Genomic DNA, 56,737 nt, shown 5'->3' on the forward strand with positions numbered 1-56,737 from the left:
ACCGCCGCGCTGATGGAGTGGGAAACGATCGACGCCGATCAGATCAACGACATCATGGCTGGCCGTCCGCCGCGCTCGCCGAAGAGCACGCCGTCTCCCGGCGATGCATCGTCGGGCGGCAGCAGCCCGGGCGCGGAAGTGAAGCCGGGCAGCGCGACTGCTCCTGCTTGATGACGGGTTGAGTGGTTTATACGGGCCGGTGTGCTGCACACCGGCCCGTTTTCATTTCTAATGCTGCTACGCGCACTGTGGTTCTGTCGCGCGATTCCCGCCAACTTCTTCGTAGTCCATCTCGTGTCAAACGCCGATTCCCCGTTTTTTCCGATCCCCGAACCGCTTCAATGCGGCCGATTCACGCTGTCGTTCGAACGCCCGCTCGTGATGGGCATTCTGAACGTCACACCTGATTCCTTTTCCGATGGCGGCCGATACGTGCTGCGCGGCGAGGCGCTGCGCCAGGCGGAGTGCATGCTGCTCGACGGCGCCGACATCATCGACATCGGCGGCGAGTCGACGCGCCCAGGGGCGCCGCCCGTGCCGCTCGACGAGGAACTGGAGCGCGTGATCCCGCTCGTCGAGCAGTTGCGCGATGCGAACGTCCCGCTTTCCGTCGATACCTACAAGCCCGAGGTGATGCGCCATGCGCTGGCTGCAGGTGCTGATCTTGTCAACGATATCTGGGGCTTTCGGATGCCCGGCGCGCTCGATGCCGTCCGCGACAGCCAGTGCGGTCTGTGCGTGATGCACATGCTGGGCGACCCGCAAACGATGCAGGCGAAGGAGCCCGTCTACGACGACGTCGTGGCCGACGTCCGCGCATTTCTCGACGAGCGCGTCAAGACAATGATTGACGCTGGCGTTGCGAAAAATCGCATCAGCGTTGATCCCGGATTCGGATTTGGAAAGACGGTCGATCATAATTACACCCTGCTTGCGCATCTGCCGCAGATCGCGCCGACGGTCGGCGCGCCGCTGCCCATTCTGGCCGGCATGTCGCGCAAGTCGATGCTCGGGGCGGTCGTCAACCGGCCAGCGCCGGAACGGGTAGCGGCGAGCGTCGCTGCCGCCGTGTGCGCAGCCGAACGGGGCGCCGCGATCATCCGTGTGCATGATGTCGCGCAAACGGTTGATGCACTGAAAGTTTGGGCGGCGACGCGCGACGCTGCGCGACGCGCCTGATCTCCACGCTTGGGAAGGAACAGTACACTATGGCACGTCGATATTTCGGAACGGATGGCATACGGGGCAAGGTCGGCGACGCGCCGATCACACCGGACTTTGTGTTGCGGCTCGGCTATGCGGCCGGCAAGGTGCTCGCGGGCGCCGACAGGTGGGCGAAAACGGGCACGCGTCCCACGGTGCTGATCGGCAAGGACACGCGCGTGTCGGGCTACATGCTCGAAGCCGCGCTGGAATCGGGCTTCGCGGCGGCGGGCGTCGACGTGATGCTGGCCGGTCCGATGCCTACGCCCGGCGTCGCGTATCTCACGCGTGCGCTGCGTCTCGCGGCGGGCGTCGTGATCAGTGCGTCGCACAATCCTTATTACGACAACGGCATCAAGTTCTTCTCCGCCGACGGCAACAAGCTGCCGGATGAAGTCGAGTCGCTGATCGAAGAACAGCTGGACAAGCCGCTCGAATGCGCGCCGTCCGGACGTCTAGGCAAGGCGCGGCGTCTCGACGACGCGGCTGGCCGCTACATCGAGTTCTGCAAGAGCACGTTCCCACAGGCGTTTGATCTGCGCGGCATGAAGCTGGTGATCGACTGCGCGCACGGTGCCGCGTATGACGTCGCGCCGCACGTGTTTCACGAGTTGGGTGCAGACGTGATCACGATCGGCGTCTCGCCGAATGGCTTCAACATCAACGACGGCGTCGGCGCGACCGCGCCCGATGCGCTCGTGCGCGCCGTGCGCGCGAACAAGGCGGATATCGGCATTGCGCTCGACGGCGACGCGGATCGCGTGCAGGTCGTCGATGCGAACGGCCGCCTCTACAACGGCGACGAACTGCTGTACGTGCTCGTGAAGGACCGGATCGCGACGCAAGGCAAGGTCGAAGGGGCCGTCGGCACGCTGATGACCAACATGGCCGTCGAAGTGGCGCTGAAGAAGGCGGGCGTGCAGTTCGTTCGCGCCGCCGTCGGCGACCGCTACGTGCTGGAGAAACTGCGCGAGCATCATTGGGAACTGGGCGCGGAAGGCTCCGGTCACATTCTGTCGCTGGATAGGCATTCGACGGGCGACGGCATCGTGTCCGCGCTGCTCGTGCTGGCCGCGATGCAGCGCAGCGGCCGTTCGCTCGAGCAACTGCTGGAAGGCGTCACGCTCTTCCCGCAGAAGCTGATCAACGTGCGCATGCAGCCGGGCGCGGACTGGAAGGGCAGCGAGGCGATTCGCCGCGCGATCAGTGCTGCGGAGGACGCGCTCGATGGCAGCGGCCGCGTGCTGATCCGCGCATCGGGCACCGAGCCCGTGCTACGCGTGATGGTCGAGGCCGCGCGCGAGAAAGATGCGTTGTATCACGCCGAAACGATCGCCGAAGTGGTGAAGCAGGCGACCGCCTGATTTCCAGAAGCAGCGTTTCAACGGGAAGGGCGGCCAGATGTCGCCCTTTTTTTGTGTCCGCAGTCGGGTCACACGTGGGCGGCGCCATGGCGGATGAGTGGTGCATGCGTTGCGGATGCAAACGTTAGCGTCCGTCAATTCGGGGCGGTAAACCGCCCATTCGCGACGCATCGTTTTCGACAGTAGAAACCCTGACATCGCGCCTTTCGGGTACGTAATAAGACTGTCACGGGAAAGTCACGGATAGTCACAGTACCGTCATAATCGGCCACTATTCTTCGCGGTGTCGTGTCACACGCTCATACCAACCGGAGAAAACATGAAACTGATGCAAACCGCGTTCGCTGGCATGGCTGGCGCTCTCTTCGCGATCGCAGCGCAAGCCGCCGACATCACTGGCGCGGGCAGCACCTTTGCAGCACCGATCTACACGAAGTGGGCTGACGCTTACCAGAAGACGGGCGGCGGCAAGGTCAACTACCAGGGCATCGGCTCGTCGGGCGGCATCAAGCAGATCGTCGCCAAGACGGTCGACTTCGCTGGCTCGGACGCTCCGCTGAAGGACGACGAACTGGCCAAGGACGGCCTGTTCCAGTTCCCGACGGTCGTCGGCGGCGTGGTGCCCGTCGTCAACGTTCCGGGCGTGAAGGCTGGTGAAATCACGCTGTCGGGCGAAGTGCTCGGCGACATCTACCTCGGCAAGATCAAGAAGTGGAACGACCCGGCTATCGCCGCGCTGAACCCGAAGGCGAAGCTGCCGGATACGGACATCGCCGTGGTCCGCCGCGCTGACGGCTCGGGCACGAGCTTCATCTGGACGAACTACCTGTCGAAGGTCAACACCGAATGGAAGTCCAAGGTCGGCGAAGGCACGACGGTCAACTGGCCGACGGGTACGGGCGGCAAGGGCAACGACGGCGTCGCGGCATTCGTGCAGCGTCTGCCGGGCGCGATCGGCTACGTCGAGTGGGCGTACGCGAAGCAGAACCACATGATCTACGTCGACATGAAGAACTCGTCGGGCGCAGTGGTCGAGCCGAAGACGGAAACGTTCAAGGCAGCGGCAGCAGGCGCTGACTGGTCGAAGTCGTTCTACCAGATCCTGACGAACGAGCCGGGCAAGAACGCATGGCCGATCGTCGGCGCGACGTTCGTGCTGCTGCACACGACGCAGGAAAAGGGTCCGCAAGGCGCGGAAACGCTGAAGTTCTTCGACTGGGCGTTCAAGAACGGCGGCCAGGCTGCGAACGATCTGGATTACATCTCGCTGCCGGAATCGGTCGTGTCGGAAATCAAGACGCAATGGAAGGCAAAGGTCAAGGACGCATCGGGCAAGTCGCTCGCCGAGTAATCCTTACCTCGTGGCAGCATCTACCGCGCGCATGAGATCTGCATGATGCGCGCGGCCGGCCGCCCGGCTTCGACGAAGCCCGGCGGCCGTAGTACTGGCCGTCTGGCATACGCCATGCGGCAACCGGAAACGCGGAAACAGGTTTACAGCTCCCATGTCCGACCTCCCTCTCTCTTCTGACGCGGCCCGGTCGACTCCGCCCGGCAGCACGGCGCAAAAGGCGCCCAGCCGCGCCGGCGACATTATTTTCGGCGGCCTCGCACGGCTTTCCGCAATCGTCACGTTACTGCTGCTCGGCGGCATTATCGTGTCGCTGATCGTCGCTTCGATGCCGACGATCGAGAAATTCGGTTTCGCCTTCCTGTGGACGGCGGACTGGGATCCCCCTTCGGAGCAGTTCGGCGCGCTGGTGCCCATCTACGGCACGATTGCGACGTCGATCATCGCCCTCATCATCGCGGTGCCCGTGAGCTTCGGCATCGCACTCTTTCTGACTGAACTGTCGCCTGCCTGGCTGCGTCGGCCGCTCGGCATCGCGATCGAGCTGCTCGCCGCGATTCCGTCGATCGTCTACGGCATGTGGGGTCTGCTCGTCTTTGCGCCGATCTTCGCGACGTGGTTCGAAAAGCCGCTCGGCTCGCTGCTTTCCGGCATGCCGGTCATCGGAGCCCTTTTCAAGGGCGCGCCGATCGGCATCGGCATCCTGTGCGCGGGCGTCATTCTCGCGATCATGGTCATTCCGTACATCGCATCCGTGATGCGCGACGTGTTCGAAGTCACGCCCGTGCTGCTGAAGGAATCGGCATACGGCATCGGCTGCACGACGTGGGAAGTGATGTGGAAGATCGTCCTGCCGTTCACGAAGACGGGTGTGATCGGCGGCGTGATGCTCGGCCTCGGCCGCGCGCTCGGCGAGACGATGGCTGTCACGTTCGTGATCGGCAATACGAACCTGCTCGATAACGTTTCGCTGTTTTCGCCGGGTAACAGCATCACGTCGGCGCTCGCGAACGAATTCGCGGAAGCGAGCCCAGGGCTCCATACGTCGGCGCTGATGGAACTCGGCCTGATTCTGTTTGTGATTACCTTCATCGTGCTGGCGATTTCGAAAATCATGCTCCTTCGCCTCGAGAAAGGGGAGGGCGCGAAATGAGCCAACCCACGTTGAACATGCCGGGCAGCAACGACAGCGCAGCGCTCGAAGCGATGCGCAACAAGCTGCAAAGGCGCCGGAAGGCGACCAATGTGGTCGCGCTGAGCCTGTCGCTCGCGGCAATGGCGTTCGGCATCATCTGGCTCGTGTGGATTCTTTATACGACGCTGCGTCTGGGCATCGGCGGCCTGTCCGTCGAGCTCTTCACGCAATCGACGCCTCCGCCGAACACGGACGGCGGCGGTCTCGCGAACGCGATCGTCGGCAGCCTGCTGCTCGTCGTGCTCGCGACGTTCGTCGGCACGCCGATCGGCATCATGGCGGGCGTATATCTCGCCGAATACGGCCAGAAGGGCTGGCTCGCGAGCGTCACGCGCTTTATCAACGACATTCTGCTGTCGGCGCCGTCGATCGTCGTCGGTCTGTTCGTGTATGCGCTGGTCGTCGCGAAGATGGGCCACTTCAGCGGCTGGGCGGGCGTGATTTCGCTCGCGCTGCTGCAGATCCCTATCGTGATCCGCACGACCGAGAACATGCTGAAGCTCGTGCCGAACGCGCTGCGTGAAGCTGCCTTCGCGCTGGGCACGCCGAAGTGGAAGATGGTGCTGTCGATCACGCTGAAGGCGTCGGTGGCGGGCATCGTCACGGGCGTGCTGCTCGCCGTCGCGCGTATCGCCGGCGAAACGGCGCCGCTGCTCTTCACGGCGCTGTCGAATCAATTCTTCTCTGTGGACATGAATCAGCCGGTTGCGAACCTGCCGGTCACGATCTTCAAGTTCGCGATGAGCCCGTTTGCGCAATGGCAGTCGCTCGCGTGGGCTGGCGTATTCCTGATCACGCTCGGGGTGTTGGGACTCAACATTCTCGCGCGGACGATCTTTTCGAAAAGTTAAGGGCGGAGCGATCCGATGAACATGGCAGAAAGTCACCTGAATCCCATCGAGCGCCCGGCGTCACCCGCTGGTTTCGACCCGGCCCAGAGCGGTCATGCGGCAGCGCCCGCGCAACCGAAAATCGAAGTCAACAATCTGAACTTCTTCTACGGCAAGTACCACGCGCTGAAGAACATCAACCTGCAGATCCCCGAAGGCAAGGTGACGGCGTTCATCGGCCCGTCGGGCTGCGGCAAGTCCACGCTGCTGCGCACGTTCAACAAGATGTATGCGCTCTATCCCGAGCAGCGCGCCGAAGGCGAAATCCTGATGGACGGCGAAAACCTGCTCACGTCGAAGCGCGACATCTCGCTGCTGCGCGCGCGCATCGGCATGGTGTTCCAGAAGCCGACGCCGTTCCCGATGTCGATCTACGACAACATCGCATTCGGCGTGAAGATGTTCGAAACGCTGTCGCGCTCGGAGATGGACGACCGCGTCGAGTGGGCGCTGACGAAGGCCGCGCTGTGGAACGAAGTGAAGGACAAGCTCGGCCAGAGCGGCTACGGCCTGTCGGGTGGCCAGCAGCAGCGCCTGTGCATTGCGCGCGGCATTGCGATCCGTCCTGAAGTGCTGCTGCTCGACGAGCCGTGCTCGGCGCTCGACCCGATTTCGACGGGCCGCATCGAAGAGCTGATCGCCGAACTCAAGAGCGACTATACGGTGGTGATCGTCACGCACAACATGCAGCAGGCCGCGCGTTGCTCGGACTACACTGCCTATATGTACCTCGGCGAGCTGATCGAATTCGGCGACACCGAAAAGATATTCATCAAGCCCGTCCGCAAGGAAACGGAAGACTACATCACGGGCCGCTTCGGCTAAGCGCACGGCGCAAGCTTAGGGAGTACGACATGACGGATAAACACCTGTCCAGCCAGTTCGACGCCGACCTGAATCTCGTGTCCTCGAAGGTGCTCGAAATGGGCGGCCTCGTCGAGGCGCAGATCGTCGCCGCGATGAACGCGTTGAACGAATTCGACACGGGCATCGCCGATCAGGTGATCGCAGCCGAAGAGCGCCTGAACACGATGGAAGTCGAGATCGACGAAGAGTGCAGCAACATCATCGCGCGCCGTCAGCCGGCGGCACGCGACCTGCGCCTGTTGATGGCGATCTCGAAGACGATCACGAATCTCGAGCGCGCCGGCGACGAAGCCGAAAAGATCGCGAAGCGCACGAAGCGTCTCTCGGAAGACGGCGCGGCGCGCACGATCAACATCGCCGAAATCAAGCTGTCGGGCGAGATGGCCGTGAGCATTCTGCGCCGCGCGCTCGACGCGTTTGCGCGCCTCGACACCGTGGCCGCCGCGCAGATCGTGCGCGACGACAAGGCGATCGACGAGGAATTCCGCGGTTTCGTCCGCAAGCTGATTTCGTACATGACGGAAGATCCGCGGCTGATTTCCGTGGGCCTCGATTTCCTCTTCATCGCGAAGGCGATCGAGCGGATCGGCGACCACGCGAAGAACATCGCCGAATTCATCATCTACGTGGTGAAGGGCACTGACGTGCGGCACAAGGGGCGCGACGCGCTCGAGCGCGAAGCGCTCAGCTGATGTGCCCTTGATACGCAACCGATCGAATCCGGCAAACCGTTCCCATAGCATTTCGTTTATCAAGAGGCGCCGATGCCCAGCAGTATTCTCGTTATCGAAGATGAACCCGCGATTTCCGAGCTGATCTCGGTCAACTTGCAACATGCGGGCCATTGTCCGATTCGTGCGTACAACGCCGAACAGGCGCAGAACCTGATCAGCGATGTGCTTCCCGACCTCGTGCTGCTCGACTGGATGCTGCCGGGCAAATCGGGCATCGCGTTCGCGCGCGACCTGCGCAACAACGAGCGCACGAAGCACATCCCGATCATCATGCTGACCGCGCGCGGCGACGAGCAGGACAAGGTGCTCGGCCTCGAAATCGGCGCCGACGACTACGTCACGAAGCCGTTTTCGCCGAAGGAACTGATGGCGCGCATCAAGGCGGTGCTGCGCCGTCGCGCGCCGCAACTGACGGAAGACGTCGTTGCGATCAACGGCCTGAAGCTCGACCCGGCGACGCACCGCGTGGCCGCTCATGCGGAAGGCAACGAAATCAAGCTCGACCTCGGTCCGACGGAATTCCGCCTGCTGCATTTCTTCATGACGCATCCGGAGCGCGTGCATAGCCGCACGCAATTGCTCGATCAGGTGTGGGGCGATCACGTATTCGTCGAAGAGCGCACGGTCGACGTGCATATCAAGCGGCTGCGCGCGGCGCTCAAGCCCGCGGGTTGCGATGCGATGATCGAGACGGTGCGTGGCAGCGGCTATCGTCTGGCCAAGAGCGCATAAGGTACACTGGCCGGCAATACGAAGCGCGCTGCGAGGCCTCACCGCAGCGCGCTTTGTTGTCTCTGATGTCTCAAGGTCTGGTCTCTAACGTCGCAGGAACACATGAACATCATCTGGGCGCGCTCCCTGGTATCGCTCGTGCTCCTCGCTGTTCTGTGCGTGGCAGTCGGCATATTCGTCAATACGAAGGTAGCGCTGAGCCTCGCCGTGATTGCGCTGCTCGCGCAGGGTATCTTCAGCACGTTCCACAAGCAGCGTCTATGGCGGCTGCTCGATGCGCCCGTCTACGGCGAAGTGCCGAGTGCGCCAGGCATCTGGGGCGAAATCTATTACCGGCTGCACAAGCTCGCGAAGCGCTGGCACGCGCAGGTGCGCCAGGTCGAGCAGCAGCACTCGCGCTTCATTCAGGCGATCCAGGCATCGCCGAACGGCGTTGCGATGCTTGACGATCACGATCAGATCGAGTGGTGCAATGCGATTTCCGAGCAGCACTTCGGCCTCGACGCGAAACGCGACTTGCGTCAGCACATCACGCATCTCGTGCGTCATCCCGACTTTGTCCGCTACCTGAACTCGCATCAATACGACGAGATGCTGATCATGCGCGGCATGGGCGACAAGCGGCAGAACGTGCTCTCGGTGCAGGTGTTCCCGTACGGCGAGAACCGCAAGCTCGTGCTGTCGCAGGACATCACCGAGCTCGAGCGCACCGACGCGATGCGCCGCGATTTCGTCGCCAACGTGTCGCACGAACTGAAGACGCCGCTGACGGTGCTCGCGGGTTTTCTCGAAACGATGCGCGATATTCCGCTGGATGACGACGAACGCGCGCGCTACCTCGATCTGATGATGCAGCAGGCGCAGCGGATGCAGCACATCGTCAGCGATCTGCTCGTGCTCGCGACGCTCGAAGGCGACAACAAGCCGCCGAGCAACCAGTTGGTCGATATGCGCGCGGTGATCCGGCATCTGCAGGAAGATGCGGAAAGCCTGTCGGCGGGACGTCATCGGATTGCGTTCGATGCTGACGAAGCGCTCACGGTCACGGGCGTCGAAACGGAAATTCTGAGCGCGTTCGGCAACCTCGTCACGAACGCGATCCGCTATACGCCCGACGGCGGCTCGATCAACGTGAGCTGGCGCGCGCAAGGCGGACAGGCGGCATTCGTTGTCGCCGACAGCGGCCTCGGCATTCCCGCTGCGGATATTCCGCGGTTGACGGAGCGCTTCTATCGCGTCGATCGCAGCCGCTCGCGCGACACGGGCGGCACGGGCCTCGGGCTCGCGATCGTCAAGCACGTGCTGCAACGGCACGACGCGCAACTCGAAGTGAAAAGCGAAGAAGGCCGCGGCAGCACGTTCACGGTGCGCTTTCCGGCCGCGCGCACGGCGCTGCTGCATACGACGGCCGCCTGAGACCCAGCGTAACGTTCAGGCGCGAGACGGCGCGCTGAAACGAAAAAGCCCGCAATTTGCGGGCTTTTTTGCATGTCCGCCCAATCGCGGGGCGCGGCGCTTACGAACAGAATTTCGCCAGGAGACTCATCTGCGCATTGCGCGACGACTTGCCCGGACGGCGCCGGCGATAGTGGCCGTCGCTTTGCATCAGCCACGCGGCCTGGTTGTCGCCGAGGAATGCTGAGAGGCCTTCCGCGATCACGCGGCGCTTCAGGCGCCGGTTGTTGACCGGGAATGCGACTTCGACGCGGCGGAAGAAGTTGCGGTCCATCCAGTCGGCGCTCGACAGATAGACCTGCTCGCGGCCGTCGTCGTGGAAGTAGAAGATGCGGTGATGTTCGAGGAAACGACCGACGATCGAGCGGACCGTGATGTTCTCCGACAGCCCTTCGACGCCCGGCTGCAGCGAGCATACGCCGCGCACGATCAGATCGATCTTCACGCCCGCTTGCGAGGCCTCGTACAGTTCCGCGATGACGGTCGGCTCCAGCAGCGCGTTCATCTTCGCGACGATGCGCGCGCGTTTGCCCGCTCGCGCATGCTCGGCCTCCGCGCGAATCGCTTCGACGAGCTTCGGATGCAGCGTGAACGGCGATTGCCACAACTCGTGCAGCGGCAACTCGCCGCCGATGCCCGTCAGTTGCTGAAACACATGGTGCACGTCTTCGCAGATATTCTGATCGGCCGTCATCAGGCCGAAGTCGGTATAGAGCCGTGCCGTGCGCGGATGATAGTTGCCCGTGCCCAGATGCGCGTAGCGCTTCAGAATCGACTTGCCGCCTTCCGATACGCGCCGCACGATCAGCATCATCTTCGCGTGGCACTTGTGGCCGACCACGCCGTACACGACGTGCGCGCCGACGGCTTCGAGCTGCGACGCCCAGTTGATGTTCGTCTCTTCGTCGAAGCGCGCGAGCAGCTCGACGACCACCGTCACTTCCTTGCCGTTGCGCGCGGCCTGCATCAACGCGTCCATCAGCGGCGAATCGGTGCCCGTGCGATAGATGGTCTGCTTGATCGCGACGACGTTCGGGTCCTTCGCGGCTTGCAGCAGCAATTCGAGCACCGGCTGGAAGCTCTCGTACGGATGATGCAGCAGCACGTCGCCCTGATCGATCACGTCGAAGAGGCTCGCGCTGTTGGCGATCTGAGGCGGCGTAGCGGGAATGTGCGGGACGAACTTCAGATCGGGCCGGTCGACCATCTCGGGCAATTGCATCAGACGCACGAGATTCACGGGGCCGTCGACGTAATAGCAGTCCTTCTGCGTCAGACCGCTTTCGTCGAGCAGACGCCGCACGAGATGCGCGGGCGTTTCCGCCGATACTTCGAGCCGCACCGCATTGCCCAGATGGCGCGCGGGCAGTTCGCCCTGCAGCGCGACGCGCAGGTTCGTGATTTCATCTTCGTCGACGAACAGTTCGCTGTTGCGCGTGATGCGGAACTGGTTGCAGCTGCGCACGACCAGATTCGGAAACAGCTCGCCGACAAAGCGTTGCAGCAGCGAACTCAGGAGCACGAAGCCATGCGGATAGCCGGACAGTTCCTGCGGCATGCGCACGAGGCGCGGCAGCGCGCGCGGCGCCTGCACGATGCCCATCACGGCCTGGCGGCCGAACGCGTCCTTGCCCTCCAGCTCGACGACGAAGTTCAGGCTCTTGTTCAGCACGCGCGGAAAAGGGTGCGCGGGATCGAGGCCGATCGGCGTCAGCACGGGCAGCAGTTCATCGAAGAAGTAGTCGCGCGCCCACTGCGTCTGCGCTTCGTTCCATGCTTCCGTGCCGTGAAAGTAGATGCCTTCGTCTTCGAGCGCGGGTAGCACGGTGTCCTGCAGCATCGTGTACTGACGATGCACCAGCTTTTGCGCGCGCTCGACGACGAGATCGTAGACGTGCTGCAGCGACATGCCGTCAGGCGATAGCGCGCCAGGGTTGTCGCGCATCTGTTCCTGAAGGCCGGCCATGCGGACTTCGAAGAATTCGTCGAGATTGCTGCTGGTGATGCAGATGAAGCGCAAGCGTTCGAGGAGAGGGACAGCCGGGTCTGCAGCCTGTGCGAGCACACGCTCGTTGAACCCCAGAATGCCCAGCTCGCGATTCAAAAGAGGGTAGCGGTTGGACATCGGCGGTGAGAATGAGAGATCGGAAGGTGACTCGAAAGGACGCTCGGAAATTCTCACAGTATGATGACAGGTGCGTGAATTGAGGTTTTTCGTAATTTTACGCTTTTGACTCCGCATGTCGTAAATATGACGTAACTATATGTGACCATAGCGCACGACAATGGCGGAGGTGACAGCGCGATGTCCGGTACGCTTAAAATGGCGACTTTGAACAACGCGGTGACGCATGTGTCCGTCAGGGGCGCAGCATCCGCGCGCATGAGGTCCCCCTTCCCGATGGTCAATACTCCGCCACTACTCGCCGCCGTCGATCTCGGCTCGAACAGCTTCCGTCTGATCGTGGGCCGCGTCGAAGAAACCGACGCGGGCAGCCAGATCTATCAGGTGGACGCGCTGCGCGAACCGGTGCGGCTCGGAGCCGGACTGTCGCGCGAGAAAATGCTGGACCGCGCTTCGCAGGTGCGCGGGTGGGATGCGCTCAAGCGCTTCGGCGAGCGTCTGCGCGATTTCCATCCCGATCATGTGCGCGCCGTCGCGACCAACACGCTGCGCGTCGCGAAGAATGCGGAGGAATTTCTGGGCGAAGCGGAAGCGGCGCTCGGTTTTCCCATCGAAGTCATTGCAGGCCGTGAAGAAGCGCGCCTGATCTATGCTGGCGCCGCGCATTCGGTGCCGGCGAGCGCGGGCAAGCGGCTCGTCGTCGACATCGGCGGCGGCTCGACGGAATTCATCATCGGTTCGCACTACACGCCGATCAGAATGGAGAGCCTGTATATCGGCTGCGTGAGCCACAGCCGGCAGTTTTTCCCGTCGGGCAACGTCGACGAATACACGATGCGCCAGGCCGAACTCGCGGCCTCGCGCGAAATCCAGATCATTTCGGCCGACTACAAGGCGGAAGGCTGGGAGCAGGGTATCGGCTCGTCGGGCACGGCGCGCGCGTTGGCTGAACTCGTCGAGGCGAACGGCTTCAACGATCAGGGCATCACGCACGGCATTTCGCGAGGTGGCCTCGAACGTCTGAAGCGCGCGCTGATCAAGGCGGAAAACGTCAACCGGCTCAAGCTCGTCGCGCTCAAGCCGGACCGCGTGCCCGTGCTGGCGGGTGGGCTCTCGATCATGATCGCGGTGTTCGACGAGCTCGGCGTCGACTACGTCGATACGACGGACGGCGCATTGCGCCTGGGCGTGCTGTACGACCTGCTTGGCCGTTCGCAGCATCAGGACATGCGCACGATCACGGTCGAAGGCTTCATGCGGCGCTACGGCGTCGATCGCGCGCAAGCGAGCCGTATCGGCGAACTCGCCGTGAACTTCTACGATCAGCTCGACGAGCCCGATGCGGAAGTGCGCGAAGAGAACCGGATGTTCCTCGGCTGGGCCGCTGCACTGCATGAAATCGGCCTGTCGATTTCGCACAGCGCGTATCACAAGCATTCGGCGTATATCGCGAGCAACGCGGACATGCCGGGGTTTTCGCGCACCGATCAGGCACGCCTTGCGGCGCTTGTCGTCGGCCATGCGGGCAAGCTCGGCAAGCTCGCGCAGACGCGCGATCTCGAATGGAAGCTGCTGTTCTGCCTGCGGCTTGCAGCGCTCTTTTGCCGTCGCCGTGCCGATGCCGGTTTGCCGGAGATCCACGTCGCGGAAGCGAACGCCGGCTACGAAGTACGCCTGCCCAATTCGTGGGTCGCGAACAATCCGCTGACGGACTACAGCCTGATCCAGGAAGCGGCGGAGTGGGAGAAGATTCGCACGCCGTATCGCGTCGTCTATACGGACGATTGATCGCCCAACCCGCATGCGCTTTCGATGTGGAAGCTGCGCGTGTGCATCGCATCTCATGCTGCAAACAGAAAAGCCCGTCGATTGCCGGGCTTTTTTGTTTTTCTCTTCGATGTATCCGGTTCGCGATGAGGCGAACGCGTTGCCTGTCGCCAGGTATTGCGCATCGCGCATTGCGCGGCTCGAACCGCGCAATGCGCTCGCGAGTCGCTTAACGCGGCAGCACGTCGCCGAGGAAATGGCGTGCGTAACGCGCGTTGATCTCCGACAGGCGGAACAGCGTCAGGAAGTCAGCCGTGTTGAAGTCGGGGTCCCAGGCCGGTGCGCCGCAAATCTTCGCGCCAAGGCGCAGATAGCCCTTGACGAGCGGCGGCGGCGCGACTTTCGCGCCCGTCTGCAATTCGTCGACAGGCAACGGCGTGTGCGGGAACGCGCGATATTCGGGCGCGGTCAGCACGTCGTCTTGCAGCGACGCGTACAGGTTCGCCGCGTAGTGGCCGCCGTCGGCCATCGCGACGCTCGCGCAGCCGAGCATCGTCTCGTAGCCGTTGTGCTGCATGTACGAGCCGAGCCCCGCCCACAGCGACATGATCACCGAGCCGCTGCGATAGTCGGGGTGCACGCACGAGCGGCCCACTTCGACCATCTTCGAGCGCAGGTGCGTGAGGCGCGAGATGTCGAACTCGCCCTCGGCGTACAGACGGCCGATGCGCGCCGCCTGGTGCGGCGGCAGCACGCGATACGTGCCGACGACCTTGAGCGTGTCGAGATCGCGGACAATCAGGTGATCGCAGTAAGCGTCGAACGAATCGACGTCGAGGCCGGCGGGACCGGACAGGCACGCGCCCATCTCCTCGGCGAAGACGCGGTAACGCAGACGCTGCGCTTCGCGAAGCTCCTCGTCGGTGCGAGCCCACGACACTTGCAGACGATGCTGGGCAGTGACCGTTTCTTCCGTGCGCGGCAGGCGGCGCCGCGGCTCGAGGATCGATGCGAAGGGCAGGGTTGGCGTCGGCAGTTCTCGCATTGGCGTTCCTGGTCGAAAATGTGAAATTCGCTTCGACGCCAATGTAGTAATGCCCGGTGACGCTCACGTGGCAATGCTATGACGATTCGATGACGTGTCGTAAGGCCGACGCTTTCGTGGCGCCTTCGACGGTCATTCGCTGTTTTTCTGCCACGTCTGAACACGCGGCGCGGATCAAAGAAAGTCGGGGCCGATCACCGCGCGCAGGACTGCTTCTCCGTCGTTGCCGCGGTTGCGGCTTTCGATCCACCAGATCGCCGATTTCTTGATCGACCAGCTCGCGCCGCTATCGGCGAGCAGGCGCGCGACGACGTGGCCGAGCGTCGGCTGATGGCCGACGACGACGACCGTCGACGCGATGCCGTCGGGCCAGCCGGCAGCCGTGAGGATATCGGTGGCGCTGGCGTCCGGCGCGATTTCACGCACGACGCGGTACTGGTCCGTCAGCGATTCGGCCGTCTGCACCGTGCGCGTGGCGGGGCTCGCGAGGATGACGGCATCGTCGGAAAGGCGCGCGCGCAGCCATTTCGCGGACGCCTGCGCCTGCTTGCGGCCGCGTGCCGTCAGCTGGCGGGCGAGGTCGCTCGACGCGACGTCTTCGGCTTCGGCATGACGCCAGAGGATCAGGTTCATTGCGATGTCTCCAGGGGCTCGTATCGGCTGGTATCGACAGTATGGACAACGCGCGGTGAGGGGAGTTTTGTTTTGTCGGCGGGTGTTTTCGGGCGATGCGGTCGGACGGTTCTTCGTTGGCTGCTTCGAGCCCGTCTCGCGCGTAGACAAGCTGAAAAGAAAAAACCCGTGGCACCAGAGGTGACACGGGTTTTGTCGACAGCTTTATTGGTGGTCGGAGCGAAAGGATTCGAACCTTCGACCCTCTGATCCCAAATCAGATGCGCTACCAGGCTGCGCTACGCTCCGACGCGAGCCAGAGATTGTATCCGCATTGACGATTGCGCGTCAATCTCGGTCGCAGCCAGCCGTCAGGCATCGCGGTCATATCTGTCCCATCAACAGCAGCACAATGACGACGATCAGCACCACGCCGACGAGCCCCGTCGGGCGGTAGCCCCACTCTCGGCTATAGGGCCAGCTTGGCAGCGCGCCGATCAAGAGCAGGATTACCACGATCAACAGAATGGTTCCGAGGGTCATGTTATCTCTCCTTATATGGCCGGGCCACGGATGGAGACCGCTCGACGCGTGCGAGAGCAGCATGACGACGCGCGGCCGCCGGGCCGATTGTCGAACGCGCCGGATGCGCGTTTCACGGCTTACAAATCAGCAAGGCATATGCCCGGCTCGCAGCGGAGATGACGGGAGGCGAAGGGCGGAAAACGAGAGGAAGCGCGCGTTGAACGCGCACAAACGCCGCGCCTGGAAAGCGCGGACACGCGCATGCAGACGACGTGCGCCCGTCAGACCGACGCACGTGCCCTGCGAAAATTCAGGCGAACAAAAAACGCGCGCCGCAAGCGCGGCGCGTAGAACTCAGTGCCTGCGGCGCATCTTGTCGAACACGTGATGCTCGGCGAGCCAGTGGTGCATCATCCCTTCGCCGTGATGTTCGCGGCGATAGGTGCGCGATTCGAAAACCGATAGTGCGAGCAGCACCAGCAATCCCACAGCGAGTCCAATCAGGCCTGCGATCGATTCGGCATCCATGGCTGTCTCCTTCAGCGACTGCAACCATATGGCTACATAGTAGGACAACCGTCGCCAGTTGGTGCAATGCGGATCAAGACCGCTGACGCGACGCACAATGCGCTTTGCGGGTAGACTCGTGACCCCGACATCATTCGTCGATGCTCACTTCCGTTCGACACGTTTATGAAGCGCTTCCTGCTGGCCACCTCGCTGTTTTCGCTGTTCGCCCTGTCGGCATGTGCCGACGACACGACCATTCATCATCGCGTGCCGCCGAAGGACCCGGCGGACTATCACGGCGTGCCGACCGACGATCGCCCGCCTGCAATGATCGACGCGCCCGTCGCGCCGAAATAAAGCGCGCGCTCAGAGCGATTTGCATCGGCACAAGGCAGACGCTACTCAGCCGTGACGGGCCGTCGCAGCCGGCCCCACGTCACGCGCGAGACACGGCAGCAAGCGTGCCAGCGTGAGGCCGCGAGCGGCCATGAAGAGCAGCAGCGCGGCCCAGAGGCCATGATTGCCGTAGGGGCCGAGGAGCGCCCATGATGCCGCGAGAAATACGCCCAGCGAGATGATCATCGACGTCATCAGATCGCGCGTGCGCGTCGCGCCGATGAACACGCCGTCGAGCAGAAAACCCCAGACGGAAACGACGGGCGAAAGCGCTGTCCACGGCAGGAAGGCTTGCGCCGTCGCGCGCACGGCGGGCTGATCGGTGAGTCCTTCGACGATCCGCGCCCCCGCCGCCCAGTAGACGATCGTGAAGCACAGCGCGCCGAGCGCCGCCCAGAGCATCGTCGCCTTGACGGCGCGCTGGAACGCATCGCGATTGCGCGCGCCGATCGCCGCGCCGACGAGTGCCTCGGCCGCGTGCGCGAAGCCGTCGAGCCCATACGCCATGAAGGTCTGAAAGTTGAGCAGCAGCGCATTCGCGGCGAGCGTGGCGTCGCCTTGCCGCGCGCCGAGATGCGCGAACCAGCCGAACGTGCCGAGCAGACACATCGTGCGAACGAAGATATCGCGGTTGATCGCGACCATGCGCTTCAACGCATCGCGATCGAGCAGCGCCGCGCGTTCGAGCGGCGGCAGGCCGCGCGGACGCATCTGCCATAGCAGCACGGCGCCGAACGCGAAGCCGAGCGCGTCGGCTGTCGCGGTCGCGGCGCCGATGCCCGCGACGCCCCAATGGAACGCATACACGTACAGCAGCACGGCGACGATGTTCACGGTGTTGATGAACACCTGCGTGACCAGCGCGACGCGCACGCGCTGCGTGCCGAGAAGCCAGCCGAGCACGACATAGTTCGCGAGCGCGAGCGGCGCGGCCCAGATGCGCGCGTGACAGTAGGCGCGCGCATGGCGCTGCACTTCATCGCTGCCGCCGATCGCGCGCACCGCGAAGTCGATCAGCGGCACCTGCAAGGCCAGCACAACGGCGCCGATCGCGAACGCGAGCAGCAGCGCGCGCACGATGTTCATGCGCAGACCGGCCTGATCGTCGGCGCCGAACGACTGCGCGACGAGCCCCGTCGTGCCCATGCGCAGAAAGCCGAATCCCCAGAACACGAAGTTGAAGAAGAGTCCGCCCAGGGCCACGCCGCCGAGGTACGACGCGCTGTCCAGATGCCCGGCGACGGCAGTATCGACGGCGCCGAGAACTGGTTGGGTCAGATTGGCGAGGACGATCGGAAACGCGAGCGTCAGCACGCGTCGATGCCAGCGTACGGGCACAGCGGATGCGGACGGAGCGTCCAGCGCGGCCGGGTCTCCGGCGCGATCGTTCGCGCGGTCGTTCAACCGCGCTCCTGCACGCAGACCCACGGCGACACGACGACGGCCCACAGGTCCGGATCGCGTGCCGCGAAGTCGGCGGCCGTCTCCGATTGCACGCGCTCGACGAGGCCCGCAGACAGCCATTGCGTGACCTGCGTCGTGTCGTCGTTGGCGATCGCCTCGGCGACGCGCACGAGATCGAGATCGCGCGCGACGCGCAACAGCATGCCGCGCGCAAAGAAGCGTTCGAGTTCCGTCCAGCCGATCTTCGCGGTTTCACCGAGCAGTTTCTGGTAGAGCGGGCTTTGCGGCGTATCGGAGGAAGTCATGGCGATCGTTGAACAGCATAGTGTGACTGGGCGTGCGGGCGGCGAGCGCCGACACGGGCGGGCGTAACTATAAACCATAGGCGACGATCGCAATTTTGGCCGCGCGGCTTTTCCGTCGTCATGAAGCGCGACGCAATAACGAAGCCAGCTTCGCGATGCTCGAACCGCCACATCAATAAGCCGATTAATCGCTGAACGTTTGCGCTTTAATACCGCATTCGATAAACGATGCGAATAGCCCAATGGCGCCCGCTCTTCATCCGTTAAATCTGACAAAAAACCCGCAAAGAATCGTAACGGAAGGGTGCGTTGGCGCACCAAGTTTTGCGCATGTCATCATCGAAGTGAAATGCGTGAATTGACGCAATGCATGAGTGTCAGCCGATTCGCACGCGTTATTTCATGAAGTTCCGAAAGGCGCGCTATGCGTGGGTTTGCGGGCAACAGGCTATTGCGCGGACTAACCATCCGACTAAAGGAATCGAGTTGATTCGGTTTCCAAATCGAGTGCCGCGACATTCAGTTCGACTTCAAACCGTGCGCCGACTCACACTATTCGCACAATTAATCGATTGCGTGGCTATAGGCGCGTTGCTAGATTTCGTTTCGGCGCATGGTGAACCGGTCCTTTGCCGATATGCGCCGAACCCCCGTTTGCCCGGCCTTTGCGCCGGGCCTTTTTTTGCCATACGCGATAAACATCAGACAACCATAACGGCGGCTGACGCACGAGCGTTATTGCTTGCAGCGGACCACCATCGAACGGTTCTTCACGTTCGCGCCGAGTACGCCGCCGAGCGAGCCGCCCGCGGTCGCGCCGTTGTCGACGTCCTTCGAGATCACGTCGTAGCCATACGCGCCGCATGTTTCGCCGGCGCGCTTGTAGCACTCGCCCCAGTTCTGGCTCGCGTCACTGCCGCTGCAGTTGATCGCGAAGCCGGTTTCGCCGTTTGGCAGATAGGTGAGCGTCGTCGAGCCGGAGCTCGCGCAGCCTGCGAGGCCAGCCAGCGCGACGATCGCGGCGCTGGCGGCCGCTGCACGAATTGCCGCAAGGGCGTTTTTCATCGGAATATCCTCTCTGTATCGTTGCGCCATTCGAGCGGTGCCGGCACGCCGGGCAACGAATGTGCCGGCCCGCATGACTGACTGATGGAGCCGCGCAAGTGCCGTCGGGTTTCCTTGCGCGGTGTGCGCGGTCGCGCATCTTGTCCAGGGGCTGTGGCCTGGCCCTCGCCTGTGGCCTATATAACCGACGCAAGCCGCACGCTGCACGCGATGCCTCATGTATGAGATCGCGTGCATGCCCGCAGCATGCTCAGCGCGGCGGCAGCGAGCGCGTCGGATCGATCGAGCGGCCGTCGTAGCGCAGCTCGAAGTGCAGCATCACGCGGTCGTTGTCCGAGTCGCCCATCTCGGCGACTTTCTGACCCTGCTGCACCGTCTCGCCTTCCTTCACGAGCAGCGTGCGATTGTGCGCGTACGCCGTCAGATAGTCCGCGTTGTGCTTGATGATCAGCAGGTTGCCGTAGCCGCGCAGACCATTGCTCGCATAGACGACGGTGCCGCCCGCCGCGGCGAACACGGGCGTGCCCGCGGTGTTCGCGATGTCGATGCCCTTCGAGTTCGTCCCGTCGAAGCCGCGGATCACATTGCCGCTTGCCGGCCAGATCAGCGAAATCGACGACGCCGGTGTCGAAGACGTCTCGGCTGCGGCACTGCGTGGCGATGACGAAGGCGAGCCCGACGAAGCCGCCGCGCTGCCACTGCTCTTTGCCGAACCTGTGCTCGCCGCCGCCGTACCGGGCGGCGGCGCGACACGCAGCACCTGGCCGACTTCGAGCGAGTCGGGATTCGACAGGTTGTTCCAGCGCGCGATGCTCTGTACCGACGTGCGATTGCTGCGCGCGATCTTGTACAGCGTGTCGCCCCGTTCGACGCGATAGTAGCCCGGACCCACGGGGGCCGAGCCGCATGCGGCCAGTGCTGCGATCATCGACACGCAGACCAGCCGTCGGATTCTTGTTGTCAACATTGGACCTCGCAAGACGCCGCCGCGCGCGATCCCGATCACGCGGCAGATGCAAAACGTCCAATTCTAACGGGTTTGCAAGGCATCCCGCGTTTTCGGCCGCAGGGCGGCGCGAAGAATGGGCCGCGCGCAACGCCGCGCGAAGAGCGGGCGCGCGCTGTGGCGCGCTCAGGGCAGCGTGCCGACGACGATACGCAGCGACGCCGTTTCCGTGTCGCCCGGCTCGAGCCAGCGCAGGCCCTGATGGTTGTGGATCGCATCGGGCAGACCCAGCCACGGTTCGACGCAGAAAAAATCCGATTCGGGCTTTTCGGTCCACGTGGTGACGGCGAACCAGGGCACCGAACCGGGGCGCTGCAAATCGATTGTGACGGTGCGGTTCAGGCCCAGCGCGACCATGCGCACGAGGTGATCAGGCGCGCCGTCGAGGCAATGAAAGCGGTCCAGGATGCCCGGATCGTCGAGCCGGTAATCCGGCTGGCCCGCTTCGCACGCGCTGAGCGAGCCGTCCGGCTCCTGATGCCGGCGTACCGTACGCGGCAGTTCGAGCACCGTCTCGCCGCGCTGCGCGTGCGGCAGGGTGAAGTAGAAATGATGGCCCGCGTAGTAGGGCAGCGGCTCGCTGCCGGCGGCGCCCGTATTGGTCGTGACGAAATCGACGTCGAGCGTATGCGCGTCGACGAGCGTGTACTTCGCTTCGAAGCGAAAGCTGAACGGGTAGCCCGCGCGCGTCGCATCGCTGTCGGTCAGCGTCATGCTGATCGAGCGGGCGGCCTCGTCGACAGTCGCCTCGAATGGCAGATCGCGCGCGAAGCCATGCATGGGCAGATCGCGTACCGTGCCTTGCGCGTCTTTCCAACGGCCGATCTGACCGTCGACGAAATGCCGTCCGAGAAACGGAAAGAGCAGCGGATTGCCGCCGCGCACGCGCGCGGGCTGGCTCCAATCCGCGCGCTCGGGCCAGAAGATCACCGACTCGCCGTCGATGTCCCACGACAGCAGGCGGCCGCCCGCCTGCGGCGCGAAGCGGAGCAGGGAGCCGTTCCTGGCGATCTCGATGATGTCCTGTTGCTGGAATTGAGGCATGGCAATGGGCGATAGAAAGCGGTTGAGAAGAAGTCGGCGTGCAAGGTTCCGACGCAGCGGCGCGGCGAACGCCGATTTTGCGCCCCTTTGGGCTACGGGGAAACCCTTCTGGGGAAATTGCGGGTGTTACCGCACAGTCGGCGCAATCAATAATGTGTAGGGAGACGGGCAGCCGTCAATTGCGAACACTCGGTTTTCAGGAGGGGCGATGGATCTCGCAATGGCAATGAGCGTGGCACTGTTCGGCATGTTCACGGGCAGTACGATTTATTTCTTCTATAAATTTACACGCTGAAACGGGGCGACGAGATTCCACGTTGAGCCGTCGGCACGAACCGACGGTCCACGCAGCCTCCGCACACGGGCCCGCCATTGAGGCGGGCCTTTTTGCTTTCATCGTCGTAATCAGCCTTTCGAAATTGTTGCGGCGCGGCGAAGTTCGCGTAAAGGCGAACTTTTGTCCTTGGCGCGACCAGGTCGCGCCGTCATAATCGGACCCGCCTTCGCACACCGGACACGTTGCTCCGGCGTGCTGTTTTCCTCCCAACCTTTCAAAAGGACCGACGAGTGAGCCTGTCGTTTTTGATCTTTTTGAGCGTGCTGCAGGGCGTCACGGAACTGTTTCCGGTGAGCAGTCTTGGTCATACGCTGCTCGTTCCCGCTGTCTTCGGCATGCATATCGACAAGCATGCGCCGCAACTGCTGCCGTTCCTCGTCGCGCTGCATCTCGGCACCGCGTTCGCGCTGCTGTGGTACTTCCGCGAGCGCTGGATTGCCCTTTTCAGCGGCTTTTTCGCGTCGCTGTCGGGTCGCCGCAATGACGAAGGCCATATGATGTGGGCGCTCATCATCGGGACGATTCCAGCGGGCCTGGTGGGCCTCGTGCTCGAAAAGCGGCTCGAACGCATCTTCCACGACCTGCGGATCGTGGCGATCGCGCTGATCGTCAACGGCATCCTGCTGTGGCTCGGCGACCGCCTGCAGCGCTCGCGCGCGCACCGTCCTCCCGAGAAGCTGACGTTCAAGCAGGCGTTTCTGGTCGGCCTTGCGCAGATCGGCGCGCTGATTCCGGGCTTTTCGCGCAGCGGCCTGACGATGATCGCCGGCAATGGCGCCGGGCTCACCGCGGAAAAGGCGGCCGAATTCTCGTTCCTGCTCGGCACGCCGATCATCTTCGCGGCGGGCGTGCTCGAACTGCCGAAGCTCTTCCATGCGCCGGGCCAGCTCGCCGACGCGCTGCTCGGCGGCGTGCTGACGGCCATCGCCGCGTACCTGAGCGTGCGCTTCCTGATGCGCTATTTCGAAGGGCGCGGACGGCTGGCGTCGTTCGGCGTGTACTGCGTGATCGCGGGCGTGGCGTTTCTCGGCTGGTTCATGACCCATCCGCAGCCCGTCTGACGGCGGCACGATCGGGCAAAGCGGTCTGCTAAAGCGATCGGTTATAATCCGGGCCCGGCGTTCACGCCGGGCCTTTTCATTGTCGGGCGATGCGTCGTGTGTGCGACATTCCGCGTGTCGAAGCGCGCTTGTCAACGCGTGGGTCACCCGGTGCGCGCACGATCGGGTCCGCGTCGTGCGATGCATCGGATGCGCGTCTGGCGCTCAACCTGCCGTCGTCGGCCAGGTTAAAATTTTGGTTTCGCCTCCCCATAGTTCAACGGATAGAACACGGGTCTTCTAAACCTGAAATCGAGGTTCGATTCCTCGTGGGGGGGCCATCCAGTCCTTGCGCCGGTCGGCGCCGGCTCTTTCTCCCAGCGTTCCCAACGCTTCCAACGTCCACGTCCTTTCACGCACCGCATCCATCCGCGCGCGGCGAGCGCCGAGCGCCCATAAAAAAGGGCAGCCGAAGCTGCCCCGAAGCGTTGCGCACCGGACGTGAATGAGTGCGCGGCTGTTGCGTGCCCGTTGCCGGTGACGCGCCTGCCTGATTACTTCTTGATGTCGAGCGCGTTCGTCAGGTCGCCCATTGCCTGGCCGCCGCTGGCGACGAGCGCGTTGTCGCGTGCCGTCAGACCCGGCAGCGTCGGCAGATTGAAGCGATGCGTGATGAAGCGCAGGATCGACGTCGTGTCGTACTGCGTATGATCGACGAAGCCCTTCTTCGCGTACGGCGACACGATGATCGCCGGAATCCGCGAGCCCGGACCCCAGCGGTCGCCCTTCGGCGGCGCGACGTGATCCCAGAAGCCGCCGTTCTCGTCGTACGTGACGATCACGACCATGTTGTTCCACTGCGGGCTCTTCTGCAGATGCGCGATCACGTCGGCGATGTGCTGGTCGCCTTGCGCGACGTCGGTGTAGCCCGCGTGCTCGTTCAGATTGCCCTGCGGCTTGTAGAACGTCACTTGCGGCAGCGTGCCGGCGTCGATGGCCTTGATGAATTCCGCACCGTTCACGCCGCCGTCGAGCAGGTGCTTCGCGCGGTTGTCGGTGCCCGGCGCGAGATCGGCGAAGTAGTTGAACGGCTGATGATGCGGCTGGAAGTTAGGCGCGCTGTTGTTCGCGCCGTAGATCACGCCCGACGTGCCGCTTTGCGCGGCGCTCAGCGCCTGGCCCCATGCGCCGCTGTACCACGCCCACGAGACGCCCGCGTTGTTCAGCAGATCGCCGATGTGCTGGGCGGTCTGCGGCGGCAGCGTTGTCGCGTTGGCGGGATCGGCGAGCGTCGCGTCGCCGCCGGCTGCCGCCTTGTTGCCGCTCGGCTGATACGGCGGCTGCATCGTATTGATCGCGTAGAAATCCGGCGTGAGGTTGCCCGAATTGACGAAGGTCGGCTTGTCGGTCAGCGCCGATGCAGCCGACGTCGAGGCGAGCGTCAGGCTCACGCCGTCGGCGTTGACTGCCGAGATCGAGCCCTTGGCCGGGCTCGTGTTCGCGTTCGCATAGAACGGCGTGCACGCGCAGACCAGCCACTGGTGATTCAGGAACGAGCCGCCGAACGCGCCCATGAAGAAGTTGTCGGCGAGCGTGTATTGCTGCGCGAGCTTGTAGAGCGGCAGCTTGTCGGCGTTGGGCGTGTAGTGGCCCATCACGAGGCCGCCCGAATCGGCCCATGCGGCGAACATGTCGTTCTTGCCGCCGTGGATCTGCATCTGGTTCTCGTAGAAGCGGTGATACAGGTCGCGCGTCGTGACGTTGAGCGGCACGTTGAAGCCGTTCGGATCGTCGATTGCGAACGGTGCGTTCGGCAGGTTCGCCGTCATCGCCTGCGTGATGACGGGCGTCACGCCGGCGATCGTCAGGCCGCCCCAGACCTGCGGCAGCGTCGCGAGCACGGAGCCGTCGCGATCGAGCTGGCGCGAGTTCGCGGCCGTCACGTTCTGCAGACCGTTGGCGCCCGGGAAATTGCCGTAGAGGTTGTCGAAGCTGCGGTTTTCCGCATAGATGACCACGACGTTCTTGACCGACGAAAGCGTCGGTGTGGAATCCGAATTACCACCGCATGCGTACAGCCCGACAGCTGCGGCGAGCGCAATAGGCGTCGCGCAGATCAATTTTATGTTCATGGTTTCTCTCTCTCGCGTAGGGGGACCGGCGGCGAGTCCATCGCGGACGACCGGCGGCGAGAGTGTCGCAAGCGTTTTTGACAGAACGATTAATTTCTTACATATAACTTCTGATTTGCTTGTGGTTTTCTATGCGCCGTCGGCTTTGTGTCATTTAGACGACATGTCCGTGAAATACGCTCGTCCCGTCGATTTAACGAGCAGGTAACAAGACCATGTGGCGCGATGTGACGGGGTTTCGAAAAAACGGGTTGTCGAAGGGGGGCGCGCGGCGCGCCGGATGGATCGGCGTGGCGTGCGTGTCGGTGATGCTGTCCGCGACGCTGGCGGCGTGCGATGCGCGCGGCACATCGGAGGACGGCGCGGCTGCTTCGACAAAGGCCGCGGCGGCGAGCGCGAACGCGAGCGGCGCGCAGACGAAGAAAGCGTCATCGGCGAATGGCGCTTCTGCCGTGCCCGCAGGCGGCCAGACGCGCGCCCAGGTGTTCGAGTCCGTCAGGAAAATGACGGCTGTCGGCAAGCAGCTATTCTTCGATCCGTCGCTATCGGGCTCGGGCAAGCTTGCATGTGCGTCGTGTCACAGCCCGCAGCATGCGTTCGGCCCGCCGAATGCGCTCTCCGTGCAACTCGGCGGACACGACATGCGCCGGCAGGGTTTGCGCGCGGCGCCGAACATCAAATATCTGCAGAACGTGCCGGCGTTCACCGAGCACTATCACGACTCGGACGACGAAGGCGACGAGAGCGTCGATGCGGGACCGACGGGCGGCCTGATGTGGGACGGCCGCGTGAACAGCGCGCATGCGCAGGCGAGCTTTCCGCTGACGTCGTCGTTCGAAATGGGCAGCAATCCGCAGAAAGTGGCGGCGGCCGTGAAGGCCGCGCCGTATGCGGCGCAGTTCCGCGGTGCGTTCGGCGAGCACGTCTTCGACAGCGACGATGCGACGTTCAAGGCCGTGCTTCAGGCGCTCGAAATCTTCGAGCAGACGCCGGAACTGTTCTACCCGTATTCGAGCAAGTACGACGCCTATCTCGCGGGCAAGGCGCAGCTGACCAAGGCAGAAATGCACGGCCTGCAACTCTTCAACGATGAAAAGAAGGGCAATTGCGCGAGTTGCCACCTGAGCCAGCGCGCACTCGACGGCGCGCCGCCCGCGTTCACCGACTTCGGCCTGATCGCGATCGGCGTGCCGCGCAATCGCGCGTTGCCGTCGAACCGCGATTCGCATTTTTACGATCTGGGCGCGTGTGGTCCCGAGCGTACCGATCTGAAGGGACGCGATGAGTACTGCGGAATCTTCCGCACGCCGACGCTGCGCAACGTCGCGTTGCGCAAGACGTTTTTCCACAACGGGATTTATCACTCGCTGGAAGATGTCGTCCGCTTTTACGCGCAGCGCGATACGAATCCGGAAAAGTTCTATCCGGTCGTGAAGGGGAAGGTGCAGAAGTTCGACGATCTTCCGAAGAAGTATTGGGCGAATCTGAATACCGATCCGCCGTTTGATCGAAAGCCGGGCGACAAGCCGGCGATGGATGAGTCAGAGATCAAGGATGTGGTTGCATTTCTTAAGACGCTGACGGACGGCTATCAGCCCGACGCGCCCGAGCAGCACGCGGACGCTCATCTCGTCAGCAGCAAGTAGCAGCCGCCGACCAGCAGCGCGAATGACGCGAGCAGACACACGAGGCCGGCTCGCGTCACCACGCACGGCCACTTGCTGCGGCGCATGCCGTGGATGCGCACGATGGTCGGCATCGGCGCGGGATCGATGCGCATCAGGATGATGCCGAGCGCGACGCAGATCAGCGCCAGCATCGCGGCAAAAAACTGGAGAGTGAACAGGAGGTCCATGAGCGTGAATCTCGACGTGTAAGCGGGAACGGCTGCGGGATTTGACGCGGCTCATGTTAGGGATCGTCCGCTCAAGCGCCTATGAGACGTGTCCTAAAATTCCGCTCAAGACGTTGACCGGCATAGGCGCGACGCCGACAACGCCATCTCGTTATCGCGTGCGAGAAGCTCGATCAGATCGGCGGACGTCCGCATGTAACGTGAGCATCGGCGGCGCGCTATCCGCGTGCTATCCTTTTGAGGTCCAGATCGCGCGCCAATATGCATGGCCGCGAATCCCGCCGAACCCGATTTCTCCGGAGACTCTTCATGTCGATGCGAACCCGAGCCGCGTTTCGATTCACCCTGGGCGGGCTGCTGCTCGCGAGCGCAGTCGGCGCGCACGCTGCCAATCTTGGCTTTCTGAACGACACGCCGATGTCGTACATGAAGCAGGCCGATATCGACTCGTTGAGAGCGGCTGCCATCGACGCGCTCAACAAGAAGCAGGACAGCGAAACGGCCGCATGGAACAACGACGGCCTGCGCAACAGCACGAAGATCGGTGCGCAGATCACACCCGACGCCACCTCGAAGACGGGCGACCGCACCTGCCGTTCGCTGCGCGTCGTGCTGAGCGCGAAAGGGCAGTCGATGAACCTCAACCCGCAGTATTGCCGCGAAGGCAGCGGCTCGTGGGTGCTGCAGAAGAAGCATTGAGCGCGCGCACTGTTTCCTGTGGCGTCGTGCTGCTCGACCCGGACGGTCGAGTGCTGCTGGCGCACGCCACTGACACGAATCACTGGGACATTCCGAAAGGCCAGGGCGACGAGGGCGAAGCGCCGCACGCCGCCGCGCTGCGCGAACTGGAAGAGGAGACGGGCATCGTCGTGGCGGCCGGGCGTCTGAAGGATCTCGGCCTTTTCGTCTACCGGCGCGACAAGGATCTGCATCTGTTCGCCGCGCGCGCCCGCGCCGACGAACTCAACCTGACGCGCTGCACGTGCACGTCGATGTTTCCGCGCCGCTACGACGGCACGATGATTCCCGAGATGGACGCATTCCGCTGGTGCGCGCCCGATGAAGTCGAGCACTACGCGAGCCGCAGTCTCACGCGGCTCTTTCAGACGACGCTATCGCTCGCCGAACTGCATCAGACGCTCGGCGCGGCATGACCGCGTCGTAAGCGCGTCTACAGGCACACCGGTCATTTACGCAAAGCACATCAATCGAGCGCCTTGTCGTTCGGATGCGCGAACAGCGTGCGCATTTCCGCCGACAGCGGGTAGTTGAGATTGATGCCGTGCGGCGGAATCGGCTGCGTGAACCAGACGTTGTACAGGCGCTCGGCATCGCCCGACGTCTGCATCTTCGCGATCACGCGGTTCACCAGCTCGCGGAACGGCTCGTCGCCCTTGCGGAACATGCACGCGTAGCTTTCGTAGCCGAGCGGCGTGCCCGTCACGACGAAGTCGTCGGGGCGCGGGTCGGTGGCGCGAAAGCCGTAGAGGATCGGTTCGTCCATCACGAACGCGACCGCGCGGTCGGCCTTCACGGCGGCGAATGCATCCGAATGATCCTTGACGCTCGCAATGCGCATGTTCAGCTGCTTGTCGCTGTTGAGTTGACGCACGAGGCGTTCATCCGACGTGCCCGCCGTCGTGACGACGGGCTTGCCCGCGAGATCGGCGAAATCGGTGATGCCCGCGTTCCTGCGCGCGATCATCCGCACCGCGTACTGAAAGAAGCTGTTCGAAAACGCGGCCACGTTTTCGCGCTCGTGCGTGTGCGTGGTCGAACCGCATTCTAGGTCGATCTGGTTGTTGACCAGCATCAGAAAGCGATTCGCCGACGTGATCGTGACTTCGCGCACGCGCAGGTTCGGCATGCCGAGCGTCTTTCTGATTTCGTCGACGATGGCGAGCGCGATCGTCTGCGAATAGCCGATCGTGCGGCCGCCGTTTGCATAGGAAAACGGGATCGACGCTTCGCGCACGCCGAGCACGATCGCGCCGTCGTCGTGAATTTTCTTGAGCGTGCCAGTGAGTTCGTCGGCGCGCGCCGACGGTGCGAGCGATGTCAGTGCCACGGCTGCCACGGTCCCGATCGCTACCAGTTTTTTCTTGATTGCAACCTTCATCGTTCCCCTTGGGCCGGCGGCGATCACCCGGCTGCAACGTGACGGCCGCCGCGTGTCGTCATGGGCGGCGTCAGCTTGCCGGCATGCTTGCGCCTTTGCGCGCGGCATGCCGGACCGTGCCGGATCATCGGCACACGCGACAGGCGCCAGACATATCGCTTACGCCGGCTTTCCCCAACTGTCGCGCAGACTGACGATGCGATTGAATACGGGTTTGCCCGGTTTCGTGTCGTACCGGTCCGCAACGAAGTAGCCGTGACGCTCGAACTGATAGCGCTGCTCCGGCTCGACATCGCGCAGACCCGGCTCGACGTACGCATTGACGATCCGCTTCGAATCCGGGTTGAGCGCTTCGAGGAAATCGCGTCCGCCCGCGTCGGGCTGTGCTTCCTTGAAGAGGCGATCGTAGATGCGCACTTCGACGGGCACGGCCTCGCTTGCGCTGATCCAGTGGATGTTGCCCTTGACCTTGTAGCTGTTCGCGCCTTCCGTGCCCGAGCGGCTGTCCGGGAAGTAGTTGCAGTGCACGGCGACGACGTTGCCGTTCTCGTCCTTGTCCGCGCCCGTGCATTCGACGACATAGCCGTACTTCAGCCGCACGCGGTTGCCCGGGAACAGGCGGAAGTAGCCCTTCGGCGCCGCTTCGTTGAAGTCTTCGCGCTCGATCCACAGCTCGCGCGAGAACGGGAACGTGCGCACGCCGCGATCGGGATGATGCGGATGGACGGGCGCGCTGCACGCTTCCGTCTGGCCTTCCGGATAGTTGTCGATGATCAGCTTGAGCGGATCGAGCACGCAGGTCGCGCGCGGCGCCTTGTCGTCGAGGTCGTCGCGCAGCGCGCCTTCGAACACGCTCATGTCGATCCACGAGTCGACCTTCGTGATGCCGATGCGCTCGCAGAACAGCTTGATGCTGTCCGGCGTGAAGCCGCGCCGGCGCACGCCGACGATGGTCGTCATGCGCGGATCGTCCCAGCCGTCCACGTGCCCTTCGTTGACGAGCTGCAGCAGCTTGCGTTTGCTCGTGATCGCATACGTGAGGTTCAGGCGCGAAAACTCGATTTGCTGCGGCAGCGGACGCGTGAAGATGCCGGCGTCGGCGAGCTCGTTGAGGATCCAGTCGTACAGCGGGCGGTGATCCTCGAACTCGAGCGTGCACAGCGAATGCGTGATGTTTTCGAGCGCGTCCGAGATGCAGTGCGTGTAGTCGTACATCGGGTACACGCACCACTTGTCGCCAGTCCGGTAGTGATGCGCGAAGCGGATGCGGTAGATCACCGGGTCGCGCATGTTGAAGTTCGGCGACGACATGTCGATCTTCGCACGCAGCACGTGCTCGCCTTCCTTGAACTCGCCCGCTTTCATGCGGCGGAACAGGTCGAGGTTTTCTTCGACGCTGCGCTCGCGGTACGGCGACGGCTTGCCGACTTCCGTCGCGGAGCCGCGGTTCAGGCGCATCTCTTCCGCCGTCTGGCTATCGACATACGCCTTGCCACGCGCGATCAGCAGTTCGGCGAACTCATAGAGCTTGTCGTAGTAGTCGCTCGCGAAGTAAAGATGCTCGCTGCTTTCCTTGTTCCATTCGAAGCCGAGCCACTTCACGGCGTCGATGATCGACTCGACGTACTCGAAGCTTTCCTTTTCCGGGTTGGTATCGTCGAAGCGCAGATGGCAGACGCCGCCGTAGCTCTGCGCGATGCCGAAGTTCAGGCAGATGCTCTTCGCATGGCCGATGTGCAGATAGCCGTTCGGTTCCGGCGGGAAGCGCGTTTCCACCCGCTGGCCCCACTTTCCAGAGCGGTTGTCGTCGTCGATGATGTTGCGGATGAAGTTGGAAACCGGCGCGTCGTTGCGCTCGGCGTCTTTGCGTTCGTTGTTCATGCGAGAAGGAGAAAGTCGGTCGTGGACACTATATGCGTCCGCTGGTCTGTCAATTCTACCTGACGGCACATTCGACGACAGTCTTTAGGCTTGCTTGGTGCGGCGCGCGGTCCACGTTGGCACGGGATCGGCGCGTGATCGGCGCGTGATTGGCGCGTGATTGGCGCTTTTGGGGGGCGCAACGGGCGCTGTAACAGGAGGTAAATCGCGTTGGCGCGAACGGCGGCGGGCGCTTAGGATGCGACGCGCGCTATTGCGTGCAGGCCGCGCACGTTCCCGATTCGCGTGGCCTTCGCGCTGGGGCGCTGTCTTTCCGGCCTGTGCCGCGTTTCCGTTATCCTGTCCTGGGCCCGGGTGTGCTGCGCCCGGGTGACGCGGTGGCTGGTCCAGCCGCATGACGCGATCTGTCCTCGCTTCGAGCCTCGAAGAGGCCTCTGCCGTTGCGCACGCGTGGGGCAGGTCCACCGATCCCGGAGTTTCTCGGATGTGTTTTCCGACGCTGCGCGCATTTCGCGCGCTTTCTGATGCCGATGACTGCGGCCATAACCGCATCTGTAGCGGCGCCTGCATCCGCGCCGATGCTCTCGCCCGGATCTGTTCCGGCACCGGCTCGAACGTAATCAGGCGCTCCGCGCGTCTCGCGCGTGCCGCGAGCGTGGCGACAGTGTTGTCGCTGACGGCTGTGCTGACAGCCGGCTTCGTCGCCGCGCCCGTTGCCGATGCAAAGACGCCGCAACCGAAGGCGGTGCTCGACGCGTCGGCCGTCGCCGTGCCGGATCGCTATGCGGCCGATACTGCGCAGCAGATTTTCGCGGCGGGCGGCAATGCCGTCGATGCGGCCGTCGCGATCGCGTTCACGCTCGCCGTGACGTATCCGGACGCGGGCAATATCGGCGGTGGCGGGTTCATGACGCTGTACGTGGACGGCAAGCCGTACTTTCTCGACTACCGCGAGACAGCGCCGCAGCGCGCGACGCGCGATATGTATCTCGACGAAAAGGGCAACGTGATCCCGGGCCTGAGCCTCGTCGGGCATCGCGCGGTGGCCGTGCCTGGCACCGTCGCCGGCATGTGGGAGGCGCAGAAGCGCTTCGGCAAGCTGAAGTGGAAGCAGGTGCTCGCGCCCGCGATCAGGTACGCGACCGACGGCTTCACCGTCGATGCATGGCTTCAGCAGCGCCGCGATCTTGCCGCGAAGGGGTTCGCCGGCAAGACCAATTTCGACGCCTACTTCGCGAACCTGAAGACGGGCATCGTGTTCCGCCAGCCCGAACTCGCGCAGACGCTGTCGCGTATCGCTTCCGACGGCGGCCGGGAATTCTACGAGGGACAGACGGCCGACCTGATCGCGAAGCAGATGTACGGACACGGCCTGATCACGAAGACGGACCTCGTGCAGTACAAGGCCGTCTGGCGTCAGCCGCTCTCCGCAGACTGGAACGGCTACGGGATCGTCACCGCGCCGCCGCCCAGTTCCGGCGGCGTCGGGCTGATCCAGATGCTGAAGATGAAGGCGGACCTGAAGCCGCAGTTCGACGGGGTCGCGCTTAACTCGGAGCCGTACATCCATCTGATCGCGCAGATCGAAGACCGCGTGTTCGCCGATCGCCAGCAGTACATGGGCGACCCCGATTCGTATCGCGTGCCCGTCGACAGGCTGACCGACGACGCCTATCTTGCGAAGCGCGTCGAAGACATCACGCCCGACGAGGTGCTGGGCGCCGCGCCCGTCAAGCCGGGCCTCGGCGACTCGATGCCGGAGAAGGCGCAGACGACGCACTTCTCCGTCGTCGACAAGTGGGGCAACGCCGTCTCGAACACGTACACGCTGAATGGGCCGTTCGGCTCGGGCGTGGTGGTGGACGGCGGCGGCTTCGTGCTGAACGACGAGATGGACGACTTCGAAACGAAGGCGGGCGTGCCGAACCAGTCGGGTGTGACGAGCGGCGACGTCAACACGATCGCGCCGAACCGCCGTCCGCTGTCGTCGATGACGCCGACCATTCTGCTCAAGGACGGCAAGGTGTCGCTCGTGATCGGCACGCCGGGCGCGTCGCGGATCTTCACGACGATCTTCCAGGTGATGACGAACCTGTACGACTTCGATATGCCGCCCGCCGATGCGCTCGCCGCGATGCGCTTTCACCATCAGTTGCTGCCGCAGAAGACGATCTACTACGAGCCGTATCGCCCGATCGACGGCGATCTCGCCGCGCAGTTGAAGGCGCGCGGCTACACGCTGCAGGGCCAGACGTTCAATGGCGACGTGCAGATGATCCGCATCGACGGCATGACGCCGCAGCCGGCTGCCGATCCGCGAGGCGCGGGCGTGGGCCGTGTGATTCAATAGCGTCGGCGGCGTGCTGCCGCCTGTCGACACCGAAACGAATAACGGGGAAACGAATGGCGCTGGAGCAGCAGAACGTGATCGTGTTGCCGGGCTATATGAATTCCGGCGACGGGCATTGGCAGACCCGCTGGGAAGCGCGGTATCCGAATTTTGTCCGCGCGCCGATGCGGGACTGGGACCGTCCCGTTTGCGACGCGTGGTGCGAGACGCTCGACGCGACGGTTGCAGCGTCGAAGGAGCCAGTTCTCTTAGCCGCGCATAGCCTCGGTTGCCTGACGGTGGCGTGCTGGGCGGCGCGCCATGCGTCGAAGGACGCGCTGGAGAAAGTGGCTGGCGCGTTGCTCGTCGCGGTGCCCGATCCGACGGGGCCCGAATTTCCTGCCGATGCAAGCGGCTTCGTCGTTGTACCGCAGGAGAGGCTTCCGTTCAGATCGATCGTCGTCGCCAGCACCGATGATCCGTACGGCGGCGTGCCGTTCTCGCAGGCTTGCGCGGTGGCATGGGGCAGCCGCTGGGAGAGCATCGGCCCGCGCGGCCACATCAATGCCGACAGCGGGCTCGGCGACTGGGAAGAAGGGCAGCGCTGGCTCGCGTCGATGGCTTGAGGTCGATGACGGAGGGTTTCGCGCCAACGTGCGTCGAATGCGGTGAATGCATGTCGCGTTGCGCGGGCGCGTCGATCGAGCGACGCGCTGCGCTGCGCGGCGGTGGCATCCGTCTGCCGCGCCATCTTCCCGCGCGCCCGGCGCGTCCTCAGATCACCGACCGGTCCCGCAGCGCCGCGATGCGCTCATCGTCGTAGCCCAGAACGTCGCGCAGGATCGCCTCCGTATGTTCGCCGAGCGTGGGCGGATGCGCTTGCGCTTCGGGTGGCGTCGCGCTCATGCGGATCGGATTGCGCACCAGCTTCACCGTGCCGCCCGACGGATGCGGCAACTGCACCTGCATCCCACGCGCGACTACCTGCTCGTTCTCGAATACTTCGCCGAGATCGTTGATCGGGCCGCACGGCACGCCGGCCGCTTCGAGTGCGTCGATCCATTCGTGCTTGCTGCGTGTGCGGACCATCTCCGCGAGTATCGGCACCAGAATCTCGCGGTTGCGCACGCGCGCGGGGTTCGTCGAAAAGCGGTCGTCTTCGGCGAGATCGGCGCGATTGCCCGCTTCGACGAACTTGCGGAACTGCCCATCGTTGCCGACCGCGACGATGATCCAGCTATCGCTCGTCTGGAACGTCTGATACGGGACGATGTTCGGATGCGCGTTGCCCCAGCGCACGGGCGGGTTGCCGCTCGCGAGGAAATTCGAGTTCATGTTGGCGAGCATCGCGACCTGCACGTCGAGCAGCGCCATGTCGATGTACTGGCCTTCGCCCGTTCGCTCGCGATGCGCGAGCGCTGTCAGCACGGCGACGCTCGAGTACATGCCCGTCATCAGGTCCGCGATGGCGACACCGGCTTTCTGCGGGCCGCCGCCCGGCTGTCCGTCGCGCTCGCCCGTGATGCTCATGAAGCCGCCGATGCCCTGGATGATGAAGTCGTAACCCGCGCGCTGCGCGTACGGACCCGTCTGCCCGAAGCCCGTCACCGAGCAGTAGATGATGTCCGGCTTAACGGCCTTCAGCGACTCGTAGTCGAGCCCGTACTTCTTCAGTTGCCCGACCTTGTAGTTCTCGAGCACGACATCGCTTTGCGCGGCCAGCTCGCGGACGATCTTTTGCCCTTCCGGCGTCGAGATGTCGATCGTCACCGAGCGCTTATTGCGGTTTGCCGCGAGGTAATAGGCCGCCTCGCGCGTGTCCGCGCCGTCCGGCGTCTTCAGGTACGGCGGCCCCCAATGGCGCGTGTCGTCGCCGGCGCCAGGCCGCTCGACCTTGATCACGTCGGCGCCGAAGTCGGCGAGGGTTTGCGCGCACCACGGACCGGCGAGCACGCGGGTAAGGTCCAGCACGCGGATATGACTGAGTGCGCCCATGTTGTGTCTCTGTCTCCCATGTGATGAGGCGCGCCGCGCAGGCGCCGCCCGATTCGATCGATGTGGTGCATCTTAAGCGATCGGACACGCCTCGCCCATTCGGCCGGACGGCATAGGACAAATGACAGCCAGGCCGGGCTTCGAGCACTTCCGTGTCGAAATCCTGGCCGGATGGCCAATGGCGGGCGCAAGCCGCGCCGCGGCGTCGCGCAGGGGCGCCGATCCCGTATAATCGACCGTTCAGGAAACAACCTATTGCGACGGCCGGTAAGTCTTCCGCAGCCGTCGGCTCAAGTCAGGACCGTCCCCAAAGCACGCTATGAAAGCCGCCGAAATCCGCGAGAAATTCCTCAAGTTCTTCGAATCGAAGGGCCATACGATCGTCCGTTCGTCGAGCCTCGTGCCCGGCAACGACCCGACGCTGCTCTTCACCAATTCGGGCATGGTGCAGTTCAAAGATGTGTTTCTCGGCGCCGAATCGCGTCCGTACTCGCGGGCCACGACGGCGCAGCGCAGCGTGCGCGCGGGCGGCAAGCACAACGATCTGGAAAACGTCGGCTACACCGCGCGTCACCATACGTTCTTCGAAATGTTGGGCAACTTCTCATTCGGCGACTATTTCAAGCGCGACGCGATCCACTACGCGTGGGAGCTGCTGACGGGCGTCTACAGCCTGCCGAAGGAAAAGCTCTGGGTCACGGTCTACAAGGAAGACGACGAAGCCTACGACATCTGGGCGAAGGAAGTGGGCGTGCCGACCGAGCGCATCATCCGCATCGGCGACAACAAGGGCGCGCGCTACGCATCGGACAACTTCTGGCAGATGGCCGACACGGGCCCCTGCGGCCCTTGCTCCGAAATCTTCTACGACCACGGTCCGGATGTGTGGGGCGGCCCGCCGGGATCGCCGGAAGAAGACGGAGACCGCTACATCGAAATCTGGAACCTCGTGTTCATGCAGTTCAACCGCGACGCGCAGGGCAACATGACGCCGCTGCCCAAGCAATGCGTTGACACGGGCATGGGTCTGGAGCGTATCGCGGCCGTGCTGCAACACGTGCACAGCAACTACGAAATCGACCTGTTCCAGGCGCTGATCAAGGCCGCCGCGCGTGAAACGGGCATCACCGATCTGTCGAACAACTCGCTGAAGGTGATCGCCGATCACATCCGCGCGTGTTCGTTCCTGATCGTCGACGGCGTGATTCCGGGCAACGAAGGCCGCGGCTACGTGCTGCGCCGTATCGTGCGCCGCGCGATCCGCCACGGCTACAAGCTGGGCCGCAAGGGCTCGTTCTTCCACAAGCTGGTCGCGGACCTCGTCGAGCAGATGGGCGGCGCGTATCCGGAACTGAAGGACGCCGAGCAGCGCGTGACGGACGTGCTGCGCCAGGAAGAAGAACGCTTCTTCGAGACCATCGAGCACGGCATGTCGATTCTCGAAAGCGCGCTGGCCGAATTGGAAGCGAAGGGTGGCAAGACGCTCGACGGCGAAGTCGCGTTCAAGCTGCACGACACCTACGGCTTCCCGCTCGATCTGACGGCGGACGTGTGCCGCGAGCGCGGCGTGAGCGTCGGCGAAACGGCTTTCGACGAGGCGATGGCACGTCAGCGCGAGCAGGCGCGCGCGGCCGGCAAGTTCAAGATGGCGCAGGGCCTCGAATACACGGGCGCGAAGACCACGTTCCACGGCTACGAAGAGATCGTCTTCGACGACGCGAAGGTGACGGCGCTGTACGTCGACGGCTCGCCCGTCAATGAAGTGACGAAGGGCCAGCAGGCTGTCGTCGTGCTCGACCACACGCCGTTCTACGCGGAATCGGGCGGTCAGGTCGGCGACCAGGGCGTGCTCGCGAACGCGAACGTCCGCTTTGCCGTCGCCGATACGCTGAAGGTACAGGCGGACGTCGTCGGCCACCACGGCACGCTGGAGCAGGGCCTGCTTAAGGTCGGCGACGTCGTGAAGGCGGAAATCGACGCAGTGCGCCGCGCGCGCACGGCTCGCAACCACTCGGCCACGCACCTGATGCACAAGGCGCTGCGCGAAGTGCTCGGCGGCCATGTGCAGCAGAAGGGCTCGCTCGTCGACGCGGACAAGACCCGCTTCGACTTCGCGCACAACGCGCCGATGACGGACGACGAAATCCGCCGCGTCGAAGAAATCGTCAACGCCGAAGTGCTGGCGAACGCGCCGGGCATCGTGCGCGTGATGCCATACGACGAAGCAGTGAAGGGCGGCGCGATGGCGCTCTTCGGCGAGAAGTACGGCGACGAAGTGCGCGTGCTCGATCTCGGCTTCTCGCGCGAACTGTGCGGCGGCACGCATGTGCATCGCACGGGCGATATCGGCTTCTTCAAGATCGTGATGGAAGGCGGCGTCGCGGCGGGCATTCGACGTGTCGAGGCGATCACGGGCGATAACGCTGTGCGTTTCGTGCAGGAACTGGATGCGCGCATCAACGCAGCCGCCGCCGCACTGAAGGCGCAGCCGGCGGAACTGACGCAGCGCATCGCGCAGGTTCAGGATCAGGTGAAGTCGCTGGAAAAAGAACTGGGCGCGCTGAAGTCGAAGCTCGCTTCGAGCCAGGGCGACGAACTGGCGGGCCAGGCGATCGACGTGTCGGGTGTGCAGGTGCTCGCGGCCACGCTCGAAGGCGCGGACGTCAAAACGCTGCGTGAAACCGTCGACAAGCTGAAGGACAAGCTCAAGAGCGCGGCCATCGTGCTCGCGTCCGTCGAAGGCGGCAAGGTCAGCCTGATCGCGGGCGTCACCGCCGATGCGAGCAAGAAAGTGAAGGCGGGCGAACTGGTGAACTTCGTCGCGCAGCAGGTCGGCGGCAAGGGCGGCGGCCGTCCGGACATGGCGCAGGCTGGCGGCACGGAGCCGGCCAATCTGCCCGCCGCGCTGGCTGGCGTGAAGGGCTGGGTCGAAGCGCAACTGTAAGCGCCTGGAACAGCATTCGCATCGAGCGATAAAAAGCCGCGAGTCGATGAGACTCGCGGCTTTTTGCTTTTGGAAGTACGGCCAGGCGTCCTGAGCCGGTATCAGACAGCCATTGCCATTGTCGTCTTCATGGCTTCGTCAGCGTTGCTACGCTCGACCAGCATCCCGCGCAACGCATTCAATGCCGATGAAAAATGCCCGCGGCGCCAGATGAGCAGCGTATCGATGCCGCCGAGTCCTTCGGGCGCATGCACGGCGATATCGTTCGATTCGGGCAGCAGCGCGAGCACCGAGCGCGGCGCGACGGCCACACCGGCGCCCGCCGCGACACACGCGACGATCGCGTGGTACGAGCCTAGCTCCAGCACGCGCGCCGGCCGGACGCCATGCTGCATGTACCAGTTCTCGGCATAGATCCGATACGCGCAACCCTGCTCGAACGCGACCAGCGTCGATAGCGCGATATCGCGGGGATCGCGAATGGGACGATGCCCGCGCGGACTCAGCATGACCAGTTCCTCGCGATATACGGGCACGATCTCGAACAGATCGCCGAGCAATGCCGGATCGAGCGGCCTCGAGACGATGGCCGCATCCACTTCGAATTCGCGCACGCGCTCGATCAGCTTGCCCGTCGTGCCCGTCTCCAGTTCGAGCGCGACGTCCGGCCATGTCTGATGGTATTGCGCGAGCAGACCAGGCAGCCGCGTCGCGGCGACGCTTTCCATTGTGCCGAGCCGCAGACGTCCGCTCGGACGCGCATCCTTGACGGCATGCCGCGCTTCGTCGGCGAGCGCGAGCAGCCGTTCGGCATAGGGCAGAAGCGTTTCGCCCGCGGGCGTCAGCACGAGACGGCGTCCGTCCCGGATGAAAAGCTCGGTGCCCAACTGCTCTTCGAGTTGCTTGATGCGCGTCGTCACGTTCGATTGCACTCGATTGAGCTTCGCGGCGGCACGCGTCACGCCGTTTTCGCGCACGACGGCGCGAAAAATGGTCAGGGCGGCAAGATCCATCAATCTCTCCGTGAGATTCAACCTATCAATATTATTCATTTTATGAGATTGAGCGGTCAAGTTACGATGGCATATCGAAACGCCGGGCTCACGCCGCCGCCAATCTGACGGGCGGGCCACCACCACGCTGTCAACGATGACCGATTTTGCTACCCATACCTTTGAGCCCCACGCGTCGCCGCACTCCGCCCGCCGCGCCGCGCTCGCGTGCATGGCGGCGCTGGCCGTCGCGCTCGGCGTCGGGCGTTTTGCCTTCACGCCACTTTTGCCGCTGATGCTTCATGGCGGCGCCCTCGATATCAGACATGGCGGCTGGCTCGCATCGCTGAACTACGCGGGTTATTTTCTCGGCGCGATCGCCTGCGCGGCATTGCGTGTCGATGCCGCCCGCATGGTCAAGACGGGCCTTGCGCTGACGGCGCTGCTGGTGCTGGCAATGGGCGTCACGGACCAGTTCTGGATCTGGGCGGCCGTGCGTTTCGTCGCGGGCGCCGTCAGCGCGTGGACCTTCGTGTTCGCGTCGCAGTGGGGCTTGCGGCGGCTCGCCGAACTCGGCGCAAACGAGTGGGGCGGCGTGATCTACACGGGGCCGGGCGTCGGCATTGCCGCGACGGGGCTGCTCGTCAGCGCGGCGGGCGATGCATACGGCGCGTCGGTGGGCTGGATCGGTTTCGGGCTCGTGTCGGCCGTGCTGACGGCGCTGGTGTGGCGCACGTTCGCTTCGACGTCGAGCACACAGGCCGCATCGCGCAACACGGCGCCAAGGACACACGCACAACCGCACCACGCACAACCGCACCAAACCCATCTGCATCGAACCGACGCTTTCTGGCTGATCGTCCTGTATGGCGTGCCCGGCTTCGGCTACATCATCACGGCGACGTTTCTTCCCGTGATCGCTCGCGCCGCGCTGCCGGCAGGCTCGCCGTGGCCGGATCTGTTCTGGCCGATGTTCGGCGGCGCGCTGGTCGTCGGCGCGTTGGCGGGCGCGCGGCTTCCCGGGCACTGGGACAACCGCACGCTGTTGGCGGGCTGCTATGTGTTGCAGGCGCTCGGCATCGTCTCGGGCATCGCGTCGCCGACGGCGGGCGGGTTCGCGCTCGGCAGCGCGCTGATCGGCTTGCCGTTCACCGCGATCACGCTGTTCGCGATGCGCGAAGCGCGCCGTCTGCACGGCGACGATGCCGCGGGCCTGATGGGTTACGCGACGGCGGCGTATGGTCTCGGACAGATCGCCGGCCCGCTCGTCGCCGCGCCGATCGCTGCGCACACCGGTTCGTTCACGCCCGCGTTGTTGCTGGCGGCGGGCGCTCTGCTCGCGGGAGCGGTCGGCCTCGTCGTGGTCGCGCTCGTTCGCCGGCCGCCGCGCGCCTGAGCAGGAAGCGCGCGACAGGGGAGAGCCAAAGGAGAGACAAGCAGGCGCACAGCAAAGCGATGACGGCACCCGACAAAAACAAATCCAGCACCCGCCGCACTAAAATGACCGCTTTCCCGTCATCTCCGCGCGCCTGTCGCCGGGCGCGCCGCCTGCCATGCAACATTTCGCGTCGGACAACTACGCCGGCATCTGCCCCGAGGCGCTCGAAGCGCTGATCGCCGCCAACAACAGCGGCCACGAGCCGGCCTACGGCGACGACTCATGGACGCAGCAGGTCTGCGACCGCCTGCGCAACCTGTTCCAGACCGACTGCGAAGTGTTCTTCGTCTTCAACGGTACGGCGGCGAACTCGCTGGCGCTCGCGTCGCTGTGCCAGTCGTATCACTCGTTGATCTGCCATGAACTCGCGCACATCGAAACCGACGAATGCGGCGGCCCCGAGTTCTTCTCGAACGGCTCGAAGCTGCTGACGGCGCCGGGCATCGGCGGCAAGCTCACGCCGGACGCGATCGAAGCCGTCATCACGCGTCGCGCCGACATTCACTACCCGAAGCCCAAGGTCGTCACGCTCACGCAATCGACGGAAGTGGGCACTGTCTACAGCGTCGAGGAAATTCGCGCGATCGCCGCGATTGCGAAACGCCGTCATCTGAAGGTGCATATGGACGGCGCGCGCTTTGCGAACGCGGTCGCCGCGCTCGACGTGCATCCGTCCGAGATCACGTGGCGCGCGGGCGTCGACGTGCTGTGTTTCGGCGGCACGAAGAACGGCTTGCCTGTCGGCGAGGCCGTCGTGTTCTTCGATCGCGCGCTCGCCGACGATTTCGCGTATCGGCTGAAGCAGGCGGGTCAGCTTGCGTCGAAGATGCGCTTCATTTCAGCGCCGTGGCTGGGTTTGCTGGACAACGACGTCTGGCTGCGCAACGCGCGTCATGCGAATGCAATGGCGAAGCTGATGGAATCGCGGCTCGCGGAGATTCCGGGCGTCAGCATCATGTTCCCGACGGAATCGAACGCGGTGTTTGCGCAACTGCCGCTGCACGTCGCGAAGGCGATGCGCACGAGCGGCTGGAAGTTCTATGAGTTCATCGGCGCGGGCGGCTGCCGGCTGATGTGCGCGTGGGACACGCAGCCCGAGACCGTCGAGCGCTTCGCCGCCGACGTCCGCGCGCTGTGTGCCGCGTGAGCGGGCGGGGGCGTCGGCGTTCGCGGCATGCGCGTGAACCGGGCCTCAGGGAAACCCAGGCCCGAGCTTAAGCCGCGTCCGACGAAACCGCTCGTCGAACCTGGCAGACGGAACAAACGGAACAAACGGAACAAACGGAACAAACGGAACAAATAGGCGAGCAGGGCGACAGGCGAGCACCCGTCGCCACGCTGGTCGTAGTCACACGCAGCGGCTTCTCTCGAACACTTGAACGCAGCGCCGCTTCATCTTCGATAACAAAGGAGACATATCGATATGGCCTACATCTACTATCTGACGCACATTCATCTCGGCTACGACGCGCTCGCGCAGTTGCCTGCGGAGTGCGAGCGCTCGGGCATCAAACGGCCGCTCGTGGTGACGGACAAGGGCGTGATGGCGGCCGGCGTCGCTCAGCAGGCGATCGATGCGCTGAAGCTCTCTCACGTGCCCGTCTTCGACGACACGCCGTCGAACCCGACGGAAGCGATGGTGATGGCGGCCGCGCAGCGCTATCGCGAAGAGGGCTGCGACGGACTGATCGCGATCGGCGGCGGCTCGTCGATCGATCTCGCGAAAGGCGTCGCAATCATGGCGACGCATCCGGGCACGATGACGGAATACGCGACCATCGAAGGCGGCAGCAACCGGATCACCGACAAGGCCGCGCCGCTGATCGCCGTGCCGACGACGGCGGGCACGGGCAGCGAAGTGGCGCGCGGCGCGATCGTGATCCTGAACGACGGCCGCAAGCTCGGGTTCCACTCATGGCATCTGTTGCCGAGGTCGGCCATCTGCGATCCGGGCCTCACGCTCGGCTTGCCCGCGACGCTGACGGCCGCGACGGGAATGGACGCGATCGCGCATTGCATCGAGACGTTTCTCGCGCCGTCGTTCAACCCGCCCGCCGACGGCATCGCGCTCGACGGGCTGGAGCGCGCGTGGGCGAACATCGAACTCGCGACGCACGACGGACAGAACCGCGACGCGCGCCTGCATATGATGAGCGCGTCGATGCAGGGCGCGATGGCCTTCCAGAAGGGACTGGGCTGCGTGCATTCGCTGTCGCATCCGCTCGGCGGTGTACCCGTGAACGGGCGCACGTCGCTGCATCACGGCACGCTGAACGCCGTCGTGCTGCCCGCCGTGCTGCGCTTCAACGAAAGCGCGGAGACGGTCGTCGCGAATCGCCGCTATGCGCGGATGCGGCGCGTGATGAACCTGCCGGACAATGCCGATCTCGCGCAGGCGCTGCACGACATGACGGCGCGTCTCGGCTTGCCGACGGGTCTGCGGCAAATGGGCGTCGACGAAAGCGTGTTCGACAAGGTGATCAAGGGCGCGCTCGCCGATCATTGCCACAAGACGAACCCGCGCGAAGCGACAGCCGACGACTATCGCCGGATGCTGACCGAGTCGATGTAAGCGCGCCACCCGTGCCACCCTTTATGCCCGAAGCATACGACATGAACAAACCGGCTACCGCGCCGCGCGCCGCCTATCCGCACTTCCTCGCCATCGGCACGCGCTGGATGGACAACGACGTCTACGGCCACGTGAACAACGTCGTCTACTACAGCTACTTCGATACCGTCGTGAACGAATATCTGATCCGCGCGGGCGCGCTCGATATCGAGCACAGCACGACGATCGGGCTCGTCGTCGAGACGCAGTGCAACTACTTCGCGCCGCTCGTGTTTCCGGACCGCATCGACGCAGGGCTGCGCGTCGTGCGGCTCGGCACATCGAGCGTGCGCTACGAAGTGGGTCTCTTCAGGGAAGGCGACGACGCGCCCGCCGCGCAAGGGCATTTCGTGCATGTCTACGTGGATCGCGAAACGCGTCGTCCCGTCGCGCTGCCCGAGAGGCTGCGCGCCGCGCTCGAACCGCTCGTCGTGATCGTCGTGCCCAACGTGCATGACGCGCAGCCGGACTGACGCGTGCAGTCGTTCGTCATCGATGCGCTGAACGGCGTCAGCTACGGGCTGCTGCTGTTCATGCTGTCGGCGGGGCTGACGCTGATCTTCAGCATGCTCGGCGTGCTGAACTTCGCGCACGCGAGCTTCTACATGCTGGGCGCGTATGTCGGCTTTTCCATCGCGGCGCGCGCGGGATTCTGGTGGGCGCTCGTCGTGGCGCCGCTCGCCGTGGGGCTGATGGGCGCGGCGCTAGAGCGCTGGCTGCTGCGGCGCGTGCGGCCGCACGGACATCTCGCGGAACTGCTGCTGACCTTCGGCGCGGCGTATCTGATCGGCGAGGGCGTGAAGCTCGTATGGGGCTTGCAGGCGTTCAACGCCGTCGTGCCCAAGGCGCTCGATGGCCCGTTGTTCGACGGGTACGGCATTGCGTTCTCGCGTTATCGCGCGTTCATGATGGCCGTGGCCGTCGCGATGCTCGTCGCGTTGCATGCGGTGCTGCGCGTGTCGAAAGCGGGGCTCGTCGTGCGCGCCGCGCTCACGCATCCCGATGCCGTCGAGGCGCTCGGCCACGACGTGCCGCGCGTGTTCACGGGGGTATTCGCGGCGGGCACGGCGCTCGCGGCAATGGCGGGCGTGATCGGCGCGCCGCTCTTCGTGCTCGAACCGGCGATGGCGGAATCCGTCGGCTCGATCGTGTTCGTCGTCGTCGTAATCGGCGGACTGGGTTCGCTCGGTGGCGCGCTCGTCGCGTCGCTCGTGATCGGCTGCGTGCAGACCCTGGCCGTCGCGAGCGACGTCTCGCTCGGCGATCTGTTCGGCGCGCTGTTTGGCGTACTTCCCGGCCTTCTGGGCGACGGCCGCGAGCGCATGCTGCCTGCCGCGTGGAGCGCGCTGACCGTTGCGCAACTCGCGCCGCTCGTGCCGTATCTGCTGCTCGTCGCGATGCTCGCCGTGCGCTCGCGCGGACTCTTCGGACAGCGCGAAGACGATGCGTAACGTTCACGATGCGTCACGTTCTTTTTCGCGCGTGCAGCGTTGGCGCGTCATCGTGCCGTGGGCCGCGCTCGCGTTGCTGCTCATCGTGCCGCCTTGTGTGTCGACGCAGAGCTGGCTCGTCGCCTGGCTCGCGCAGACCGCGTCGATGATCGTGTTCGCGCTGTCGTACAACCTGCTGCTCGGCGGCGCGGGGCTGCTGTCGTTCGGGCATGCGGCATCGTCGGGCATCGGCGCGTTGATTGCGGCGCATCTGTTCAATCGCATCGGCATGCCCTTGCCGTTGCTGCCGTTGCTGGGCGGCATCGGCGGCGCGCTGTTCGGCGCGTCGTACGGACTCGTCGCGACGCGCCGCGCGGGCACCACGTTCGCGATGATCACGCTCGGCATCGGCGAACTCGTCGCGGCTGCCGCGTGGACCTTGCCGGACTGGTTCGGTGGCGCAGCGGGCGTCGCGATCGATCGCACGGCGGGCGTCGCCGTGCCTGGCTTCACATTCGGACCCGCGCGCGAAGCGTATGCGCTGATCGCGCTATGGTGCGCGCTGTCCGTGCTCGCGATGTATGCGCTGTCGCGCACGCCGTTCATGCGGCTCGCGCATGCCGTACGCGACAACCCGGTGCGCGCGGCGGCCATCGGCTGTTTTCCGAGGCGCGTGCGTTATGAGGTCGTCGTGTGGTCGTCGTTCTTTGCGGGCATCGCGGGCACGTTGGGTTTGATCAATGTCGAGCTGGTGTCGACGGAAAGCGTCGGCATGTTGCGTTCGGGCTCGGTGCTGATCGCAACGGTGATCGGCGGCAGCGGCGCTTTTTTCGGACCCGTCGCGGGCGCCGTCGTGCTGACGTTTTTCAGCGTCGTCGTCGCTAGCACGACGCGCGCATGGCTCCTGTATCTCGGACTGTTCTTCATCGTCGTCGTGATGGCTTCGCCCGATGGCATCGCGGGATGGATGCAGCGTCAGGCGGCCCGTTTCGCACGCGACGGCTGGCGCGCGTCGCTGCCGTCCCTCGTCCTGCGAATGGCGAGCGCATGCGCGTGGTCGCTCGCGCTCGTGTTGTGCGTGCAATGGGCTTACGCGCGACGCTTCGGCACGGAAGAGCCGACGGCGTTGGTCTCGACGATCGACTTCACGTGGCTGGCAAGCGGCGTGCTGTGTCTCGCCGCGATTGGCTGGCTCGCGATGAACATCGCGAAGCGCCTCGAGAGAAAGCGCACTGCCGATGCGAGCGCAGGAGTATGCGCATGATTCCCGCGATCGCGGTGCGCGGCATCGAGAAGCGTTTCGGCGCGACGCGCATCCTGCGCGGCGTCGATCTGTCGATCGAGCCGCACGAACGTCATGCGCTGATCGGGCCGAACGGCGCGGGCAAATCGACGCTCTTCAATCTGATCGCGGGCGTAAAGCGGCCGAGCGCGGGGCGCATCGAACTCTACGGCGCCGACATCACGCGTCTCGCGCCCGCGGCGATTTGCCGGCGCGGCCTCGCGCGCAGTTTCCAGACGACGAGTTTCTTCGCGAAGCTCAGCGTGTTCGACAATCTGCGCTGCGCCGCGCAGATCGCGAATCGCGACCGCGCGCGCTGGTGGCAGCGCTTCACCGTCACGCGAGCCGCCGATGCGCACGCCGAAGAAGTGCTCGATGCCGTCGGCCTCGGCGCGCGGCGCGACGTGATCGCGGGCACGCTGAGCTACGCGGAACAGCGCGCGCTCGATCTCGGGCTCGCGCTTGCGAGCGGCGCGCACACGTTGCTGCTCGACGAACCGACGGCGGGCATGAACCGCGCCGAGGCAGCGCGCGCGGTCGAGCTGATCCGCGTGGCGACGGCGGGCCGCACACTGCTGATGGTCGAGCACGACATGGATGTCGTGTTCGGACTCGCGGATCGCGTCAGCGTGCTCGTGCGGGGGCAGGTGATCGCGACGGGCACGCCGGACGCGATCCGCGCCGATCCCGACGTGCGCGCCGCGTATCTCGGCCACGCGCTGCCAGGAGACATGCTGCCAGGAGACGCGCGATGACCGCGTTGCTGACGATGCGCGATTTGTGCGCGTGGTACGGCGCGAGCCAGGTGCTGCACGGCGTCAACCTGCATATCGAAGCGGGCGAGGCCGTCGCGCTCGCGGGCCGCAACGGCTCGGGCCGCTCGACGCTCGCGAAGGCGATCATGGGTTTCGTGCACACGCGGGGCGTCATCGAGTTGGCGGGCCGATCGCTCGCGGGACGACGCGCGTTCGAAATTGCACGGCTTGGCATCGGCTACGTGCCCGAGCAACGCGACGTGTTTCCGACGTTGACGGTAGGCGAGAATCTGCAACTCGGCCGGAAGCCGCACGGCAAGCAGCGCGCGGCACGCTTCACGCTCGATGATGCGTTTGCGTTGTTTCCCGCGTTGCGCGAACGCGCGCGCACGAAGGCGGGCGCTTTGTCGGGCGGCGAGCAGCAGATGCTCACGGTTGCGCGCGCATTGCTCGGCGATCCCGATCTCGTTGTGATCGACGAGCCGACGGAAGGGCTTGCGGGTCAGGTCGTCGAGCAGCTCGCGGCGGCGTTGAAGCTGTTGCGCGAGCGCGGCGTCGCGATGCTGCTGATCGAGCAGCGGCTCGTGATCGCCGACCGGCTCGCGAGCCGGGTCGCTGTGATGGGGCATGGCGAAATCGTGTTCGACGGTCCGATCGATATGTTTCGCCAGCGTCCCGATGTGATGCATGAGTGGCTCGGAGTGGGGTGATGTCTGCGACACTGGTTGTTTTTGGCTTTGTCGCGGGCATCCGCGATGCGCTAACGCTGATGCCCGCGGCAAGCGATAAAGACCAAACCAAAAAGCGGCCGCAGACAAAAGATCACCTGGAGTCCCTCTCTACAATCCACTCATGCTTCGGATCGTTCCTGAAGTGCCACGTCCGCGTCGGTCCCGCCATCACATTCAGATAGTACGAGTCATAGCCATACGGCACGACGACGGGATGATAGCCGCGCGGCACCATCACGACATCGTGATCCTCGACGGCGAGCGATTCGTCGATATCGCGCTCATCCGTATAGACGCGCTGAAACGCAAACCCTTGCGGCGGATTGAGCCGGTGATAGTACGTCTCTTCGAGCGAGCTTTCCGTCGGGATGTTGTCGGTGTCGTGCTTGTGCGGCGGATAGCTCGACGAGTGACCGCCCGGCGTGCGCACTTCGACGACGAGCAGCGACTCCGCAGGCTCCGTTTGCGGAAGAATGTCGCACACGTAGCGCGTATTCGCGCCCTTGCCGCGCACCGAGCGCTTCATCTGCGAAGGCTCGATCAGGCGCGCGGGGTAGTCGCCCTTCGCGGGCGCGCTGGCGACGCCCACCTCGGCATGCCGGTTCGCGCGGATCGTCGCGCGCGTGTTGGGCGGCAGATAGACGGCAACGGGCGCGCTGTCTTCGAACACGCTGTCGCGCGAGCCGAGCCCCGTCCATGTCTTTGCATCCGTTTCGACATCGACGGCGCCCGCCATCGCGACGATGCACACTTCGCGCGACGCTTCGAGCACGTGCACCACTTCGTTCGGCTCCATCCGGTACGCAGCGAAGCCCACATACTTCCAGCCCGCCGTATCTGGCGTGACGCGCGCGATCGTCTGACCTTCGCGCTGTGCTTTGACGAGCAAACTCATGCTGCCTCCTGTGCGACATCGAGGGGCGCATCGACGAGCGTGCGCAGCGTGCGAAATCCCTTCTCCGCATAAGCATACGACGGCGCGACGGCAGGGTCCTGCTCCGCTTCGACGACGAGCCAGCCGCGATAGCCGTGCCGCTTGAGGGTATCGATGATCGCGGCGAAATCGACGGCGCCATCGCCCGGCACGGTGAACGCACCTGCGATCACCGCATCGAGAAAGCTCCAGTTGCGATTGCGCGCGAGCTTCATCACGGCCGGGCGCACGTCCTTGCAATGCACGTGACAAACGCGGCCGATATGTCTGTTCAGCACCGTCAGCGCATCGCCGCCCGCGAACGTGATATGGCCCGCATCGAACAGCAGACCGACATCGTTGCTCGTCAGCGCCATCAGGCGGTCGACATCGGCGGGCGTTTCGACATATGCGCCCATGTGATGGTGATACGCGACGCGCACGCCCTTGCTCAACGTATAGCGCGCGAATTCGTCGACGCGCTTCGCGTATGTGTTCCATTGCTCGTCCGTGAAGAAGCGCGGACGCTGGTAGAGCGGCAGCGGCGAGCCCTGTATCGTGTCGTGCACTTCGCCGTAGACCATCACGGTGGCGCCGTTTTTCGACAGCAGTTCCAGATGCGAGTCGACGGCCTTGCATTCGTCTTCGACGCTGCGGTCGAAGTCCGCGAGCCTCCCCGAATACCAGCCGGAGACGAGCGCGAGATCGTACTGCTTGAACAGTGCCTTCAGCGCCTCGGGCTCGCGCGGAAATTTGTTGCCGAGCTCGAACCCCTGGTAGCCGATTTCGCGCCCTTCGGTGAGCGCGGCTTCGAGCGGCGTCTCGCCGCCGAGCGACGGCAGATCGTCGTTCATCCACGACAGCGGATTGATGCCGATGCGTACTTCGAACTGACTCATGTGCGCTTCCTCACTGGTTGTCCCTGCCGCGCGCGTTCATGTGCGCCTCGTAGTCGGTGCGCGCGTCGCGCACGCCTTCGCGCGGCGATACTTCCGGCACGGCGACTTCCCACCACCAGCCGCCTTCGTCGGTGGTGCGCGCGGCGTCGGTATCGATACAGATCAGGTACGTGCGGTCCGCGGCCCGCGCGCGCTGCATCGCGGCTTCGAGTTCCTGCACGTTGGCGACGTGCTCGGCCTGCGCGCCCATCGCGCGCGCGTGCGCGGCGAAATCGATGTTCGGCGCGCCCGGCGCGCCTTGCACGCAATCGTCGAACATGTTGTTGAACGGCGCGCCGCCGCACGCCTGTTGCAGCCGGTTGATGCAGCCATAGCCGCGATTGTCGAGCACGACGACGATGAGCTTCGCGCCGAGCATCACCGACGTCGCGATTTCGCTGTTCATCATCAGATAGCTGCCGTCGCCGACCATCACGATCACTTCGCGCTCGGGCCGCGCGAGCTTCGCGCCGAGACCGCCCGCGATCTCATAGCCCATGCACGAATAGCCATACTCGACGTGATACGCGCCCGGCCGGCCCGCCCGCCACAGCTTGTGCAGCTCGGCGGGCAGCGTGCCTGCCGCGCAGACGACGATGTCGTCCGTCGTCGAGCGCGCGCTCGAACGCTGGACGGCGCCGATCACGTCGGCATCGTACGGGAGCGCATTGCCGGTTTGCGGCGCGTGCGTGAGCCTGTGCACGATGTCTTGCCATTCGTTCGCGCGCTGCTGCGCACGAGCGGTCCACGATGCATCCGCTTGCCAGCCTTCGAGTTGCGACGCGATTGCTTCGAGCGCGAGGCGCGCGTCGGCTTGCACGATGCAGCCGCGATGCTTGAGACCATCGAACGCGTTTGCGTTGATGCCGATCACCTGCGCCTGCGTGAAGAGCGTGTTCGAGCCCGTCGTGAAGTCCTGCAAGCGGGTGCCGACGGCGAGCACGCAATCCGCTTCGTGCGCAAGCTCGTTCGCACCCGGCGAACCCGTCACGCCGAGCGCGCCGAGATTGAGCGGATCGTCCCACGCGAGCGCGCTCTTGCCCGCCTGCGTCTCGGCGACGGGAATGCCGTGCTTTTTCGCAAACGCGCGCAATGCCTCCGTCGCGCGGCCATATAGCACGCCGCCGCCCGCGACGATCATCGGACGTTTTGCGTTTCGCAGCACCAGCAGCGCATCGTCGATTTCACTCGCGACGGGCGAGGGCGCATGCAGCCTAACGACGCGCGGCTCGAAAAACACGGCGGGATAGTCGTAGGCGGTGGCCTGTACGTCTTGCGGCATCGCGAGCGTCACGGGACCGCATAGCGCGGCATCCGTCAGCACGCGAATCGCGCGTGGCAACGCATTGAGCAGTTGCGCCGGATGCACGATGCGATCGAAGTAGCGCGACACGGGCTTGAACGCATCGTTGGCCGAGATGCCGCCGTCGTGAAAGTCTTCGACCTGCTGCAAGACGGGGTCGGGCGCGCGCGACACGAAGATGTCGCCGGGCAGCAGCAATACGGGTAAGCGGTTCACGTGCGCGAGCGCGGCCGCCGTGACGAGATTCGTCGCGCCCGGGCCGATCGACGTCGTGACGGCCATCATCCGTCGGCGGAAATGCGCCTTCGCGAACGCGATCGCGCTGTGCGCCATCGCCTGCTCGTTGTGCGCGCGATACGTCGGCAGTTCGTGACGATGCTGATAGAGCGCTTCGCCGAGGCCCGCGACGTTGCCGTGCCCGAAGATCGCAAACACGCCGCCGAAGAGCGGCTCAGTGCTCTCGCCGTCTTCCGTCTCGACGCGTTGCGCAGCGAGATAGCGGACGACGGCCTGTGCGGCCGTCAGACGAATCGTGCCGTCCGCCGACACTTGCGCGGCCGCGTCGGACGAGGCCGCCACATCGTGATGCAACACGCGCTGATTCATGCCGCCTGCTCCTGATGAACGTTACGCGGCGATGCCGCATTCGACGTGCCACCCGCGCCAGCCGTCGCGCGCGAGTCGCGCCACGACTGGATCAGCGTTTCGAACGTGCGGCGCACGCGCGCGATCAATTCGTCGTCATTGATCTGGCCCGCGAGCCACGCGTGGCTCGGCTCGTGAAAGATCGTGCGGCCGACCGTGAAGCCCTTGCACGTCGTCGATTGCGCGGCCGAGCGGAAGCCTTCGATCATCTGCTCGACGGGCGCCGACAGACCGAGCAGCACGACGCCGCGACAGTACGGATCGCGCTCGTGAATCAGCGCATCGACGGCTTGCCACTGCGACGCTTCCATCGGTTCGAGCTTCCACCACTCCGGGTAGATGCCGATGTTGTAGAGGCGCTTCAACGCGCGAAACACGATGTCGGGTCCCGCGGGCAGGTGTTTCGGCGGAATCACTTCGAGCAGCAGCTCGTGGCCGGATTCCTGCACGGCGTCATAGAGCGAACGCAGCTGCGCTTCCTGTTCGATGCGTTGCTCGATCGGCTCGTCGGGATGGAATTGAACGAGGCACTTCACCACGTGCTCGCGCGGCCAGCTCGTAAGCGTCGTGCCGACGGAGCGCCCATGATCGAACACGAGCGGCACCGAGCCCGGCAGCTCGACGGGGCGGCCGATCCACCAGCCGCGTCCCGTCGCTTCGTTCAGCGCATCGTGGCCGTAGCGGTCGTCGATCAGCACGCCGATGCGGCCCTGCAAGCCGAGTGCATGTTCCGTCTGCTCGACGGCTTCGACGAACAGGCGCTTCAGCTTCGAAATGCGCGCGGGGTCTGCGCCTGTTTGCTGCGCGAGTTCGAAGAACTGGTTGCGATGATCGAACGCGAAGCCGAGCACTTCGTCCCATGCCTTGCGCGCGGGCGTCACGCGATGCAGCCGCGCAAGCGTTGCGTCGCGATCGGGGCGGCGCATGCGCGCGGGGTCCGCTTTCGCCTCGCGCAGGAAGTAGTCGAGTTCGGCAGGCGTCGGCATCGCGGGCGCGCAGCCGTGACGCGACACGACGAGCGCGCCGCTCGCATTCGCGGCGCGTGCGCACGCTTCGAGCGGCGCGTCGCGCAGCCAGCCCGACAGGAAGCCCGACGCGAACGCATCGCCTGCGCCGAGCACGTTCAGCACTTCGACTTCGACGCCGCCGTGAATCGGCGCGTCGTCGATCGACGCAGGCACGCCGCCGTCGATGATCTGGCAGCCGAGCGGCCCGCGCTTTACGACGAGCGTCGCGGGCGTCACGTTGCGCACTTGCGCGAGCGATTCGATCAGCGAGTCCTTGCCGCCCGCGATGCGAAACTCTTCTTCCGTGCCGATCACGAGATCGAAGAGGGGCAGGATGCTCTGAATGTGCGCGCTCACGCTGTCGTTCGCGATGAAGCGCGTCTCGCCATCGGCCTTGCCTGTCAGGCCCCACAGCACGGGCCGATAGTCGATGTCGAGCACGGTGCGCACGTCGTTGCGGCGCGCGTACTCCAATGCGCGGCGGCTCGTGCGGTTCACCTGTGCCGTCGAGAAGTGCGTGCCCGTAATGAGCAGCGCTTTCGACGACGCGATGTACGCCTCGTCGAAATCGGCTTCGTCGACGGCCATGTCCGCGCAGTTCTCGCGATAGAAAATCAGCGGAAAGGTGTCGCGGTCTTTCAGGCCGAGCAGCACGAGCGCGGTGAGCCGCTCGTGATCGACGCGCACATGGCTGACGTCGCAGCCTTCCTTCGTCAGTGTTTCACTGAGAAAGCGGCCCATGTGGTCGTTGCCGACGCGCGCGAGCATCGATGCGTTCAGGCCGAGCCGCGCGCAGCCGAACGCGATGTTCGCCGACGAGCCGCCCAGATATTTCGCGAAGCTCGCGACGTCTTCGAGCCGCGAACCGACCTGTTGCGCGTACAGATCGACGGCGAGCCGGCCGAGGCAGATGATGTCGCGGCTGCGGCCCGCCGCGAAGCGGCTCGCGCTGTTGGCGTTGGGTGTGCTGGTGTGAGCCATAGGTATGTCCTGGGTGTGGTGCACGCAGCGAAAAGGGCGTAGCGATGCAGCGGGAAGCCGCTCGAATCAGATCGTCGCGCCTTCGAGTTCGCTGATCATCTTCTGCATTTCGGCGCCGCCTGCCATCATGTCGAGCACTTCGTCCTTCGTGATGGTCTCCTTCGTGAAGGTGCCCATCGACTTGCCGCGATTGAGCAGCGTGAACGAATCGCCGATCGGATACGCGTGGTGCACGTTGTGCGTGATGAAGATTACGGAGATGCCTTTCGCGCGCGCCTTGTGAATCAGCTTCAGCACGTTGAAGCTCTGCTTCACGCCGAGCGCCGCAGTCGGTTCGTCGAGGATCAGCACGCGCGCGCCGAAGTGAATTGCGCGCGCAATCGCGAGACATTGCCGCTCGCCGCCCGACATCGTGCCGATCGGCTGATGCGGGTCGCGCACCATAATGCCCATTTCGGCGAGCTTGTCGCGTGCGATGCGCGCGCTCGTGTCGAGGTCCATCACGTTGACGAGGCCGAAGAGTTTTTTCTGCGGCTCGCGTCCCATGAAGAAATTGCGTGCGACCGACAGCAGCGGCACGAGCGCGAGATCCTGATACACGGTCGCGATGCCGAGGTCGAGCGCGTCGCTCGGCGATTCGAACATCACCTTTTTGCCGTCGACGAGATAATCGCCGGATGAGGGCTGGTGCACGCCCGCGAGCGTCTTGATGAGCGTCGACTTGCCCGCGCCGTTGTCGCCGAGCAGGCAGTGCACTTCGCCGCGCTTCAACCGCAGCGTGACGCCCGAGAGCGCGATCACCTTGCCGAAATACTTGCTGACGTTTTCGAGCGACAGAATGATGTCGTCTTGCTTGAGAGTGTCGGACATGGCCGTTTCCTCGTGTCTGGTGCGATGGCGTGATGACGATTGCAAGGTCACGGCCGGGTCATGATTGCGATACGCGGCGGCGCACATAGTGGTTGAACAGCACCGCGATCAGCAGCATGACGCCGAGGAACACGCGGAACCAGTCGGAACTGACGTTCGTATAGGTGATGCCGATCTGCACGACGCCGAAGATCAGCGCGCCGAAGCAGGCGCCCACTACCGAGCCATAACCGCCCGTCAGCAGCGTGCCGCCGATCACCGCGGCGATGATCGCCTCGAATTCCTTTTGCAGACCACGATCTGCGGCCGCCGAGCCGATGTCGCACACTTGCAGCACGGCGAACAGGCACGAGCAGAAGGCCGTCAGCACGAAGAGCGAAATCTTCACGCGGCGCACGGGCACACCGACGTTCTTCGCGGCGTTCGCATCGCCGCCGACTGCGAGCATCCAGTTGCCGTAGCGCGTCTTCGCGAGCACGAATGCGCAGATGGCAGCAAGCCCAAACCACCACAGCAGCACTTTCGGAATGCCAGGCACGAGCGGCTGGCCGTTGTCGAGCAACGAGCCGATGCCCATGTGCGCGAGGCTCGTGAAGAGGGCGTGCAACGCGACGCCATGGAACAGGAAGTTCGTCACAGGATCGGCCTGCGCGAGATCGCCGACGCCCGAGATGATCGTGCGGTCCGCGACCATGATCGACAGCGCGAGTGTCAGGCCGCGCAGGATGAACAGGAACGCGAGCGTCACGATGAACGACGGCAGGCGCGTGCGCATCACCAGGTAGCCGTTCAAAGCGCCGAGCGCCATCGATCCGGCAAACGCGAACACGATCGCGGCCCAGATCGGCCAGTGAAAATAGACGGCGGGTATCGCGACCATCATGCCGGCGAAGCCGATCATCGAACCGATGGACAGATCGAACTCGCCCGCGATCATCAGCAGACAGGCGCCGACGGCGAGAATGCCCAGGTACGCCGACACCTGCGACCAGTTCATCACGCCATCGAGATTGAACATGCCCGAACCGCTCGCGCCGATCGCGAACACGAGGAACACGAGCACAGTGCCGGAAATCGCGGCGAATTCCGGCCGGTTCAGCAGATGTCCGAAGAACGATTCCTTTCTGATCCGCTCGTCGGCTGCCGGTGCCGAAACAGACTGCGACGACTGCGACGGTTGCGCGTCGTCGCCCGCCGCGTCGTGACCATGCGAAGGAAAGTGTTTGCCGGCTACGCCCATGATGTCTCCTTTGCGAACCCGGTTCGGCGCTTGAGCGCCATGCGCGGGTCCCATGCAAGCAATTGCGGTTGACGGTAGCGGGTGCGTGAGCGCCTGTTCCCGTCACATGCACGATAGTTGCTGATACCCGGCCTTGCTGCGCGGTTCACTCGTGAGAGTGGCGAGAACGCGCACAAGGCCGGTCAATCTCGCGGTCGGGGCACCCGACGATGGCGGCTTCAACTTGCACGCGAATGCAAAATGCGAAGTGCGAAAGTGCAAGAGGCCACCGGGGTCGCGCATTGGCTGGCGCGCCCGGTACCGCGTATGACCAGGTAAAAGGTCAGTCTGTTAGCGGTACTGGCCCGCGTACTTGACGACCGTGTCGATATTCGCCTTCGTGATGAAACCCGGACCGGAACGGATGTTCTTCGGCCCATATGACGGCTCGAGGCCATACGTCTGCAAGCGAGCCTTGAACTTCGGATTGGCCTCCAGAATCTGCTTGATCTTCGCCGGGTCGGTCGTGTGTTCCTTCTTCACGATCGCGAGCACGGCGACGGGGATATAGCCCTGCAGATACGGTTGCTGGTCGATCGCAAAGGCAATCGTCCCGTTCTGGATGCCCTTCGCGATGTCATCCGAGAAGTCGAACGTGCAGAAGTAGATCTTGCCCGCGAGGCCCATCTGCTGCACGGCCTTCAACGACGCCGACGCGGGCGTCGGGCCGAGCGTCAGGATCGCGCCCGTGTTCGGATGGTTGCGCAGATACGCGCTCACCTTCGACTGGATTTCGGTCGGGTCCTGGCCGGAATCGATCGTCGAGCTCTTGTAGTTCACGCCGAGCGCATCGGCAAAGCCACGGCAGCGCTCGAACGAAACGGCGTTGGTCGCGAAGTGGTTCACGCACAGGAACGACTTCACGCCCGCTGCTTTCGCCTTTTCGCCTGCCGCCTTGCCCGCCACGTATTCGGGCTGGCCGATGTGCATGATCGCGCCGAGCTTCTCGCTTTGCTCTTCCGTGCCGGAGTTGATCGTGACGAGCGGGATCTTCTTCGCCGTGACCTTGCCGATCGAGCTCTTCAGCACGTCGAAGTCGGCGATGGTGACGATCACGCCGTCATAGTTGCGCGCCGCCGATTGCTCGATCAGACGCGACATGTCGGCGATGTCGCCGTTGGGCGGATTGCGGTAGTCGGTTTCGACGTTGAAATCCTCGTCGGCCTGCTTGATCGCATTCTTGATCGTGTTCCACCACGAATCAGAGTCCGGCGCGTGACTGATCAGCACGAAGTGAGCGTCGGCCGCCTGTGCCGCCGGCGCCGTCATCGCGCCGATGCCCGCCGCCAGCGTAATGGCGGCTGCCAGAACCTTGAACGAAGCCTTGCCCTTGCA

At 64.3% G+C, this 56,737-nt stretch carries 50 protein-coding genes and 2 tRNA genes (2 of these 52 cut by a window edge); 28 read left to right on the forward strand and 24 right to left on the reverse strand.

What is annotated here, in order from left to right; genetic code table 11:
• The 10 genes from ftsH to phoR all read left to right on the forward strand — a co-directional run.
• Positions 1–171: the final stretch of an ATP-dependent zinc metalloprotease FtsH gene (gene ftsH / locus AABE10_RS08940; RefSeq protein WP_090867143.1), read on the forward strand. 1,719 nt of this gene lie to the left of the window's left edge; only the last 171 of its 1,890 coding nucleotides appear in the window; its start codon lies beyond the left edge, outside the window; it ends in the stop codon at positions 169–171.
• A 123-nt stretch (positions 172–294) separates the two neighbouring features.
• Complete coding sequence (folP, locus tag AABE10_RS08945; RefSeq protein WP_342932893.1) at positions 295–1,179, forward strand: dihydropteroate synthase; 885 nt, start codon at positions 295–297, stop codon at positions 1,177–1,179.
• 29 nt (positions 1,180–1,208) lie between these two features.
• Positions 1,209–2,567, forward strand: a complete 1,359-nt coding sequence (glmM, locus tag AABE10_RS08950) for a phosphoglucosamine mutase (protein WP_342932894.1) — start codon at positions 1,209–1,211, stop codon at positions 2,565–2,567.
• Positions 2,568–2,886: 319 nt separating this feature from the next.
• The gene (gene pstS, locus AABE10_RS08955; protein WP_342932895.1) at positions 2,887–3,918 is read left to right on the forward strand and encodes a phosphate ABC transporter substrate-binding protein PstS; all 1,032 of its coding nucleotides are present in this window, start codon (positions 2,887–2,889) and stop codon (positions 3,916–3,918) included.
• A gap of 154 nt (positions 3,919–4,072) precedes the next feature.
• Positions 4,073–5,071: a phosphate ABC transporter permease PstC gene (gene pstC, locus AABE10_RS08960; RefSeq protein ID WP_342932896.1), complete on the forward strand. Its 999-nt coding sequence runs from the start codon at positions 4,073–4,075 to the stop codon at positions 5,069–5,071.
• Positions 5,068–5,964, forward strand: coding sequence for a phosphate ABC transporter permease PstA (pstA, locus tag AABE10_RS08965; RefSeq protein WP_342932897.1), 897 nt, complete (start codon positions 5,068–5,070; stop codon positions 5,962–5,964). Before pstC ends, pstA begins: the two co-directional genes overlap by 4 nt.
• Before the next feature lie 15 nt (positions 5,965–5,979).
• Complete coding sequence (gene pstB / locus AABE10_RS08970; protein WP_087733601.1) at positions 5,980–6,828, forward strand: phosphate ABC transporter ATP-binding protein PstB; 849 nt, start codon at positions 5,980–5,982, stop codon at positions 6,826–6,828.
• A 29-nt stretch (positions 6,829–6,857) separates the two neighbouring features.
• Complete coding sequence (gene phoU, locus AABE10_RS08975) at positions 6,858–7,562, forward strand: phosphate signaling complex protein PhoU (protein ID WP_342932898.1); 705 nt, start codon at positions 6,858–6,860, stop codon at positions 7,560–7,562.
• A gap of 72 nt (positions 7,563–7,634) precedes the next feature.
• Positions 7,635–8,336, forward strand: a complete 702-nt coding sequence (gene phoB, locus AABE10_RS08980) for a phosphate regulon transcriptional regulator PhoB (protein WP_007748110.1) — start codon at positions 7,635–7,637, stop codon at positions 8,334–8,336.
• A 102-nt stretch (positions 8,337–8,438) separates the two neighbouring features.
• Complete coding sequence (gene phoR, locus AABE10_RS08985; RefSeq protein ID WP_342932899.1) at positions 8,439–9,752, forward strand: phosphate regulon sensor histidine kinase PhoR; 1,314 nt, start codon at positions 8,439–8,441, stop codon at positions 9,750–9,752.
• 100 nt (positions 9,753–9,852) lie between these two features.
• On the opposite strand, the gene ppk1 is transcribed toward phoR, so the two are convergent.
• Complete coding sequence (gene ppk1 / locus AABE10_RS08990) at positions 9,853–11,916, reverse strand: polyphosphate kinase 1 (protein WP_342932900.1); 2,064 nt, start codon at positions 11,914–11,916, stop codon at positions 9,853–9,855.
• A gap of 198 nt (positions 11,917–12,114) precedes the next feature.
• On the opposite strand from ppk1, the gene ppx reads away from it, so the two are divergent.
• Positions 12,115–13,704 carry an exopolyphosphatase gene (ppx, locus tag AABE10_RS08995; protein ID WP_342932901.1) on the forward strand — a complete coding sequence of 530 codons (1,590 nt, stop codon included), beginning with the start codon at positions 12,115–12,117 and terminating at the stop codon, positions 13,702–13,704.
• 208 nt (positions 13,705–13,912) lie between these two features.
• Here the strand turns inward: ppx and AABE10_RS09000 are convergent, their stop codons facing one another.
• The 5 genes from AABE10_RS09000 to AABE10_RS09020 all read right to left on the reverse strand — a co-directional run bounded on the left by AABE10_RS09000 (position 13,913) and on the right by AABE10_RS09020 (position 16,393).
• Entirely contained in the window at positions 13,913–14,728 is an 816-nt protein-coding gene (locus tag AABE10_RS09000; protein ID WP_342932902.1) for a GNAT family N-acetyltransferase, read from the reverse strand.
• 174 nt (positions 14,729–14,902) lie between these two features.
• Positions 14,903–15,361, reverse strand: coding sequence for a SixA phosphatase family protein (locus AABE10_RS09005; protein ID WP_342932903.1), 459 nt, complete (start codon positions 15,359–15,361; stop codon positions 14,903–14,905).
• Between the two features lie 211 nt (positions 15,362–15,572).
• Positions 15,573–15,649, reverse strand: a tRNA-Pro gene (locus AABE10_RS09010).
• 75 nt (positions 15,650–15,724) lie between these two features.
• Positions 15,725–15,883, reverse strand: coding sequence for a DUF3309 family protein (locus AABE10_RS09015; protein WP_342932904.1), 159 nt, complete (start codon positions 15,881–15,883; stop codon positions 15,725–15,727).
• A 336-nt stretch (positions 15,884–16,219) separates the two neighbouring features.
• Positions 16,220–16,393 carry a hypothetical protein gene (locus AABE10_RS09020; protein WP_342932905.1) on the reverse strand — a complete coding sequence of 58 codons (174 nt, stop codon included), beginning with the start codon at positions 16,391–16,393 and terminating at the stop codon, positions 16,220–16,222.
• Between the two features lie 165 nt (positions 16,394–16,558).
• Here AABE10_RS09020 and AABE10_RS09025 point away from each other — a divergent pair, with 165 nt between their 5' ends.
• Complete coding sequence (locus AABE10_RS09025) at positions 16,559–16,732, forward strand: hypothetical protein (RefSeq protein WP_342932906.1); 174 nt, start codon at positions 16,559–16,561, stop codon at positions 16,730–16,732.
• A gap of 45 nt (positions 16,733–16,777) precedes the next feature.
• Here AABE10_RS09025 and AABE10_RS09030 read toward each other — a convergent pair whose 3' ends face one another.
• From AABE10_RS09030 to AABE10_RS09050, 5 genes are all read right to left on the reverse strand, one after another.
• Complete coding sequence (locus AABE10_RS09030) at positions 16,778–18,175, reverse strand: MATE family efflux transporter (RefSeq protein WP_342932907.1); 1,398 nt, start codon at positions 18,173–18,175, stop codon at positions 16,778–16,780.
• Entirely contained in the window at positions 18,172–18,480 is a 309-nt protein-coding gene (locus tag AABE10_RS09035) for a DUF2288 domain-containing protein (protein ID WP_342932908.1), read from the reverse strand. Before AABE10_RS09035 ends, AABE10_RS09030 begins: the two co-directional genes overlap by 4 nt.
• 735 nt (positions 18,481–19,215) lie before the next feature.
• Complete coding sequence (locus AABE10_RS09040; protein WP_342932909.1) at positions 19,216–19,545, reverse strand: hypothetical protein; 330 nt, start codon at positions 19,543–19,545, stop codon at positions 19,216–19,218.
• A 250-nt stretch (positions 19,546–19,795) separates the two neighbouring features.
• Positions 19,796–20,512: a peptidoglycan DD-metalloendopeptidase family protein gene (locus AABE10_RS09045; RefSeq protein WP_342932910.1), complete on the reverse strand. Its 717-nt coding sequence runs from the start codon at positions 20,510–20,512 to the stop codon at positions 19,796–19,798.
• Between the two features lie 165 nt (positions 20,513–20,677).
• Positions 20,678–21,595 carry an aldose epimerase gene (locus tag AABE10_RS09050; RefSeq protein WP_342932911.1) on the reverse strand — a complete coding sequence of 306 codons (918 nt, stop codon included), beginning with the start codon at positions 21,593–21,595 and terminating at the stop codon, positions 20,678–20,680.
• A 567-nt stretch (positions 21,596–22,162) separates the two neighbouring features.
• Here AABE10_RS09050 and AABE10_RS09055 point away from each other — a divergent pair.
• A complete protein-coding gene (locus tag AABE10_RS09055; RefSeq protein ID WP_342932912.1) occupies positions 22,163–22,993 on the forward strand; it encodes an undecaprenyl-diphosphate phosphatase in 831 nt (276 codons plus the stop codon).
• 245 nt (positions 22,994–23,238) lie between these two features.
• Positions 23,239–23,313 (forward strand) — tRNA-Arg (locus AABE10_RS09060).
• Between the two features lie 213 nt (positions 23,314–23,526).
• Here the strand turns inward: AABE10_RS09060 and AABE10_RS09065 are convergent.
• Entirely contained in the window at positions 23,527–25,104 is a 1,578-nt protein-coding gene (locus tag AABE10_RS09065; protein ID WP_342932913.1) for an acid phosphatase, read from the reverse strand.
• A 215-nt stretch (positions 25,105–25,319) separates the two neighbouring features.
• Between AABE10_RS09065 and AABE10_RS09070 the strand changes: the two genes are divergently transcribed.
• Positions 25,320–26,750 carry a cytochrome-c peroxidase gene (locus AABE10_RS09070; protein ID WP_342932914.1) on the forward strand — a complete coding sequence of 477 codons (1,431 nt, stop codon included), beginning with the start codon at positions 25,320–25,322 and terminating at the stop codon, positions 26,748–26,750.
• On the opposite strand, the gene AABE10_RS09075 is transcribed toward AABE10_RS09070, so the two are convergent.
• Positions 26,729–26,959 carry a hypothetical protein gene (locus AABE10_RS09075; protein WP_342932915.1) on the reverse strand — a complete coding sequence of 77 codons (231 nt, stop codon included), beginning with the start codon at positions 26,957–26,959 and terminating at the stop codon, positions 26,729–26,731. The two genes, AABE10_RS09070 and AABE10_RS09075, sit on opposite strands and share 22 nt — an antisense overlap.
• Before the next feature lie 309 nt (positions 26,960–27,268).
• On the opposite strand from AABE10_RS09075, the gene AABE10_RS09080 reads away from it, so the two are divergent.
• Both AABE10_RS09080 and AABE10_RS09085 read left to right on the forward strand, forming a co-directional pair.
• Positions 27,269–27,658, forward strand: coding sequence for an RT0821/Lpp0805 family surface protein (locus AABE10_RS09080; protein WP_342932916.1), 390 nt, complete (start codon positions 27,269–27,271; stop codon positions 27,656–27,658).
• A complete protein-coding gene (locus tag AABE10_RS09085) occupies positions 27,655–28,113 on the forward strand; it encodes an NUDIX hydrolase (RefSeq protein WP_342933093.1) in 459 nt (152 codons plus the stop codon). Before AABE10_RS09080 ends, AABE10_RS09085 begins: the two co-directional genes overlap by 4 nt.
• 50 nt (positions 28,114–28,163) lie before the next feature.
• On the opposite strand, the gene AABE10_RS09090 is transcribed toward AABE10_RS09085, so the two are convergent.
• Entirely contained in the window at positions 28,164–29,078 is a 915-nt protein-coding gene (locus AABE10_RS09090) for a transporter substrate-binding domain-containing protein (RefSeq protein WP_342932917.1), read from the reverse strand.
• A gap of 159 nt (positions 29,079–29,237) precedes the next feature.
• Entirely contained in the window at positions 29,238–30,959 is a 1,722-nt protein-coding gene (locus AABE10_RS09095) for a glutamine--tRNA ligase/YqeY domain fusion protein (RefSeq protein WP_342932918.1), read from the reverse strand.
• Positions 30,960–31,443: 484 nt separating this feature from the next.
• On the opposite strand from AABE10_RS09095, the gene ggt reads away from it, so the two are divergent.
• Positions 31,444–33,309: a gamma-glutamyltransferase gene (gene ggt, locus AABE10_RS09100; RefSeq protein ID WP_342932919.1), complete on the forward strand. Its 1,866-nt coding sequence runs from the start codon at positions 31,444–31,446 to the stop codon at positions 33,307–33,309.
• A 53-nt stretch (positions 33,310–33,362) separates the two neighbouring features.
• The gene (locus AABE10_RS09105) at positions 33,363–33,914 is read left to right on the forward strand and encodes an alpha/beta hydrolase (protein ID WP_342932920.1); all 552 of its coding nucleotides are present in this window, start codon (positions 33,363–33,365) and stop codon (positions 33,912–33,914) included.
• Between the two features lie 148 nt (positions 33,915–34,062).
• On the opposite strand, the gene AABE10_RS09110 is transcribed toward AABE10_RS09105, so the two are convergent.
• A complete protein-coding gene (locus AABE10_RS09110) occupies positions 34,063–35,283 on the reverse strand; it encodes a CaiB/BaiF CoA-transferase family protein (RefSeq protein ID WP_342932921.1) in 1,221 nt (406 codons plus the stop codon).
• A gap of 319 nt (positions 35,284–35,602) precedes the next feature.
• Between AABE10_RS09110 and alaS the strand changes: the two genes are divergently transcribed.
• The gene (alaS, locus tag AABE10_RS09115; RefSeq protein WP_342932922.1) at positions 35,603–38,227 is read left to right on the forward strand and encodes an alanine--tRNA ligase; all 2,625 of its coding nucleotides are present in this window, start codon (positions 35,603–35,605) and stop codon (positions 38,225–38,227) included.
• Between the two features lie 101 nt (positions 38,228–38,328).
• Here alaS and AABE10_RS09120 read toward each other — a convergent pair whose 3' ends face one another.
• Positions 38,329–39,240, reverse strand: a complete 912-nt coding sequence (locus AABE10_RS09120; protein ID WP_342932923.1) for a LysR family transcriptional regulator — start codon at positions 39,238–39,240, stop codon at positions 38,329–38,331.
• 136 nt (positions 39,241–39,376) lie between these two features.
• Between AABE10_RS09120 and AABE10_RS09125 the strand changes: the two genes are divergently transcribed.
• The 8 genes from AABE10_RS09125 (at position 39,377) to AABE10_RS09160 (ending at position 47,445) form a co-directional block, all read left to right on the forward strand.
• A complete protein-coding gene (locus AABE10_RS09125) occupies positions 39,377–40,615 on the forward strand; it encodes a YbfB/YjiJ family MFS transporter (RefSeq protein WP_342932924.1) in 1,239 nt (412 codons plus the stop codon).
• 157 nt (positions 40,616–40,772) lie between these two features.
• On the forward strand, positions 40,773–41,804 hold the full coding sequence (locus AABE10_RS09130; RefSeq protein ID WP_342932925.1) for a low specificity L-threonine aldolase: 1,032 nt from the start codon (positions 40,773–40,775) through the stop codon (positions 41,802–41,804).
• A 276-nt stretch (positions 41,805–42,080) separates the two neighbouring features.
• Positions 42,081–43,229, forward strand: coding sequence for an iron-containing alcohol dehydrogenase (locus AABE10_RS09135; RefSeq protein WP_342932926.1), 1,149 nt, complete (start codon positions 42,081–42,083; stop codon positions 43,227–43,229).
• Between the two features lie 41 nt (positions 43,230–43,270).
• Positions 43,271–43,741, forward strand: coding sequence for a thioesterase family protein (locus AABE10_RS09140; RefSeq protein ID WP_342932927.1), 471 nt, complete (start codon positions 43,271–43,273; stop codon positions 43,739–43,741).
• A gap of 3 nt (positions 43,742–43,744) precedes the next feature.
• The gene (locus AABE10_RS09145) at positions 43,745–44,719 is read left to right on the forward strand and encodes a branched-chain amino acid ABC transporter permease (protein ID WP_342932928.1); all 975 of its coding nucleotides are present in this window, start codon (positions 43,745–43,747) and stop codon (positions 44,717–44,719) included.
• The gene (locus AABE10_RS09150) at positions 44,712–45,962 is read left to right on the forward strand and encodes a branched-chain amino acid ABC transporter permease (RefSeq protein ID WP_342932929.1); all 1,251 of its coding nucleotides are present in this window, start codon (positions 44,712–44,714) and stop codon (positions 45,960–45,962) included. Before AABE10_RS09145 ends, AABE10_RS09150 begins: the two co-directional genes overlap by 8 nt.
• Entirely contained in the window at positions 45,959–46,735 is a 777-nt protein-coding gene (locus AABE10_RS09155) for an ABC transporter ATP-binding protein (RefSeq protein ID WP_342932930.1), read from the forward strand. Before AABE10_RS09150 ends, AABE10_RS09155 begins: the two co-directional genes overlap by 4 nt.
• On the forward strand, positions 46,732–47,445 hold the full coding sequence (locus AABE10_RS09160) for an ABC transporter ATP-binding protein (RefSeq protein ID WP_342932931.1): 714 nt from the start codon (positions 46,732–46,734) through the stop codon (positions 47,443–47,445). The genes AABE10_RS09155 and AABE10_RS09160 overlap by 4 nt, the downstream gene beginning before the upstream one ends.
• A gap of 112 nt (positions 47,446–47,557) precedes the next feature.
• Here AABE10_RS09160 and iolB read toward each other — a convergent pair whose 3' ends face one another.
• The 7 genes from iolB to AABE10_RS09195 form a co-directional block, all read right to left on the reverse strand.
• On the reverse strand, positions 47,558–48,361 hold the full coding sequence (iolB, locus tag AABE10_RS09165; protein WP_342932932.1) for a 5-deoxy-glucuronate isomerase: 804 nt from the start codon (positions 48,359–48,361) through the stop codon (positions 47,558–47,560).
• Positions 48,358–49,278, reverse strand: coding sequence for a myo-inosose-2 dehydratase (gene iolE, locus AABE10_RS09170; protein ID WP_342932933.1), 921 nt, complete (start codon positions 49,276–49,278; stop codon positions 48,358–48,360). The genes iolB and iolE overlap by 4 nt, the downstream gene beginning before the upstream one ends.
• Before the next feature lie 10 nt (positions 49,279–49,288).
• A complete protein-coding gene (gene iolD / locus AABE10_RS09175; RefSeq protein ID WP_342932934.1) occupies positions 49,289–51,226 on the reverse strand; it encodes a 3D-(3,5/4)-trihydroxycyclohexane-1,2-dione acylhydrolase (decyclizing) in 1,938 nt (645 codons plus the stop codon).
• Complete coding sequence (locus AABE10_RS09180; protein ID WP_342932935.1) at positions 51,223–53,253, reverse strand: bifunctional 5-dehydro-2-deoxygluconokinase/5-dehydro-2-deoxyphosphogluconate aldolase; 2,031 nt, start codon at positions 53,251–53,253, stop codon at positions 51,223–51,225. Before AABE10_RS09180 ends, iolD begins: the two co-directional genes overlap by 4 nt.
• 66 nt (positions 53,254–53,319) lie before the next feature.
• Positions 53,320–54,123 carry an ATP-binding cassette domain-containing protein gene (locus tag AABE10_RS09185; protein WP_342932936.1) on the reverse strand — a complete coding sequence of 268 codons (804 nt, stop codon included), beginning with the start codon at positions 54,121–54,123 and terminating at the stop codon, positions 53,320–53,322.
• Between the two features lie 58 nt (positions 54,124–54,181).
• Positions 54,182–55,363, reverse strand: a complete 1,182-nt coding sequence (locus AABE10_RS09190; RefSeq protein WP_342932937.1) for an ABC transporter permease — start codon at positions 55,361–55,363, stop codon at positions 54,182–54,184.
• 330 nt (positions 55,364–55,693) lie between these two features.
• Positions 55,694–56,737: the 3' portion of a sugar ABC transporter substrate-binding protein gene (locus AABE10_RS09195; protein WP_342932938.1), read on the reverse strand. The gene runs 9 nt beyond the window's last position; only the last 1,044 of its 1,053 coding nucleotides appear in the window; its start codon lies beyond the right edge, outside the window; the stop codon is at positions 55,694–55,696.

Origin of the sequence: Paraburkholderia diazotrophica (assembly GCF_038900755.1) — a bacterium.
GTDB lineage: Bacteria > Pseudomonadota > Gammaproteobacteria > Burkholderiales > Burkholderiaceae > Paraburkholderia > Paraburkholderia diazotrophica_A.

Excerpts from the sequence above, each read along its gene's own strand:
- AABE10_RS09190 (WP_342932937.1), bottom strand. The coding sequence starts at position 55,363 with ATGGGCGTAGCCGGCAAACACTTTCCTTCGCATGGTCACGACGCGGCG.
- AABE10_RS09130 (WP_342932925.1), top strand. The coding sequence starts at position 40,773 with ATGCAACATTTCGCGTCGGACAACTACGCCGGCATCTGCCCCGAGGCG.
- AABE10_RS09095 (WP_342932918.1), bottom strand. The coding sequence starts at position 30,959 with ATGAACAACGAACGCAAAGACGCCGAGCGCAACGACGCGCCGGTTTCC.
- AABE10_RS09180 (WP_342932935.1), bottom strand. The coding sequence starts at position 53,253 with ATGGCTCACACCAGCACACCCAACGCCAACAGCGCGAGCCGCTTCGCG.
- AABE10_RS09185 (WP_342932936.1), bottom strand. The coding sequence starts at position 54,123 with ATGTCCGACACTCTCAAGCAAGACGACATCATTCTGTCGCTCGAAAAC.
- AABE10_RS09105 (WP_342932920.1), top strand. The coding sequence starts at position 33,363 with ATGGCGCTGGAGCAGCAGAACGTGATCGTGTTGCCGGGCTATATGAAT.
- alaS (WP_342932922.1), top strand. The coding sequence starts at position 35,603 with ATGAAAGCCGCCGAAATCCGCGAGAAATTCCTCAAGTTCTTCGAATCG.
- glmM (WP_342932894.1), top strand. The coding sequence starts at position 1,209 with ATGGCACGTCGATATTTCGGAACGGATGGCATACGGGGCAAGGTCGGC.
- AABE10_RS09110 (WP_342932921.1), bottom strand. The coding sequence starts at position 35,283 with ATGGGCGCACTCAGTCATATCCGCGTGCTGGACCTTACCCGCGTGCTC.
- ppk1 (WP_342932900.1), bottom strand. The coding sequence starts at position 11,916 with ATGTCCAACCGCTACCCTCTTTTGAATCGCGAGCTGGGCATTCTGGGG.
- pstC (WP_342932896.1), top strand. The coding sequence starts at position 4,073 with ATGTCCGACCTCCCTCTCTCTTCTGACGCGGCCCGGTCGACTCCGCCC.
- AABE10_RS09025 (WP_342932906.1), top strand. The coding sequence starts at position 16,559 with ATGAAGCGCTTCCTGCTGGCCACCTCGCTGTTTTCGCTGTTCGCCCTG.
- phoB (WP_007748110.1), top strand. The coding sequence starts at position 7,635 with ATGCCCAGCAGTATTCTCGTTATCGAAGATGAACCCGCGATTTCCGAG.
- AABE10_RS09080 (WP_342932916.1), top strand. The coding sequence starts at position 27,269 with ATGTCGATGCGAACCCGAGCCGCGTTTCGATTCACCCTGGGCGGGCTG.
- AABE10_RS09140 (WP_342932927.1), top strand. The coding sequence starts at position 43,271 with ATGAACAAACCGGCTACCGCGCCGCGCGCCGCCTATCCGCACTTCCTC.
- phoU (WP_342932898.1), top strand. The coding sequence starts at position 6,858 with ATGACGGATAAACACCTGTCCAGCCAGTTCGACGCCGACCTGAATCTC.
- AABE10_RS09160 (WP_342932931.1), top strand. The coding sequence starts at position 46,732 with ATGACCGCGTTGCTGACGATGCGCGATTTGTGCGCGTGGTACGGCGCG.
- AABE10_RS09035 (WP_342932908.1), bottom strand. The coding sequence starts at position 18,480 with ATGACTTCCTCCGATACGCCGCAAAGCCCGCTCTACCAGAAACTGCTC.
- AABE10_RS09020 (WP_342932905.1), bottom strand. The coding sequence starts at position 16,393 with ATGGATGCCGAATCGATCGCAGGCCTGATTGGACTCGCTGTGGGATTG.
- AABE10_RS09125 (WP_342932924.1), top strand. The coding sequence starts at position 39,377 with ATGACCGATTTTGCTACCCATACCTTTGAGCCCCACGCGTCGCCGCAC.
- AABE10_RS09000 (WP_342932902.1), bottom strand. The coding sequence starts at position 14,728 with ATGCGAGAACTGCCGACGCCAACCCTGCCCTTCGCATCGATCCTCGAG.
- AABE10_RS09065 (WP_342932913.1), bottom strand. The coding sequence starts at position 25,104 with ATGAACATAAAATTGATCTGCGCGACGCCTATTGCGCTCGCCGCAGCT.
- ppx (WP_342932901.1), top strand. The coding sequence starts at position 12,115 with ATGGCGACTTTGAACAACGCGGTGACGCATGTGTCCGTCAGGGGCGCA.
- pstS (WP_342932895.1), top strand. The coding sequence starts at position 2,887 with ATGAAACTGATGCAAACCGCGTTCGCTGGCATGGCTGGCGCTCTCTTC.
- AABE10_RS09135 (WP_342932926.1), top strand. The coding sequence starts at position 42,081 with ATGGCCTACATCTACTATCTGACGCACATTCATCTCGGCTACGACGCG.
- AABE10_RS09120 (WP_342932923.1), bottom strand. The coding sequence starts at position 39,240 with ATGGATCTTGCCGCCCTGACCATTTTTCGCGCCGTCGTGCGCGAAAAC.
- AABE10_RS09005 (WP_342932903.1), bottom strand. The coding sequence starts at position 15,361 with ATGAACCTGATCCTCTGGCGTCATGCCGAAGCCGAAGACGTCGCGTCG.
- iolD (WP_342932934.1), bottom strand. The coding sequence starts at position 51,226 with ATGAATCAGCGCGTGTTGCATCACGATGTGGCGGCCTCGTCCGACGCG.
- AABE10_RS09050 (WP_342932911.1), bottom strand. The coding sequence starts at position 21,595 with ATGCCTCAATTCCAGCAACAGGACATCATCGAGATCGCCAGGAACGGC.
- AABE10_RS09015 (WP_342932904.1), bottom strand. The coding sequence starts at position 15,883 with ATGACCCTCGGAACCATTCTGTTGATCGTGGTAATCCTGCTCTTGATC.
- ggt (WP_342932919.1), top strand. The coding sequence starts at position 31,444 with ATGTGTTTTCCGACGCTGCGCGCATTTCGCGCGCTTTCTGATGCCGAT.
- iolE (WP_342932933.1), bottom strand. The coding sequence starts at position 49,278 with ATGAGTCAGTTCGAAGTACGCATCGGCATCAATCCGCTGTCGTGGATG.
- phoR (WP_342932899.1), top strand. The coding sequence starts at position 8,439 with ATGAACATCATCTGGGCGCGCTCCCTGGTATCGCTCGTGCTCCTCGCT.
- AABE10_RS09155 (WP_342932930.1), top strand. The coding sequence starts at position 45,959 with ATGATTCCCGCGATCGCGGTGCGCGGCATCGAGAAGCGTTTCGGCGCG.
- pstA (WP_342932897.1), top strand. The coding sequence starts at position 5,068 with ATGAGCCAACCCACGTTGAACATGCCGGGCAGCAACGACAGCGCAGCG.
- AABE10_RS09090 (WP_342932917.1), bottom strand. The coding sequence starts at position 29,078 with ATGAAGGTTGCAATCAAGAAAAAACTGGTAGCGATCGGGACCGTGGCA.
- AABE10_RS09075 (WP_342932915.1), bottom strand. The coding sequence starts at position 26,959 with ATGGACCTCCTGTTCACTCTCCAGTTTTTTGCCGCGATGCTGGCGCTG.
- pstB (WP_087733601.1), top strand. The coding sequence starts at position 5,980 with ATGAACATGGCAGAAAGTCACCTGAATCCCATCGAGCGCCCGGCGTCA.
- AABE10_RS09150 (WP_342932929.1), top strand. The coding sequence starts at position 44,712 with ATGCGTAACGTTCACGATGCGTCACGTTCTTTTTCGCGCGTGCAGCGT.
- AABE10_RS09045 (WP_342932910.1), bottom strand. The coding sequence starts at position 20,512 with ATGTTGACAACAAGAATCCGACGGCTGGTCTGCGTGTCGATGATCGCA.
- AABE10_RS09070 (WP_342932914.1), top strand. The coding sequence starts at position 25,320 with ATGTGGCGCGATGTGACGGGGTTTCGAAAAAACGGGTTGTCGAAGGGG.
- AABE10_RS09040 (WP_342932909.1), bottom strand. The coding sequence starts at position 19,545 with ATGAAAAACGCCCTTGCGGCAATTCGTGCAGCGGCCGCCAGCGCCGCG.
- iolB (WP_342932932.1), bottom strand. The coding sequence starts at position 48,361 with ATGAGTTTGCTCGTCAAAGCACAGCGCGAAGGTCAGACGATCGCGCGC.